This is a genomic window from Chthonomonas calidirosea T49 (genome assembly GCF_000427095.1).
GTDB lineage: Bacteria > Armatimonadota > Chthonomonadetes > Chthonomonadales > Chthonomonadaceae > Chthonomonas > Chthonomonas calidirosea.
In genome coordinates this window covers 2,592,984-2,650,654 of record NC_021487.1, presented here as the reverse complement: position 1 = coordinate 2,650,654, position 57,671 = coordinate 2,592,984, and the positions used below count along the sequence as shown (strand labels likewise).

46 protein-coding genes (2 of these 46 cut by a window edge) are annotated in these 57,671 nt (G+C 55.5%); 33 read left to right on the top strand and 13 right to left on the bottom strand.

Going from position 1 to position 57,671, the window contains the following annotated elements; genetic code table 11:
- The 5 genes from CCALI_RS11055 to guaB all read left to right on the top strand — a co-directional run.
- A protein-coding gene (locus CCALI_RS11055; protein WP_016483570.1) for a redox-sensing transcriptional repressor Rex crosses the window boundary here: on the top strand, positions 1-322 show its end. The gene continues 521 nt to the left of window position 1, outside the view; the window shows 322 of its 843 coding nt (coding positions 522-843); its start codon lies off the left edge, out of view; the stop codon is at positions 320-322.
- Positions 319-990, top strand: coding sequence for a precorrin-2 dehydrogenase/sirohydrochlorin ferrochelatase family protein (locus CCALI_RS11050; protein WP_016483569.1), 672 nt, complete (start codon positions 319-321; stop codon positions 988-990). The genes CCALI_RS11055 and CCALI_RS11050 overlap by 4 nt, the downstream gene beginning before the upstream one ends.
- Positions 990-2,366, top strand: a complete 1,377-nt coding sequence (gene hemA, locus CCALI_RS11045; protein WP_016483568.1) for a glutamyl-tRNA reductase — start codon at positions 990-992, stop codon at positions 2,364-2,366. The genes CCALI_RS11050 and hemA overlap by 1 nt, the downstream gene beginning before the upstream one ends.
- The gene (gene ccsA / locus CCALI_RS11040; protein WP_016483567.1) at positions 2,363-3,208 is read left to right on the top strand and encodes a cytochrome c biogenesis protein CcsA; all 846 of its coding nucleotides are present in this window, start codon (positions 2,363-2,365) and stop codon (positions 3,206-3,208) included. The genes hemA and ccsA overlap by 4 nt, the downstream gene beginning before the upstream one ends.
- A 272-nt stretch (positions 3,209-3,480) precedes the next feature.
- Positions 3,481-5,010 (top strand): IMP dehydrogenase, encoded by a 1,530-nt coding sequence (gene guaB, locus CCALI_RS11035; RefSeq protein ID WP_016483566.1) that lies wholly within the window; start codon positions 3,481-3,483, stop codon positions 5,008-5,010.
- A 15-nt stretch (positions 5,011-5,025) separates the two neighbouring features.
- Here the strand turns inward: guaB and CCALI_RS11030 are convergent, their stop codons facing one another.
- On the bottom strand, positions 5,026-5,667 hold the full coding sequence (locus CCALI_RS11030; protein ID WP_016483565.1) for an O-methyltransferase: 642 nt from the start codon (positions 5,665-5,667) through the stop codon (positions 5,026-5,028).
- A gap of 235 nt (positions 5,668-5,902) precedes the next feature.
- On the opposite strand from CCALI_RS11030, the gene CCALI_RS11025 reads away from it, so the two are divergent.
- The 13 genes from CCALI_RS11025 (at position 5,903) to CCALI_RS10965 (ending at position 27,093) form a co-directional block, all read left to right on the top strand.
- Positions 5,903-10,957: a translocation/assembly module TamB domain-containing protein gene (locus CCALI_RS11025; RefSeq protein WP_016483564.1), complete on the top strand. Its 5,055-nt coding sequence runs from the start codon at positions 5,903-5,905 to the stop codon at positions 10,955-10,957.
- Positions 10,958-11,383: 426 nt separating this feature from the next.
- Complete coding sequence (locus CCALI_RS11020; protein WP_016483563.1) at positions 11,384-12,013, top strand: RNA polymerase sigma factor; 630 nt, start codon at positions 11,384-11,386, stop codon at positions 12,011-12,013.
- Between the two features lie 100 nt (positions 12,014-12,113).
- Entirely contained in the window at positions 12,114-14,048 is a 1,935-nt protein-coding gene (locus CCALI_RS11015; RefSeq protein WP_016483562.1) for a BamA/OMP85 family outer membrane protein, read from the top strand.
- A gap of 203 nt (positions 14,049-14,251) precedes the next feature.
- Positions 14,252-14,923 (top strand): OmpH/Skp family outer membrane protein, encoded by a 672-nt coding sequence (locus tag CCALI_RS11010; RefSeq protein ID WP_016483561.1) that lies wholly within the window; start codon positions 14,252-14,254, stop codon positions 14,921-14,923.
- Between the two features lie 42 nt (positions 14,924-14,965).
- The gene (locus CCALI_RS11005; RefSeq protein ID WP_016483560.1) at positions 14,966-16,084 is read left to right on the top strand and encodes a hypothetical protein; all 1,119 of its coding nucleotides are present in this window, start codon (positions 14,966-14,968) and stop codon (positions 16,082-16,084) included.
- Complete coding sequence (lpxD, locus tag CCALI_RS11000) at positions 16,081-17,139, top strand: UDP-3-O-(3-hydroxymyristoyl)glucosamine N-acyltransferase (RefSeq protein ID WP_016483559.1); 1,059 nt, start codon at positions 16,081-16,083, stop codon at positions 17,137-17,139. The genes CCALI_RS11005 and lpxD overlap by 4 nt, the downstream gene beginning before the upstream one ends.
- Positions 17,129-17,995, top strand: a complete 867-nt coding sequence (gene lpxC / locus CCALI_RS10995; protein ID WP_016483558.1) for a UDP-3-O-acyl-N-acetylglucosamine deacetylase — start codon at positions 17,129-17,131, stop codon at positions 17,993-17,995. The genes lpxD and lpxC overlap by 11 nt, the downstream gene beginning before the upstream one ends.
- A 5-nt stretch (positions 17,996-18,000) precedes the next feature.
- Positions 18,001-18,474: a 3-hydroxyacyl-ACP dehydratase FabZ gene (gene fabZ, locus CCALI_RS10990; RefSeq protein ID WP_044950389.1), complete on the top strand. Its 474-nt coding sequence runs from the start codon at positions 18,001-18,003 to the stop codon at positions 18,472-18,474.
- Positions 18,467-19,267, top strand: a complete 801-nt coding sequence (gene lpxA, locus CCALI_RS10985; protein WP_016483556.1) for an acyl-ACP--UDP-N-acetylglucosamine O-acyltransferase — start codon at positions 18,467-18,469, stop codon at positions 19,265-19,267. Before fabZ ends, lpxA begins: the two co-directional genes overlap by 8 nt.
- A gap of 35 nt (positions 19,268-19,302) precedes the next feature.
- The gene (locus CCALI_RS10980) at positions 19,303-20,682 is read left to right on the top strand and encodes a lipid-A-disaccharide synthase (protein WP_016483555.1); all 1,380 of its coding nucleotides are present in this window, start codon (positions 19,303-19,305) and stop codon (positions 20,680-20,682) included.
- A complete protein-coding gene (locus CCALI_RS10975; protein ID WP_016483554.1) occupies positions 20,675-22,501 on the top strand; it encodes an ABC transporter ATP-binding protein in 1,827 nt (608 codons plus the stop codon). Before CCALI_RS10980 ends, CCALI_RS10975 begins: the two co-directional genes overlap by 8 nt.
- Before the next feature lie 20 nt (positions 22,502-22,521).
- On the top strand, positions 22,522-23,262 hold the full coding sequence (locus CCALI_RS10970) for a lysophospholipid acyltransferase family protein (protein WP_016483553.1): 741 nt from the start codon (positions 22,522-22,524) through the stop codon (positions 23,260-23,262).
- A 294-nt stretch (positions 23,263-23,556) separates the two neighbouring features.
- The gene (locus tag CCALI_RS10965) at positions 23,557-27,093 is read left to right on the top strand and encodes an alpha-amylase family protein (protein ID WP_016483552.1); all 3,537 of its coding nucleotides are present in this window, start codon (positions 23,557-23,559) and stop codon (positions 27,091-27,093) included.
- Positions 27,094-27,227: 134 nt separating this feature from the next.
- Here the strand turns inward: CCALI_RS10965 and CCALI_RS10960 are convergent, their stop codons facing one another.
- The gene (locus CCALI_RS10960; protein WP_156415937.1) at positions 27,228-28,556 is read right to left on the bottom strand and encodes a HEAT repeat domain-containing protein; all 1,329 of its coding nucleotides are present in this window, start codon (positions 28,554-28,556) and stop codon (positions 27,228-27,230) included.
- A 258-nt stretch (positions 28,557-28,814) separates the two neighbouring features.
- On the opposite strand from CCALI_RS10960, the gene CCALI_RS10955 reads away from it, so the two are divergent.
- The 4 genes from CCALI_RS10955 to hpnC all read left to right on the top strand — a co-directional run bounded on the left by CCALI_RS10955 (position 28,815) and on the right by hpnC (position 32,323).
- Positions 28,815-29,219 carry a hypothetical protein gene (locus CCALI_RS10955; RefSeq protein ID WP_016483550.1) on the top strand — a complete coding sequence of 135 codons (405 nt, stop codon included), beginning with the start codon at positions 28,815-28,817 and terminating at the stop codon, positions 29,217-29,219.
- 377 nt (positions 29,220-29,596) lie between these two features.
- Positions 29,597-30,541, top strand: a complete 945-nt coding sequence (locus CCALI_RS10950) for a heavy metal-binding domain-containing protein (RefSeq protein WP_016483549.1) — start codon at positions 29,597-29,599, stop codon at positions 30,539-30,541.
- A gap of 5 nt (positions 30,542-30,546) precedes the next feature.
- Complete coding sequence (locus CCALI_RS10945; protein ID WP_016483548.1) at positions 30,547-31,371, top strand: heavy metal-binding domain-containing protein; 825 nt, start codon at positions 30,547-30,549, stop codon at positions 31,369-31,371.
- A 43-nt stretch (positions 31,372-31,414) separates the two neighbouring features.
- Positions 31,415-32,323: a squalene synthase HpnC gene (hpnC, locus tag CCALI_RS10940; protein WP_016483547.1), complete on the top strand. Its 909-nt coding sequence runs from the start codon at positions 31,415-31,417 to the stop codon at positions 32,321-32,323.
- Between the two features lie 243 nt (positions 32,324-32,566).
- Here hpnC and phoU read toward each other — a convergent pair whose 3' ends face one another.
- The 9 genes from phoU to CCALI_RS10895 all read right to left on the bottom strand — a co-directional run bounded on the left by phoU (position 32,567) and on the right by CCALI_RS10895 (position 42,269).
- Positions 32,567-33,256 carry a phosphate signaling complex protein PhoU gene (gene phoU / locus CCALI_RS10935; RefSeq protein ID WP_016483546.1) on the bottom strand — a complete coding sequence of 230 codons (690 nt, stop codon included), beginning with the start codon at positions 33,254-33,256 and terminating at the stop codon, positions 32,567-32,569.
- Between the two features lie 123 nt (positions 33,257-33,379).
- Positions 33,380-34,852 (bottom strand): proteasome accessory factor PafA2 family protein, encoded by a 1,473-nt coding sequence (locus CCALI_RS10930; RefSeq protein WP_016483545.1) that lies wholly within the window; start codon positions 34,850-34,852, stop codon positions 33,380-33,382.
- A 1-nt stretch (position 34,853) separates the two neighbouring features.
- Positions 34,854-35,651 (bottom strand): Ntn hydrolase family protein, encoded by a 798-nt coding sequence (locus CCALI_RS15345; RefSeq protein WP_016483544.1) that lies wholly within the window; start codon positions 35,649-35,651, stop codon positions 34,854-34,856.
- A 25-nt stretch (positions 35,652-35,676) separates the two neighbouring features.
- Positions 35,677-36,480 (bottom strand): 20S proteasome, alpha and beta subunits, encoded by an 804-nt coding sequence (locus tag CCALI_RS10920; protein WP_016483543.1) that lies wholly within the window; start codon positions 36,478-36,480, stop codon positions 35,677-35,679.
- A gap of 2 nt (positions 36,481-36,482) precedes the next feature.
- The gene (locus tag CCALI_RS10915; RefSeq protein ID WP_016483542.1) at positions 36,483-36,677 is read right to left on the bottom strand and encodes a ubiquitin-like protein UBact; all 195 of its coding nucleotides are present in this window, start codon (positions 36,675-36,677) and stop codon (positions 36,483-36,485) included.
- Positions 36,678-36,731: 54 nt separating this feature from the next.
- Positions 36,732-38,255 (bottom strand): proteasome accessory factor PafA2 family protein, encoded by a 1,524-nt coding sequence (locus CCALI_RS10910; protein WP_016483541.1) that lies wholly within the window; start codon positions 38,253-38,255, stop codon positions 36,732-36,734.
- A gap of 27 nt (positions 38,256-38,282) precedes the next feature.
- The gene (locus CCALI_RS10905) at positions 38,283-40,088 is read right to left on the bottom strand and encodes an AAA family ATPase (protein WP_016483540.1); all 1,806 of its coding nucleotides are present in this window, start codon (positions 40,086-40,088) and stop codon (positions 38,283-38,285) included.
- A gap of 245 nt (positions 40,089-40,333) precedes the next feature.
- Positions 40,334-41,215: a deoxyribonuclease IV gene (locus CCALI_RS10900; protein WP_044950375.1), complete on the bottom strand. Its 882-nt coding sequence runs from the start codon at positions 41,213-41,215 to the stop codon at positions 40,334-40,336.
- Positions 41,216-41,366: 151 nt separating this feature from the next.
- Entirely contained in the window at positions 41,367-42,269 is a 903-nt protein-coding gene (locus CCALI_RS10895; RefSeq protein WP_044949158.1) for a type II secretion system protein, read from the bottom strand.
- A gap of 375 nt (positions 42,270-42,644) precedes the next feature.
- Here CCALI_RS10895 and thyX point away from each other — a divergent pair, with 375 nt between their 5' ends.
- Positions 42,645-43,562 (top strand): FAD-dependent thymidylate synthase, encoded by a 918-nt coding sequence (gene thyX, locus CCALI_RS10890; protein ID WP_016483537.1) that lies wholly within the window; start codon positions 42,645-42,647, stop codon positions 43,560-43,562.
- A gap of 8 nt (positions 43,563-43,570) precedes the next feature.
- Positions 43,571-44,713, top strand: coding sequence for a Gfo/Idh/MocA family protein (locus CCALI_RS10885; protein ID WP_016483536.1), 1,143 nt, complete (start codon positions 43,571-43,573; stop codon positions 44,711-44,713).
- On the opposite strand, the gene CCALI_RS10880 is transcribed toward CCALI_RS10885, so the two are convergent.
- Positions 44,697-45,611, bottom strand: a complete 915-nt coding sequence (locus CCALI_RS10880; RefSeq protein ID WP_016483535.1) for a LysR family transcriptional regulator — start codon at positions 45,609-45,611, stop codon at positions 44,697-44,699. The two genes, CCALI_RS10885 and CCALI_RS10880, sit on opposite strands and share 17 nt — an antisense overlap.
- 211 nt (positions 45,612-45,822) lie before the next feature.
- Between CCALI_RS10880 and CCALI_RS10875 the strand changes: the two genes are divergently transcribed.
- The 5 genes from CCALI_RS10875 to CCALI_RS10850 all read left to right on the top strand — a co-directional run bounded on the left by CCALI_RS10875 (position 45,823) and on the right by CCALI_RS10850 (position 53,428).
- On the top strand, positions 45,823-47,316 hold the full coding sequence (locus CCALI_RS10875) for a catalase (RefSeq protein ID WP_016483534.1): 1,494 nt from the start codon (positions 45,823-45,825) through the stop codon (positions 47,314-47,316).
- 288 nt (positions 47,317-47,604) lie between these two features.
- Positions 47,605-49,410 carry an L-fucose isomerase gene (locus CCALI_RS10865; RefSeq protein ID WP_016483533.1) on the top strand — a complete coding sequence of 602 codons (1,806 nt, stop codon included), beginning with the start codon at positions 47,605-47,607 and terminating at the stop codon, positions 49,408-49,410.
- Positions 49,411-49,515: 105 nt separating this feature from the next.
- Positions 49,516-50,373: a phytanoyl-CoA dioxygenase family protein gene (locus tag CCALI_RS10860; protein WP_016483532.1), complete on the top strand. Its 858-nt coding sequence runs from the start codon at positions 49,516-49,518 to the stop codon at positions 50,371-50,373.
- Between the two features lie 34 nt (positions 50,374-50,407).
- Positions 50,408-52,132 (top strand): glycosyl hydrolase, encoded by a 1,725-nt coding sequence (locus tag CCALI_RS10855; RefSeq protein ID WP_016483531.1) that lies wholly within the window; start codon positions 50,408-50,410, stop codon positions 52,130-52,132.
- A gap of 213 nt (positions 52,133-52,345) precedes the next feature.
- On the top strand, positions 52,346-53,428 hold the full coding sequence (locus CCALI_RS10850) for a Gfo/Idh/MocA family protein (protein WP_016483530.1): 1,083 nt from the start codon (positions 52,346-52,348) through the stop codon (positions 53,426-53,428).
- Here CCALI_RS10850 and CCALI_RS10845 read toward each other — a convergent pair.
- Entirely contained in the window at positions 53,414-54,121 is a 708-nt protein-coding gene (locus tag CCALI_RS10845) for a ComEA family DNA-binding protein (protein ID WP_016483529.1), read from the bottom strand. The two genes, CCALI_RS10850 and CCALI_RS10845, sit on opposite strands and share 15 nt — an antisense overlap.
- Positions 54,122-54,208: 87 nt before the next feature.
- Between CCALI_RS10845 and CCALI_RS10840 the strand changes: the two genes are divergently transcribed.
- The 4 genes from CCALI_RS10840 to CCALI_RS10825 form a co-directional block, all read left to right on the top strand.
- A complete protein-coding gene (locus CCALI_RS10840) occupies positions 54,209-55,816 on the top strand; it encodes a carboxyl transferase domain-containing protein (protein ID WP_016483528.1) in 1,608 nt (535 codons plus the stop codon).
- A 146-nt stretch (positions 55,817-55,962) separates the two neighbouring features.
- Positions 55,963-57,249, top strand: a complete 1,287-nt coding sequence (gene eno, locus CCALI_RS10835; RefSeq protein ID WP_016483527.1) for a phosphopyruvate hydratase — start codon at positions 55,963-55,965, stop codon at positions 57,247-57,249.
- Positions 57,250-57,304: 55 nt separating this feature from the next.
- Positions 57,305-57,604, top strand: coding sequence for a hypothetical protein (locus tag CCALI_RS10830; protein WP_016483526.1), 300 nt, complete (start codon positions 57,305-57,307; stop codon positions 57,602-57,604).
- 2 nt (positions 57,605-57,606) lie between these two features.
- Positions 57,607-57,671, top strand: the 5' portion of a protein-coding gene (locus CCALI_RS10825) for an FtsB family cell division protein (RefSeq protein ID WP_016483525.1). 283 nt of this gene lie beyond the right edge of the window; the window shows 65 of its 348 coding nt (coding positions 1-65); it begins with the start codon at positions 57,607-57,609; the stop codon falls past the right edge of the window.

Below are 57,671 nucleotides of genomic sequence, written 5' to 3'. Positions count from 1 at the left end.
CATTGCCATTCTAGCCGTTCCGGCCAGCGCCGCACAGGACGTTTGCGAACGCTTGGTAGACGCCGGCATCCGCGCCATTCTTAACTTCGCGCCCGTTCTGTTGCGTGTGCCTGACGGGGTCTACGTGCGCAATGTCTCCTTCATCCAAGAGCTCGCCGTGCTCTCCTACCATCTCTCCGAAGAAGAAGAGCGCGAAAGACAACAAAACGGCCATCACCAAGGAGCCCTAGCAGAACCCCATCCCACGGCTTTGACCACCTATGCCGCAGCAGCCGAAGAACCCGAAGTCCCTGACCCAACAGAGGCACCTATTGAAAATTGAGACCGTTCTATCCGATTTTGCTGGATATTAGCGACCAGCTGTGCGTTGTCATCGGCGGAGGGCCTGTAGCAGAACGCCGTGTAAGTGGGCTGCTCGATGCCCACGCGCGGGTGCGCGTGGTATGCCTTACGGCAACAGAACGACTTCAACAGTGGGCCGCTATGGGTTGCATTGAGTTGCGGATGGAACCCTTTCAACCTGCTCATCTGGACGATGCCATGTTGGTTTTTGCCGCTACAAACGAACGTGCCCTTAACGAGTGGGTGGCCAGAAGCGCCAAGGAGCGAAACCTTTTGGTGAACGTCGCAGACGCTCCGGAGCAAGGCCATTTTATCGTTCCCTCCGTGGTGCGTCGTGGCGACTTGTGCCTTTGCGTTGGCACAGGTGGCCAGCAGCCGAAACTGGCAGCACAAATTGCCGACGAGCTCGCCGAACGCTACGGCACCGAGTATGAAAAGCTTTTACAACTTCTTGGAAAACTGCGCAATGAGATTCTCTCCGCCACCCCTGCCAACTCACCGCTTCGCCAAGAGGCGCTAGAACGGCTCCATGCGCAAACCCCAAAGCTCCTAGCGATGATCCGGGCAGGGCTTGACCCAGAACAGGAGGCGCGTGCCGTTTTAAACTATCTTCTTCATCAGCCGTTACCAAAAGAGGGACAACAGTGATGCCCATCGTTCTCGTGGGTATGAATCATCAAAGCGCTCCTCTCGCTCTGCGAGAACGGCTAAGCTACCAAAAACATGCGCTTCCCGCTGCATTTAAAGCGCTCAGCACGGCCTCTTCGGTTCAAGAGTGTGTCATCCTTTCTACATGCAATCGCGTAGAGGTCTATGCGGTCGGATCGGTTTCTCCTGCCCAGCTTTGTGAAGAGCTCATCACCCATATCTCACGATTTCACAACGTGCCCGCCACAGAGTTCGCCTCGCTCCTCTACCGCAAAATGGAGGAGGAGGCTGTTCATCACCTCCTGCGCGTAGCCTGCAGCCTCGACTCGATGGTGATCGGCGAAGCGCAGATCTTAGGTCAAGTGCGAGAAGCGCTGCGCACCGCACAAAGCGTGGGTGCCGCTGGGCCGTTGCTTTCGCGGCTCTTTGAGCACGCCCTTACAGCAGGGAAACGCGTTCGTACAGAAACAGAGATCGGGCGCGGGGGCTTCTCCATCGGTCACGTCGCTGTAGAACTCGCAAGTCGGATCTTCGACGATTTCACCCACGCCCAGATTCTCATTCTTGGGGCCGGCAAAATGAGCGAACTGGCCGCTCGGCATCTCATTCAAAACGGCGTGCGGTTCGTGGTGGTGGCCAACCGCACCTACGAACGCGCCCGCGACATGGCGCATCGCCTCAGTGGGCAGGCCATTCACTTTGAAGAGGCCTTCGAAACTGGGCTTGTCCAAGCAGACATCGTTATCTCCTCTACGGCAGCCCCGCATCCTATTCTACGCAAAGATAATCTCTTGCCCATCATGAGGCGACGACGCGGAAAACCTCTCTTCCTTATAGATATCGCCCTCCCACGCGATGTCGCGGAGGACGTCAACGACCTAGAGAACGTGTTCGTCTATAATCTTGATGACCTTCAAGCCTATCTCAACGAACACATTCAAAACCGAGAAGCCGAGATCCACCGAGCCGAAGCCATTGTTGACGAAGAGCGAGTGCGTTTCCTTGCCTGGCGTAAGACGCGCGAAGTGACGCCGGCCATCGGCGCCCTACGCGCGCATCTCGAACAGATCAAGCAGGAGTATTGGCAGATCTTTGCTCCACGCCTCGCCCACCTGCCTGAAAAAGATCGTCAAACCATCCGCACCATGATGGATGCGATGATAGACAGAGTGGCCAAAGACCCCATACAACGCTTAAAAACGGCGGCGTTAGAGAACACAAGCGACTACGATCTACCCCGCGCGCTTTGTGAACTTTTCGGAATAACGGCGGCCGAGCCATCTCCGTCCCTCCCTGCCCACACAACCGCTCCTGATATAGACGCTGATCCCGACGTCACGACACTTTCTGCAGCCCCAACGGAACCAGAGAGATGATCGAACCTTCCATCCTTCTCAATGAGCTGGCACTTATTCTTTACGTCATTGCCGCCATCTGCTATGGGGCCTCCCTGGTCTTACTCGCTCCCAAAGCTCCATCCACCAACAACACGTCGCTACTGCTTTGGGCTCGCGTCGCTCTCGTTTCCGCCATACTGCTTCAGCTGGCGGCCACCGGTTCCTGGTGCGTCCTCACCCATCTATCACCCTTCGCCAGCAAGTACGGCACACTCGCCGTTATGGCATGGACTTTGGCGATTCTGCTGCTTTTCTTCGACCTGCGCCTACGCCTTCGCGCGCTCGGCGCAGCGGCATCGCCTATTGTTATCCTCTTTCTTGTTTTGGGGCTTCTCAATACAAACGGTCCCTTAGCCAAGAACAAGATGATCGAAACACAGGTCGTCAGCCTGCACGTCATGACCATCGTGGCAGGGATCGCATTGTTCGTGCTCGCTTTCGCTTGCGCATGCCTCTATCTCTTGCAAAACCGCCTGCTAAAGGCACGCCGTGTCGCCGGCCCCTTCCGTTTACTACCTCCGCTCGCCACCCTCGACCGGGCGGCCTATCTCTCAGTGGCCTACGGCTTGCCCCTCCTAACGCTGGGCCTAGCGCTAGGCGTGGCCTATATTTTCTATCTCCATACCTCGCCGTTGCTTTGGCTGGCAGACCCTCATAACCTCGCCGCCTTTCTTACCTGGTTTCTCTATGCCTTCTATCTACTAGCGCGTTTGGCGTTTGGCTGGCGCGGCATTCGCCTTCAATATGTACTAGTGGCTGGCCTGCCGTTCCTGCTGATTCTCTATCTTCTTCCCTCTCCAACCCATCACTTTCCTCAGTGAAATTTCACACAGCGAGCCATGAGGTTTCTGATAGTATCGGGAACCTCTTGCCCTCCCCAGTTAACATTCCCCCTCCACTTACCCCAAGACCGATGCCCCTTCCTACAAACAGCGCTAAATCTGCATATTCCCTAGTTACGGCAGATTTTGCTGAACGGGTAGAAACAGAACGCGGCTTCGCCGCGAAAGTCAGAGGTTCTCTTACTCTGTAAACCACATACAGCGAGGAAGAAGGTATAATTTCTACTAACTTTGCAGTGATCGAGGAGCCAATGGGAGTGGGGATCGGAGAGATGCAGGAGACGGATGTCAAAATACGCGAGGGGCTAAGCTTCGATGACGTTCTGTTGGTGCCAGGAGAAAGCGATGTGCGCCCCGCCGATGTGGATTTGAGAACGGAGATTGCACGCGGCATTTGGCTGAAAGCGCCCGTGTTGAGTTCGCCTATGGATCGCGTTACAGGCGCACGCATGGCCATCGCAATGGCCCGCGAGGGAGGGCTTGGCATTATTCACCGTAACATGAGCCCAACCGCACAGGCACAAGAAGTGGATAAGGTGAAGCGCTCCGAACATGGAATTATCGTAGACCCCATTAGCCTACCCCCAGATCGCACCATTCGAGACGCCCTGCAGATCATGGAGCGCTACCATATCTCCGGAGTGCCCATCACCGAGCCGGACACCGGCAAACTCGTTGGCATCCTTACCAACCGCGACATCCGCTTTGAAACCAACTACAACCGCCCCATCTATGAGGTGATGACCACCGACGCCTCACGACCCGGGGGGCTGATTACCGCCCCGCTCGGCACCACTTTAGAGCAGGCGCAACAGATACTGCAAGCGCACCGCATCGAGAAACTGCCTATCGTGGACGAAAACCGTAGACTTCTTGGGCTTATCACCATCAAAGATATCCAAAAGGTTCGTGAGTACCCCAACGCAACGAAGGATGCCCGTGGACGACTCCGATGTGGAGCGGCTGTAGGCCCTTTGCGCGATCCAGTGGGGCGAACGGCGGTTCTTGTAGAGGCTGGTGTAGATGTGATTGTTATTGATGCTGCCCATGGTCATTCGCTCGACGTTATCAACGCCGTGCGCGCCATCAAACAGAAGTTTCCGGATCTGCCGGTTATTGCCGGCAATGTCGCCACGCGCGAAGGCACCCGAGCCCTCATTGAGGCCGGCGCCGACGCTATACGGGTTGGGCTTGGGGCTGGCAGCATCTGCACTACCCGCATTGTCAGCGGCGTGGGAGTCCCTCAATTCACCGCAGTGATGGAGTGCGCTGAAGAGGCCGCTCGCTATGGCATCCCCGTCATTGCCGATGGCGGGATTCGGTGGAGCGGTGATGCCACCAAAGCCCTGGCGGCAGGGGCCGCAGCGGTTATGGTGGGCAATATGTTGGCCGGTACCGACGAAGCCCCAGGCGAGGTGATCCTTTACCAAGGACGCGCCTACAAAGAGTATCGCGGCATGGGTAGCGAAGGTGCCCTCCAAGAAGGCTCTAGCGACCGCTATGGCCTTGAGAACGCCTCCCGCTACGTTCCCGAAGGCGTCGAGGGAAGGGTTCCCTACAAAGGCGCAATGAACGACACCATCTATCAACTTCTCGGCGGCATTCGCTCTGGGCTTGGTTATGTGGGGGCACGAACCATTAAGGAACTTCACCAAAAAGCGCGATTCGTGCGCCAAACGTCTGCCTCACTGCGTGAAAGCCACGTACACGACGTTTGGATAACCAAAGAACCCCCCAACTACTCCAGCGAATACGCTTTTAATGAGGGCAGCCGCGATTAGACCAGGCGCTGAACCCTAGGGCACATAGTAGCTCAGCATAATGCCGTCCCGAATGGGAATGAGGCTGCTGATAAACTGTGGGTCCTGCGTGAGCAGCTTGGTCGTCGTGCGGATAGCCTGTACCGCCTCCGAAGTGTTCGCCGGATCGAAAATAGAGCCGTGAAGGAACATGTTATCCACTAACAAAACGCCACCAGGGCGTAATCTCTCTTTGATCACCGGTATCGAGGCCGGATAGCCCACCTTGTCAATGTCGTTAAAGATAAGATCAAAACGCTCTTCGGTTGCTTTCAACGTCTCCACCGCTTCCGCCACGTGAAACTGAACGATATCAGAATAGCCGAGGCGCCCTAAATAGTCCTTTGCCTGTGAGGACAGCTTCTCATCCCAAACCACGTGGTGCACCACTCCGCCGCCGTTTTCACGAACAGCACGCGCAAACCAAGCGGTTGAATAGCCGTACCCAGAGCCTAGCTCAAAAATGCGGGTCGCTTTCATCATACGCGCGATCTGGTAAAGAAACTGCCCTCCCGCAATGCCGATAATGGGAAAGCCAATCTCACGAGCGCGCGCCTCCATCTCCAGCATAACCTCATGGCGTTGGGGTACAAGGCTCTCAAGATAGCCCATCATCTGTGGGTGAAAAAGGTCAGGCATTCTATCCTCCGTCTAAGAAATTTCTGCAGAGCCTATTTCTCAAGTACAAACGTTTTTCCTGCCTATCTCACCCTCTACAAAAGGTTAGGTTTGTATGTATCTTTCACCATCTATAACAGATATATTTTGCTTTATAGATTTGTCAACAGCTTATATTCCGTAACCCACCCTCCTTCAAAACCGAGCGTTGAGTGGTAAACTCTTGCTAAGAAAGAAACGACGGACGAGCTTGACCATGCGGTATGTACGCCGCCTCTTGAATGGGCTGCTTCTTCTGTTGCCGGCCGGCCTCGTGCTTGTGGGGGGCATCTTCGGCGTGCGCCGCTGGACTGCCTTCCTCTTGTCTGACCAAAATCTGGCTCGTATCCTCTCAAACCAGGCCACCCAAGCCCTTGGGCGCCCCGTGCGCGTGGGGCGAGTTCATTTCCAATACAGCCCCTTCCGATTAACCGCAAATCGTGTTAGTCTCTATCAGGTTTTCGTGGCCGCAAGCCCCCACACGTCCTCTGTACCTCTGGCAACCGCGGCAAAGGTAAGCCTGTCCTACGATCTCGCAACTCTCCTCTTCTCTCACGATCTCCAAACGCCCTATGTCAGACAGATTCAACTTACCGATCCTTTCCTCTTCGTAGCTCGCAATCGCTCGGGCCTATGGAACTTTAGCCAACTTCTTAAGCCCAAAAAGAAGCCGGGGCGACCGCTCACCCGTCATATCTTCATCGCTAACGGCACCCTACGCTATAGCGATAGCGCTCTGCTATCGCCGCGCACGGCCGCTGTGCACGCCATCCTCACCCATATCAATGGCACTATTGCCCTACTGCCAAACGGCACTTTTGGGCTCGACCTCAGCGGTGTTGGCCGACAAGGCCTCCAGGGCACACTTCATTCTACTCTCCTTCTCCAACCGAACCAGGTTCTCACGCTTCAGATTGATGGAAAGGGTCTCCACCTGCCTGCGATCGCCCAACAGCTTCTACCTGGCCGAATCGGCCAGGTAATGGACGGTCAGGCCGATCTCCATGCCGATCTGCTGCTAGCGCCCCATCCTCTTATGGCAGCCTGGGTCATTGGGAAACATTGGATGCAGCTTGAAGGGCATCTACATCTCTACAACACGGCTTTCCAGCCTGCCCATCTCGGTGCTCCTATCACCGGTCTGCAGGCCGACCTCACGCTGCTTCCCACGCTCTGCCAAGGCACGGTCAAAGCCCGTTTTGCCGGAAGCCCGATCGCGATGTCTGGTAGCGTGGCCAACCTTACCCAACCCTTTCAGAACCTCGTAGCCGATGTAGAGGGCGACAGCCAGAATCTCCATTTTGCTCAGCTTTGGTCTCAACTGCGATACCTACCCTGGTTCCAAACCCTCTCGCCGCAAGTGCGGTCTCTTTTACCACGGCTCAATGCCACATCTCCTTCCCTCCATTTTGCCCTGGTAGGCCCTCTCAACCATCCTGTGGCACAGCTTCAAGGCTCTCTCAACGATCTGAACTACCGAAATATCACCGCCGGCCCGCTGCAGTTGAAAGCCTTCTATGCGGATAATCGGCTTACGACCGACCTGCATGGCGCGCTCGCGCACGGCCAAATCGCGCTCCGAGTGAACGCCATCACCTCACCGAAACTCGCGCTCGTCGGTCAAGCGCACGCACAAGACCTGCGACTGCAAACGCTTGGCAGTCTCCTTCACCAACCTATGGAGGGCACCGTCAAAGCCGATGTGGCGTTTCGAATACAGAACGGCCATGAACCTCAGTTTAACACCCAAGTAGAGCTCAACAACTTCCGCTCAAAAGGGCGCCGCATCGCCCTTGCCTACCTTCGGGCGCAGGGAACCCCTCAACAAGTTTTCGTCCGAAACCTGCGCCTAGAAGACGATATGGGCATCGCTTTGGCCCACGGCCTCGTGGATATCGCTCATCAAAAACTGAATCTCCGACTGGTCGCAGATGAGGTGGATATTGGTGGACTTTGGCGTGAACTCACCCAAGCAAAACCAACAAGAGCCCCCCTTTTCACCGAAGAGAGCAGTGGTTCCACCTCATCTTCCAGCGCCCTTTTCGACCTCGCACAGCTTAAGGGAGTTGGCTACCTGAGAGCACATATTGGAGGGTCTTTCCATCAACCGCAGGTAACCGGTGTGCTGAACGCCTTTTCCATTCAAGCGGGACGTTTGGGATTCGATAGAATCAGCGCAGGGTTCCAATTAACCCCAAATTCGCTCCAGATTGTAAGGGGGCTTGCAGAGCAGTACCCCGGCGAGCTTACCCTCCGTGGAACCGTCAGCGGCCTGCAAAGCCACGACCCAGGTATCGCCCTCGTCGCTGCGGTGCGTCATGTAGATGTGGCCGATCTTCTCGAACAGCTAGGGGCTTCGAACTCTCTGCAAAAGGCCTCCATTCGCCCCGACTCCATTGTCGGCAGCCTAGAAAGCTCCGAAATAGATGTGGGCGGCACACTTCACGATCTTCATCTCCTTCACCCCGTTACGTTTAGCGTACAACACGCCTCTCTTAACGGCGTCGCTATACCGAACGCGGAGGCCACTCTCTTCTATACATCTCATCAGGGCTTTCAGCTACAAAACGCACAAATCACCGCTGCAAACGGCCAGATCGTGGCGCATGGCACGCTGACGCCCGACCATCAAATGCACCTTGTTCTCATAGGAGATAGCCTAAGTATTCCCGATCTGGCGGCGATGCTAACCGGCAAACCCTATGCCGACCTTACCGGTTCCATCGGCTTCTTCAGCCAAATACAAGGGCCGCTCAATAACCTTGAAGCTACAGCCAACCTCAACGGAGCCAACTTAGCCTATCGTGGTGATCCCCTCGGCCAAATTACAAGCCAGTGGAACTATCAGAAAGATCGCATCCAAGTAAGCCAGCTTACCTTTCTTCCCACCGATTCGGCTACCTCCTCTACGCCAAACTCAGAATCTACCGAAGCGATCACCGTTCACAATGCTACCTATGATCTCAAATCACAACAGATTTCAGGCAGCGTCGAATGGAACCAGCTTCAGCTAGCTCGATTCCTCCGCCTGCTGGGAGCCTCTCCTCTGGCGCAAACGGCCTCTGGCCAGCGTGTTCTCACCTATCTTCGAAGCTTTAATCCGCCTCTTCAAGGCAGCTTCTCGGGCACAGCTCAACTAACCGGCACCGCCGATTCGCCCGTTGCCGATATCCGCTTCCGCTTGGCCCAAATCCAGCTCGGCAACAACATCATTCCTTCTGTTGAAGGCAGTGGGCGACTTACCAAAGAGGCACTTGTCATGCCACTGCCTCAAAGCACCGCCCCCGCTCTAACCCTTAACAGCCCAGAAGCTACCCTCTTTGCGCGACAGATCAACGTGGCATTCCACGGCCCCATTCAAGGCGATCTCAGCCTCTACAATTTCGACCTTGGCCGTCTCACTGGGTGGCTCCCTACGGAATACTCAAGCCAGGAGGCAACATCGAGCAGTGCACTGCTGCAGACGCTTTCACAGTTGAAGGGGAAAGCCGATCTCTTCGTTGTCGCCTCTGGGACCACGAAAGCGCCCATTCTTGACATCTCGGCCGATGCGAAGAATGTGCTCTTGCATACCTCTTTTCGTGATTTTCGTGTAGATAGTATTGATATAAGTCATCTTCGCATTGCCGAACCCCGTGCTGTCCTCGACCCCGTCACCGTATCCATCGCTGTAGCCGGGGCAGACAGCCAACCAGAACAGTTCGAAACGGAGTTTTCCGGCTCGGTTGACTTCTCGTGGAAACCTCCTTTTCTATCCAATACGGCAGCACTTGATTTTACAGCCCGTGTTCCCCAACAGAAAATCGCCCTCCTCCGTGTCTTTGCCCCTGGCCTTGCGCTCGACACGGATGGTGTCTTCTCTCTGTCGGCCCATATCACCAACACCGTTCAATCCCCCAACGTTAACGGTGCGCTCGATATTCAAGCCGATCGTCTTCGCATTGGCTATCTCGACCCAACTTCACAGAAACCTCATTATCTGCGTACCGGCCTCCGTAACCTCGCAGGCTCACTTCTTTTCAACGGAAGCCAAATTCAAGTTTCAAACGACTTTCGCGCGGAAACAGCCCTTTTCGACTCCAAAACCGGCGCGGTCCTGCCCAATACCGTTCACCCGGTGAATCTCTTTGGGGCGCTGCCTATCACGCAACAGAGCGCAACAGGCATTACGCTGCAAGCCGGAGACATTATCTTCGACGAATCGCCCATCCCCGGTTTTCGCAGTGGCACCGTGCGAGGAGAGGCCCGCGTTCTGCTCCAACTCGCAGGCTCGCTTACAAAGCCAGAACTTCAGGGCGATGTCTATCTTAGCAACGCGCTTGCCGTTCCTCCATCGGACGTGGGGGGTACTGGCACCGGAGGGTTCGTCATTCCAATCGTCCACCGTTTCCAGATAGCCCTCCATCTTGACCGTAACGTGCAGCTATCTGCTTCGGCGCTCAGCGCCCGTGTGAGCGGAACCATTCTGGTTTCTGGGGTGCCACAGCGTGCCGCCAACATCGCCCCCCTAGAAGAACCAAGCCTTACCGGTGCCTCCTCGAATCTCGCCGTTCAACTTAACGGAACCCTCGATATTCTGGAAGGGCGTCTCAACCTGCCCACAGCGCGCTTTACCATTTTGCCGCCCGGGCGCATCACACTGAGCTACCCCACCCAAGACCCAGAACAGCCAAACGTGCCCATTCTTGGCATTGATGTCAATCTGCGCGCCCAAACTAATATGACACTCGCTGCCCCCGGTACCTTTTCCGGAGAAAAACGCTATCGGGTTATCGTGAATGCCCAAGGCCCTATCACCGGCAACGTGTTCGACCCAGTGACCCAACGTTCGCGTTTGCGCCTTTCTTTCCAAACCGATCCGCCCGACTTCGTTGGCGATCAGCAGCTGCTTGAACAGCGATTTCTTGCCGCCCTCGGCGGCCCAGTGCTTTCTCAAAATACCTTTGGTCTAAACCCAACGCAACTCTTTACCCAGCAGCTTACCAGCCTTGTGGCTGGGGCCGTTTTGCCCACTATCTTCGAACAGCCTGCTCACGTTCTCGGATTTGAGGAGCTTGCCCTCAATTACGATCCCTTTCAACGGCTAAACCTTGTCATCAGCCGCCACCTTTTCGGTCCCATCTACTTCACCTATACCCGCACCCTTGTCAACGCCCACATTCAAGAGACGTTTCGAGCAAGCTTCCGCTTTAGCCGCCGCTTCCAACTGACCTTCCAACAAGATGAGCAGGGTATTAAGTCTTTGCTTCTAGAGGGAATAAGCCAGTTCTAAGGTTTTCCCTGCAAACTTTGTTCAACTTATTCTCCTTTTAAACGCTCCACTTTACTCAAAAAAGTTACGTTACGGTGCCTCGCATCGGCTTTTGCGCTCCTATTAAGGGTTAGGAAGCGCGTTGGCGGCGCCTCTCAGCCTAGATTGCGTACAGCGTCGTTGAAACGACTGAACCATATCGCAAAAAACAGCATGATGCCTTTTAGGTGAAAACCGGCTTGCCCTGCCCGTTGAAACTGTTTTATCTGTAACATTGCGCGTTTCTTTACGTCCTACATCAAAGAAAGCTCTAACGCGTCGGTCAAACGCAGACATCGAGCAGGTGTCCGTCGCTTCTGTCTACACCTTCATAAATAGGTTACCATGTTCTATCAGACCTGCCTAAGAGGTTCTTCTGCAACCAATGTCGAAAAGGGAGGGTGTACGTTGTCGCCCTCTGGGGCCGCTGCCGCAAGCGCATCGGCCGGAGACTATGTGGTCAGCATGAACGCCCATTCATCCGATGAGGCGGAACGACGCCTCGAATTTGATGAGCTTGTCGCTCAATATGAAAAGCGGATATTTAACGTTGTTTACCGCTTTCTGGGGGACTATGAAGAGGCTGCCGATGTCACACAAGAGACCTTCATTAGCGCCTATAAACACTATGCAAACTTCCGCGGCGACTCAAAGGTTTTCACTTGGCTCTATCAGATAGCGCGCAACCTCTGCATTAATCGCCTGCGTCGCCGTGAGCGCCAACGCCATATTCGAATCGAGTCGCTCGAACAGATGACCGACCCTGACGACGATTCCTTCACCACACGTGATATTGCGGATTGGACTCATTCCCCTCAGCAAGTGCTCGAACAAAAAGAGCTGCACCAGAAAATCCTTGCCGCCATCGATTCCTTACCTATTGAGTATCGCGAGGTCATTATTCTGCGCGAATTTCAACAACTCTCTTATAACGAAATCGTGGAGGCCACCGGCCTAAGCCTTGAAAACGTAAAAACCCGCCTCTCCCGAGCGCGTGCCATGCTGCGACGTAAGCTAGAGCCCTACTATCGGTCGTAATCTAATTTGAGGCCCAAAAAGGGTAAACTCTGTTGCGACTTACGAATTCTCTACTCGTACGCGCCTCCTGGCGCGTGACCAAAGGAGTGTTCCACAGCAAATGAGCCTTCGGCCCATTGGGAAACAATTTGCCTCACATGTATCGCTTCTTCTCAGCATCCTGCTGATAACGGTATCGCATCAGGCGAAAAGTGCTCTGCTTCCCCAAGCTCCCGATTCGTTAACGGCTTCGCCACAAACTGCCCAACAAGCCCCACGCATCGCTGATATCGAGGTGCGCGGAAACCATAACCTCAACAGCGTCTTCATCATTAGCGCTAGCGGAGCTAAAGTGGGCGACCTCTTTACCCCACAACTCCAGGCCCAGATGGAACAGAACCTGCTAGATACCGGCTACTTTGGTGTGCTCGACCCAGACCCGCGCAACGGCGTGAATGTCTACGCAGAAGAGCCGAACCCGCCTAACGGCACCTGCAAGGTGATTATTGCGGTAGACGAAAACCCGATGATCACCAATATTAGCATTACCGGAACAGGTCCTATAAAACCGGAAGTCGTAGAGGCTCAACTGCAGGGGCTGAAGCCGGGCAACGTGTTCAACAGCAAACAGTTCCTCACCGACGCCAACGCTATCATAGACCTCTATCAGAAGCAGCACTACATTGCCTCGTTTAGCCAGGACGTGCCGATTGATGCCGCGGGCGTGCTTCACATCAACATCATCGTTGCGAAAGTGGCTAGCCTCGATTTCGTTGGGTTGCATAAAACTCGTAAATCCTATATTATGCACGTTATCAAAACACGCGTAGGTGGCTACTTTAACACCGATACGTTGGCCCAAGACCGGGTGGCTCTCCTTAATACTGGGCTTTTCGACGATGTACGGCCCTCCGTAACAGTGGTAGGGACAGGGCAGATCGCCATCACCCTCAACTTTACAGAAAAGCGCACAGGCGAGATCCACGCGGGAGCAGGATATAGCGACACAGCACGCTTTATTGGGTTTGTTGAACTATCCGATAACAACTTTCGAGGGTTAGGCGAACGTGTTGCTTTGCGAGGGGAGCTAGGTGGCCTCGCGGATCGGAGTAGCGTTGAGCTTGACTTCGATGAACCTTACCTCGGCGGCCGCAACACCAACCTCGATGTGCAGCTTTACGACAAAACGGTCTATCGGTTTTCCAGCGCCCTGAGCGCTGCAAGCCCCATCGCACCCATTCCAGGCACAACGGCTTCTATTACCAATAACTACTATACCGAACAGCGCGCTGGTGGCATCGTCACCGCAACCCGCCCCTTCGGGCGCTTCTACAGCGCCTCCCTATCTCTTCGTGCCGAAAACGTAACTACCGACTTGCTGAACTTACCCCCCCAAGACCTCAGCATCATTCAAAACGGCCCCATCGTGTCCGTCACGGGCTTCATCAGCCACGACACACGCGACCTCTATCTCGATCCCTCAAAAGGCGGTGTGCAACAGATCGGCCTCGAGATCGGCCATGCCGACCTCAGCACGCCTCGCACTATCTTCGGCATTCCCGTTACCGGCACCATCACGGGCAGCACCAACTTCCTTCGCACGAGCCTCGAAGCACGCCAGTACTTCAGCCTCAGCGGCCAACGACCGCTCAACGACCCCACGAAACCCGAAACCGTGTTGGCTCTGCGCGCGCTCGTTGGGGCTTCTACCGGGACGCTACCCTTCTTCGAACAGTTCTTCATGGGCGGAGCCGACACCCTGCGCGGTTATCGTGACGACCGGTTTTGGGGCAAGTACGAGTTCCTTACCTCTATTGAATTGCGGCAACCTCTTGCGCCCAAGTTCACTGGCGTCCTTTTTATGGATATCGGTGATGCCTGGGGCGGGCCCTACAGCAACGTGAATATTAACGGATTTTCACAGCGAGGTTTTCACCCTTACATTGGGGTAGGGCCGGGCCTGCGCATTGTGACCCCCTTAGGGCTCATCCGCCTCGACTATGGCATCGGAAGTGAGGGAGGCCGCATTCACTTCAGCTTCGGCTCTACCTTTTAAATCTCATAGAGGAGCTTATCACTGGAGATTCCGTAATAGTAAATGATGCACCAAAAACCGGCGAGTACGAAAAACCTTCCGGTTCCAGCTATAATGATAAGATCTTCTTACTTGCTTGGAATTTGAAGCAAGAAACAACATCTGTTGCACGCAGGAAAGTGTTTAAACATAAAAATCCATACTTCCTAACGAGGAGAAGAACTATGCGTTCACACGATAACCGATCCATGCTGTACTGGATTGTACTAGCTGCGATTGTCTGGGGCATCGTGGCCTCCCTTTCCCACGCCCTCGCCGATGCCAAAAGTGCCCCTGGCGATATCCGATTCGCCTCCGTGGATATGAACCGCATCCAAACGGAGTATAAGTTGGTACAGCAGTATCGTGACCAGATGCAGGCGGAAACGAATCAGCAACAACAGCTGCTGCAGGTGATGACGGACAACCCCTTCCTCTCTGAACAAGACCAAAAAACGCTTGCCACGCTTCTGCAAAAAGCCAACACACCGGCCGGACTTACCCCAGCCGAAAAGCAGCAGGAACAACAGTTACTAGATCAGAGTAAAAAAGCCAATGACGACTATCAACGCCTATCCCAAGCTCAAAATCTAAGCCCCCAAGATAAACAGACTCTTGATAACTACCTTAACCTCGAAAAGGCGACCGAGGCGCGCATTAATCTGTTGAAACAGCAGTTCCAACAGGATATGCAGAATAAGCTCGATGCAGCCATGGCGCAGCTCACCAAGAACATTCGTGACGCCATCGCAACCGTTGCCAAGGATAAGGGCTATGCGCTTGTGCTCGACAACTCCGTGGCACCCTACGCACAGGCCGACTGCACCGACGATGTGCTAAAAATCCTGAATAAATAGCGCCTCTTTTCACAGATGGGCGACGTGGAGGTGTTGTGGTAGGTGGCCTTTACCGAAAAGCAGTGGGCTTTTGCTATCGCTTTGTTGCTTTCTTGCGCTTTGGGAGAGGGATGCGCCCCCAAATCCCCCTCTGCGAAACTCTGTTTCGTGAGGATGCAGGCCCTTCTCCCTTATAGCCCTCCGCTTTTTGCAACGGCATCATCCGCTTCTCCCCCCTCGGCTATTGCGGCGCCTGCTGCGACACCGGTGGCCTTCCCAACCCCCCCACCTCCATTCGTCTTCCCCCCTCCTATAGGTGCTACGCTAGCTGCAGCGCGACGACAGCAGCTTAGCGCCGATGCTGCACGTTACCTGCAGCGCTTCACCGAGTCGCTTCAAGATGCCGCCCAACTCGACTTCAATCGCTATAAAAAAGAGCAACAAACCGCAGCCCAACAGCAACTCCAACAGGCTGCCGATACCATTCGCGCCCAAAGCATGAGCGCACTGCAAAGCCAACTCGCCCAACTGAACCGACAGGAGATGTTGCTTCAATTTCGCGAAATAGCCGTGCAAACTCAGGTACGTGCTACCGCTGGCATCTTTGCAAACAGTCAGGCCCACCTCGATGCTCTCTCTCAGCAACGGCTTATTGCCCAACAGATCGCCCAAGTAGAGGCCGGTCGTAAACAGCTTGTTGAACAGGCCGATCAGCAGATCGCCCAAGCTATCTCCCAAACACGCCAACAGATCGAGGCCGATCTGCAAAACCACCTGCAGGCCTATCGTAAACAGCAAGCTGCGGAAATAGCACGTCGAGCCATGCAGGCGGCAGAAAACCAGCAAGCTCTCCTTCAAGAGGTCAACCTTGTGCTTCCTCCTATCCCATCAACGCCCCCACCTGGCGTCTCGCTACCGGTGACGCTGTCCCCCCCTTCTCGTGTAGCGCTCCCAACAGCACAACAAGCCGTCCAAAGGGCAACCCTCAACGCCTCCATACAGGCCGCTCAGATAGGGGCTGAGCTCGCTAAAATTCGTCTCCAAGCTCTCCGCCAGGAGGTGCTCGCCATTTTGCAACAGCAGGGCTGGCACCTTGTGCCACAAGGCACCCCCGGAGCTTTCGATGCTACCGACTTTGTAAAAACGCAACTCCAACAGGAAAGAGAGCGTAGCCTACCATGAGCTGTGTTTTGTCGCTTTCACTGCAACAAATTGCCAAGCTACTGAACGGCTCCCTGCAAAATGCCCCAGAGGATACTTTCATTACCGGCGTTGCCGATATTGAAGATGCCGAACCCGGAGACCTGGTTTTCGCCGAAAATGCCACCTTTCTTCGCAAGGCCCTTCGTTCTCCGGCCACAGCCGTTCTCACCACGCCCGCTTTAGCGGCGCAGATAGACGATACGAAACCCCTCATTCTAGTCGAAAACCCACGGCTTGGGTTCCTCAAAATTCTCGAGTCCTTTGCCACCCCCCCACCATTCGAAACCGGTATCCATCCCACCGCCATTCTAGGTGAAGAAGTGGTTCTCGGGAAAGAGGTCTCCATCGGCCCCTATACAACGATCGGGCCGCGAACCCGCATTGGCGAAAGAGTACGTATCGGGGCAGGAGTTCATATTGGGGCCGACTGCTTCGTCGGAGATGACTGTCTTATCTATCCCAATGTGGTGCTCTATCCCAACGTTAAAATAGGGCATCGCTGCATTCTGCATGCAGGTTGTGTTCTTGGCTCGGACGGCTTTGGTTATGTGCCCACACCAACAGGCCTCCGTAAGATGCCCCATCTCGGCATCGTGGAGATAGGCAACGACGTGGAGATCGGCGCGAACACCTGCATCGATCGAGCGCGAACAACGGCCACACGTGTTGGGGATGGCACAAAAATTGACAATCTTGTGCATATAGGGCATAATGTTCAGATAGGGCGTTCCTGCCTTATTGTGGCGCAAGTGGGCATTGCCGGTAGCGTGAAGATAGGCGATGGCGTTATTCTTGCAGGGCAAGCAGGTATTGCCGATCACCTTACCATCGGCTCTAAAGCGCGAGTGGGCGCACAGGCCGGTGTCATCGGAGATGTGGCTGAGGGAGAGACCGTGTCGGGCTACCCGGCGCGCTCTCACTGGACAAAGATGCGCGAGTACGCCGCCATCTCCGAACTGCCCAACACCCTAAAGCGCCTCCGCAGCCTAGAACAAAAGATCTCCGAGCTAGAAGCGAAACTGAATGACAGTTAATTCTCGCTCCCAACATACCTTAGCCAGCGCTATCTCTGTGCGTGGAACAGGCATCCACACCGGTGCCTCTGCCACCGTACATCTACGGCCGGCTCCTACAAACTTCGGCCGTATCTTTTGGATAAAGGGGCAGACCGTTCCCGCAACGGCTGAGTATGTAGTGGAGACCCAACGCTGTACCACGCTCGGCAACGCCCAAATTCGTATCAGCACCGTGGAGCATCTGCTCTCTGCCCTGTTTGCCTTAGAAGTGGACAACGTCCTCATTGAGGTGGAAGGCCCTGAGCTGCCCATCCTAGATGGTAGCGCATGGCCTTGGGTCGAGGCAATTATGGAGGCCGGAATTATCTCGCAAGAAGAGCCGGTACCGATCTTTTATCTCCAGGAGCCGTTGTCCGTGGCCATGGGGAAAAGCGTGGCAGAGTGCACTCCGGCCCCAGTTCTCCACCTATGCGTGAAGTTCGTTTCGGAGGATTGGCCGGAGGGTACAGCTAGCGCCGAGCTACAGTTGGGTTCACAGAGTATCGCGCTCTATAAAGATCGCATCGCCCCAGCTCGCACGTTTGCCCTTCGCAAAGAGGTCGAGGCGCTGTTGGCAGCAGGGCTTGCTCGTGGAGGGACCCTTGAAAACGCCCTTCTCATTGACCCACCCCATTGCTTCTCCTCCCCCTTGCGGGTAGAGTATGAGTGGGTCGCTCATAAACTGCTCGATCTTATTGGTGATCTCGCCCTGGTTGGCGCCTGCTTCAACGCGCATGTAGAGGTGTACCGTCCAGGGCATACCATCAACACAAAATTGGCGCAGGCGATCTATCGAACCATTCAAGCGCCTCACAAAGGAGATATAACTGCATGAATCATGTGCTGGACATAGAAGCGATACGTCAGTTGCTCCCGCACAGATACCCTATGCTTCTGGTGGACAAAATCATCGAGTGGCAACCCGGCGAACGGGTCGTGGGGTTAAAAAACGTCACGATCAACGAGTCCTTCTTTAACGGGCACTTCCCCGAAAAGGCGGTGATGCCTGGGGTTCTTATCCTCGAATCGATGGCGCAAGTGGCCTGTCTCATTATGCTGCTTGCTCCAGAACACCGTCATAAGTTGCCCTACCTTGGTGGTATAGACCGCTGCCGACTTCGGCGCCCCGTCGTTCCGGGTGATACGTTGATTATTGAAGCAACGTTATTAAGAGTACATGGGGATGCGGGCAAAGTGCAGATGATCGCTCGTGTGGACGGGCAGGAAGTGGCTAGCTGCGAAATGCTCTTTAAGCTCGTGGAAAACAGATCCACCCCGGTCACAGTGGAGGCAGGAGATAACAACAGTGTCTAAACGGTGGCATCCTACAGCCATCATTGACCCCCGGGCCGAAATAGAGCCCGATGTAGAGATCGGGCCTTACTGCATCATCGGTAAGAACTGCTTTATCGGTGCCGGGACGGTGCTGCATGGCCACGTGCAGATATTTGAAAACACACGCATCGGTCGAAACTGTCAGATCTATAGCGGTGCTATGTTGGGTGGTCCTCCACAAGACTACAAGTTTAAAGGGGAGGTAAGCTATCTCGAAATCGGCGACAACAACATCGTGCGAGAGTACGTCACCATCCACCGCGCCACCGGAGAAGGTGAGTACACTCGCATCGGCAATAACAACATGATCATGGCCTATGCTCACATAGGCCATAACTGTATCATTGGTAACCACGTTACTATCTCATCCTATGTGGGCATTAGCGGCCACGTCACCGTGGAGGACTACGCCAACTTCGGTGGCATCTGCGGCGTCCATCAAAACTGTACCATTGGAACCCTGGTGATGATCGGCGGCATGTCAGGCGTTACCCAAGATATCCCCCCCTACATGCTGGCCACAGGGCGGCCGGCGCGCGTCTACGACATCAACATTCGCGGACTACGACGCGCCAACGTGCCCGCAAAGATTCGTAGTGACCTGCGGCAGGCCTATAAACTGCTGTATCGCTCTAACCTCAACGTCTCCCAAGCGCTGGAAGCGATCGAAGAGGAGATTGACCCCAGCCCCGAACTCAATCACCTTATCGCTTTCATCCAAAGAACACGCGAAGGGTTTAACGGACGGGCCAATAACCCTCCTCCGCTTTAACCTAAGTGGCTTTGATCTAGCAGGAACTGCACTCTATGGAGATCGCCATCTTAACCGGAGAGCCATCCGGTGATTTGGCCGGCGCAAGTCTGGCACGGGCTCTTCGAGAGCTAGACCCTGAAGTAAAACTTTGGGGGCTTGGCTCTCGCACCATGGCCGAGGCTGGCGTAGAGCTTTTGGCCGATAGCGCCTCGTGGAGCGCTATTGGTATAGTGGCTTCACTGCCCAAAATTCCCCTGCTAGCGCTTAAGATCGCGCCCAAGCTTCGCAAAACGCTTGCCCATCGCCGCCCCGAAATCGTCGTCTTCATTGACTTCGGCGCCTTCAATGTTCGCATGGCGCGTTACTGTCAGCAGATCGGCCTTAAAACCCTCTACTATATCCCTCCCGGATGCTGGCGACGCGCCACAGCCCTACGCGAAGACATAGCCCATCTTGTACACGGCATCGCCCTGCCCTTTCCCTGGGGGCAAGAACGCTATCGCCAGGGAAAAGCCCGCGTCTTCTATGTAGGCCATCCCCTGCTCGACCGCGTGTCCCCCAGTACGACACGTGACGCATTCGCCAAATCCCTCGGTCTCGACCCTCACGCCCCCCTTATCGGTCTACTACCAGGTAGCCGTCTGCATGAGGTGAATAACCTTTTGCCAACCCTTCTCGAAGCAATCCCTCTTATCGCTCGAGAGGTGCCAAAAGCGCAATTCGCCGTGGCCGTAGCTCCCACTCTCTCATTGGAGTATGTCCAAAACCTTATCCGAAAGCACCCTATAGCCCATCATTACACTGCAGAACGAAGACCCGATAACGTTCAAGAACGGGCCCATCGCTCGAAAAGTTTGCCAAACGCGCTGCCCCAACCGGCACTCGCAACTCAGGGCGGGGCTCTGATCGGCTCACCGAAACTCTCCCAAAAAGAGTGGCGCCCCCAAGTGGCCATGCCCGCCTCCCCTCCTCTCGTACTAACCCAAGGGTCTACCTATGACCTCATGGCGCACGCCGATCTGCTGCTGGTCTGCTCTGGTACGGCCACCCTAGAGGCCGCCGTTCTGCAAACACCTATGATAGTGCTCTACAGGGTTTCGAAGTGGATGGAGCTAGAGTACCGCTTGCGACGTATGGATAAAAAGGTGCAGGAAATAAAATACATTGCCCTGCCGAATATTCTGGCCGATCGTTCCATCGTGCCCGAGCTGATACAGCAACAGGCAACGCCTCAAACGATTGCGGAGCGAGCTGTGAACCTACTTACCGATCTTTGTGCACGAAAGCAGATGCGACAAGCCCTTTTGGATGTACGAAATCTTTTAGGTGAACCTGGAGCGAGCGCCAGAACGGCGCGCATTGCCCTAGCTCTCGCTTGCAACATAAACGACGCTCTCCCAAGTGAGGATACGGAGATAGGCTTCCATGCGTAAAGAAGATACACAACGTCGTCTTCTTGCCTATCTAAAGCCTCATCGCTGGGTTTTGGCCGTCGGCCTCTTTTGCGCTGCCCTTACCTCCGCTATTGATGCAAGCCTGGCTAAGTTCATCAAAAGCGTGGTCGACTCGATGCTCGATGGACGTGTAGGGCACCTCAATTTCATGTGCGCTGCCGTCGTCGTGGTTTTCATTATCAAGGGCATTTTCTCTTTTGGACAAAACTACTTTCTCTCGCTTACGGCCAATAGCGTGGTCTCTCGCTTAAGAGAGGAGATATTTGCCCATCTCCATACCCTATCCCTTTCGTTTTTCAATCGTCGCCGCACCGGAGCTATTATGTCGGTGCTCACCAACGATGTGCAGGCCATCCAGAACGCGGCCATGAGCTTGCGTCAAATGATCTCCGATCCACTCACCATTCTGGTGAGCCTGGCGCTTCTCTTCTATATGAACTGGCGGCTTAGCCTCATCGCCATCTTTTTTCTCCCCTTTATGGCCCTCACCATCTCACGCATCGGCAAACGCATCCGTAAAATCTCGCATACCGTGCAGAGCATGTTGGCCGAAGTCACCAACATCATTGAGGAGACGGTCGCCGGAGTAAGAGTGGTCAAAACCTTTGCAGCCGAGCATCATGAAATTTCGCGATTCCGCACCGAGAACCAGCAGACGCTCAAGGCGGTTATGCGCGGGGTGCGCCGCAGCGCTCAACTACGCCCCCTCATCGAGTTCATCGGAGCCTTCGGCATCGCCCTTGTGATGTATGTGGGCGGAAATATGGTGGCCCATACGGTGCATACACAGCATCTCATGGTGGAACAGTTTAACCGACTCCATCCGGGGATGCCGGTGCCGGATGCCGTGCGCAACTATGTCGAGCCAGGGGGACTTACGGCCGGAGCCTTGATCGCTTTTCTGTTCCTGTTGGACAATGTGGCTCGCGCGGTGGGCAGTCTCGGTAGCTTCGTCTCCATGCGCTCACAGGCGCTCGCTGCTGCCTCTCGTATCTTCGAGGAAGTGCTTGATGTTGAGCCGGAAGTGAAGGAACTGCCCAACGCCGTTGAACTGCCCTCTATTGAAGGCCACATTCGGTTTGAAAACGTCTCCTTCCGCTATAGCCCCGACTCGCCGCTGGTGCTGCGCAATATTGACTTCGAGGTGCGCCCCGGCGAAGTGGTCGCCATTGTAGGACGGAGCGGTGCAGGTAAATCCACTCTTGTAGACCTCATTCCCCGCTTCTACGATCCCACGGCAGGCCGCGTGCTGATTGATGGCATTGATGTGCGCACCGTTAAGCTTCAGTCGTTGCGCCGACAGATCGGGGTGGTTCCTCAGGAGACATGGCTGTTTGCAGGAACCCTGCGCGACAATATCGCCTACGGACGCCGCGATGCCACGGATGAGGAGATTATGGAGGCAGCCCGTGCTGCCAATGCCTCCTTCATTGAAGGCATGGAACATGGCCTCGATACGATTGTGGGTGACCGCGGGATTCGCCTCTCAGGCGGCGAAAAGCAGCGGATCGCCATTGCACGTGCCATTCTTATGAATCCACGCATTCTTATTCTCGATGAGGCCACTTCATCGCTCGATGCCTCCTCCGAAGCCCTCGTTCAAGAGGCCCTCGAACATCTTATGCGGGGCCGTACAACCCTCGTCATCGCCCATCGCCTCTCGACCATCATTAATGCCGACCGCATTCTCGCTATGCAAGACGGCTGTATCGTGGAGATGGGATCGCACCAAGAGCTTATGGACGCTGGCGGCTATTATGCGCGCCTCTACGAAACCCAACTGAAAGGCTTTGAATAGCCATATTGTAAGCGGCTCTTATGGACACCCTTACGCAACCAAGCCCAGAAACCTCCACGAATCGCTCGTCCCGGTATCAGCAGGTGAGGGAACTTAAGTACCGCGTTCTATCATGGCTGATATGGTTGCTCGCCCGCGCCATCTACAAAACCCTGCGAGTGCAAACGGAGAATATGCAGAGCCTTGTTCCCTCGCCAAATAAAGGGGCTATTTTGGTGACCTGGCACGGTCGTACCTTTATCGCAGCCAATATTCTCCGCAACCGCGGCTATTGGGCGCTTATCTCCCTATCTCGCGATGGTGAATTGCAAAACCGAATATTTCGCAGATTCGGCTTCCAAACCGTGCGTGGCTCTACCGGACGTGGCGGCGTGCGCGGTGCCCTCGAAATGGCACGTAAAGTGCAAAAAGGCGAGGTGCTCGCCTTTACGCCCGACGGGCCTCGCGGCCCCACCCATAAGGTGCAGCCTGGCGTTATTCTCATGGCGGAGAAATCCGGCGCGCCTATCGTGCCGGTAGGTATCTCTGCCTCACGACGTATTCTCATCCGTAGCTGGGACTCCTATCTAATTCCCCTCCCGTTTGCTCGCGCCTTTTTCCTTGTGGGCGACCCGATCTATGTCCCACCCAACCTTGATGAAAACGGCCGTCTCGCTTATGCCGCCCAGTTGGAACGTGCCCTTAATCGTATGGAGCGTGAAGCCGAACGCCGCGCTGGATATCCTAATTACCCATCGGAGTGGGCAACCGACGAGAGCTAAGCCACCTTACACGACAGGCCACCGCTATCAACCCATTGCCGCTGCAGCCTAACTGTAGCTAGAAACTGTAAGGCTATTTATACTAATACAAGTTAGTTGCTGTAGAGCCTTCCCATCTCTTCTCGCGAAACAGCTCTTTTGCCGAAAGACAACCACCATCTGTTGTCAGGCTAGTGGTCTGCTTTCCATAAAGGACAATCACTTCCGGTAAAATTGCATATTGACATCGGGGAACAACTTTGATACAATAGAATCGGAGTTGTGAATACGAATTCTCACCTGGGAGATGCAACGATGCCTAGATCTCAACAACCTAAAGCGCGAGGCCTGCTCGTTCTTAGTACAACACTGGCACTCCTGCTCTTCGCCCTCTCCATCACCAATGCTGCCATCGTGCAGTGGGTCGGCAACACTGCACTTTTTCTCACCGGCGTTCCAGGCGGTCTTCCTACACAGGGTGCCTTTGTAGAGCCCACACAAACCGTTACCGTCGTTACCCAAACCTATCCCATCGCTTTTGGTCAAAGCGTCTATGCGGAGGTTACAACCGACAACTTCGCTCATGTTACAGCCTACCCGTTCTCCTTCGACTACAACGACAGCAGTAATACCCACTGGTTCCTTGTGCTGCCTCAATTCCCACCTAACACCAATGTGCAATTCTATATTAAGGCCGTTGGCACCGACGGCTCCGTGGCCTACGACAACAACAACTTCCAAAACTTCGGCTTCTACGTGCGCCACATGCCGCCCCCGCTGTCCTCACCTATCCTGGAGTGGTTCGATACGCCCTATAACATCATTTTGCAACGCCTACCCGAGGTCGTTAACGCAGGCTATGGCGCCCTGTGGCTGCCGCCCGGTGAAAAAGCTGGTGGAGGTGGACTTTCGGTTGGCTATAACCCCTTCGACCGTTTCGACTTCGGCGATCGGTTTCAGTCCGGCTCGCTCGATACGAACTATGGAACCGCACAAGACCTCTTTCAACTCATCCAGCTAGCCCATCGCCTTGGCCTCAGCGTCTATGAAGACACCGTGCTCAACCATAACGATAATCGCGCCTCCACCCCCATTAACCAGTACCCCGATATGATCCCAGAGGACTTCCATATCTTCTCCTCCTCAAATACCAACAACAACGGGGTTGATTTCAACAATACGCCGCCGTTCGCCCATCAAACCCTCGATTTCGACCTTCTCGGCATGGCCGATATCGCGCAAGAGGATGGCAACGACGCGGAAACCGGCCCCTTTAATCTGCCCTCCTATGCCACCTTCAACGCCTATGGTAAACCGACCTTCGTTCGGCAACCTCTCGACCCCTTCCTCTACCCTAACAGGCAGCCGGTGGCGGAAGATGTGCGACAGTACCTCAAGCGATGGGGGTGGTGGCTCACAACCTTCTTCGGTTTCGACGGCTTCCGCCTCGATGCTGTTCGCTACATTCCACCCGCCTTCTTCCAACCCATCTCTAACTACCAGCCCGGCCCCATCGTCTCCGGTCAGGGCTGGCTCTCCTATCTGTATGGGCTTAACCCCAATCTCTACGTTTTTGGCGAGGACTTCCCAAATGTCAACCCCAACTACGAGCTACGAGAGTATGGCAAGGTTGGAATGAACCTGTTGGACTTCCCGCTTAAAGACAATCTCGATAGTGTGTTTAACTCCAGTGGTTTAGGGAACATAGGTGCCACTCTTGGCAACACACTTGGCACCGATAGCGCTACCGGCCTCGCTTTCTCTTTCGGAGGACTAGAGCCAAGCCTTGGTGTCAGCTTCGTGCAAAGCGCCGATCAAGGCCCTCCAGCTGCCAGTAATCAGGCCTATACCTTCACGCTCACCGGGCCAGAACGACCCGTTGTCTATTACGACGGCAATAACCAAAAGCCTAACGACTATACCGACTTCCCGCGCGCCGGCCGATTCGACGCTGTAGGCACAGGCGACAACCTTCTTCTAACCCTCCTCGATGCGCATGACCGTTATGCGCGGGGTAATATGGTGATCCGCTATAGCAGCTCTAACCTTCTTATCTATGAGCGTCAGGTCAATGGACAGTCGCTGCTGCTTGCCGGCATTAACATCCGCGATGATGGGGTTGCGCTTACCCAAACGGTGCAGACCGCCTTTCCTGCCGGGGCTATCCTCACCGATCTCACCGGCCAAGAGCCTCCGGTAACCGTTCAGTCCAACGGCAGCGTCACCATCACCATCCCTGCCAACGGCACTACAGGTTACGCTAATGGCACCGGCTATGTTCTCTACGTTCAACAAGCCCCACAACCATTGCCAAACACACCCCCCATTCAACTGTTGGACGCCGAAACCTCGCCTGAACAGACCATCGGCTTTCAGACCCATCTTGACCCCACCGGGCAGTATGCTCAAGGACAGAATCTCACCTACTCCTTTGCCACGGTCAGCACCGACCTCATGGATGTGAAGGTTACCACCGATGCCATGGGCAACTCTGCCGTGCTCCAGCTCGACAACGGCCTACCGGTGGCGGGACAGAAGCCGCTTTCCAACACGCCGGAGGGATTGGCGGATGGCTATGTGCCCATGACAAAACTGCAGAACGGACAGTTTGTGTTGCGTGGGATCGATCTCACCCTCCTGTCCAACGGTCTGCATGTGATCCGAGTTCGGGTTTTTGCCAATACAGGCAATCGGCCTGGCGTCTTCAACCAGTTTACGGCCTTTTTCGTGCTCAACAGGCCTATCTTTGGCCCTCCTCCCACCGGAAACCTCTCGAACTATCCGCCGGCGCTGGTCTATCAAACCCAAACACCCACCTCGAACTCCAACCGACTTGATGGTCTTTTTGTTAAGAACGACGATCACAATCTCTATATTGGCTTGGCAGGTAGCGTAGATCCATCAGAGAACTTCACCAACGGTGTGGCGCTCTACCTTGATACCCACACAGGGCTAGGCGTCAACAACCTTGCTACACTTCATGACGATACAGGCCCCGCTGGTCGCCTGCTCTCCAACGCCCCTATCACGCTGCCTCCTGGCTTCAAAGCGAATTTTGGCGTGGGGGTGTTACGTCTCAACAATCTCTTCTCTTCCCCAGAGGCGCCTTTTGCCAGTCAGCCTACACGCCCAACACCGGTAGGCGCTGCAGCAGGCCTCTACTACATTGACGTGTTCCATGCGAATCAGCTCGTTCCTATGCCTTCCGAGATCGCTTGGCAGCCGCGCCCCGGCCCCTTCTCCAATCCTGTAACAGGCCTCGAGGTGGCCATTCCGCTTACCGTGCTCTTTCCAAAAGGAATGACCACTACCACCACTATCGGCATGGTCGCGTGCCTGCGAACGACGGGGGAATCGGGCACCATCTTCTTGTCTACCGATGCCCGTCGAGGCACTCTAGGCAGTCGGCCTACGCCGGTTCCCTACTTAACCAATCAGTTCCTTCCACCGCTGCCGGGCAACAACGTGCCCGACCCAGGCACGTCAAGCGTTACCCTCCAAAACGCGGTTACCTATACCTTCCAGTTTGCTCAAACGGTGGCCTCTTCCAGTTACACCCTTGCCCTCTCAGCGCCGACCTTCGATTCAAACCGCAAACTCTATATTCAAAATGGAACGCTTACGGCGCTAACCAACCTCAACGGACCAGTCCATCTCCTGGTTAAGCTGCCTCAGGGGGTCTCCCTTCAGAATGCGACGGGCTATAGCATGCTCCAATTCGGCACGCCCACCTTGCTGATATCCGAAAACGATGTTCCGCAAGGAACAAAACTTTCGTTCGTGTTGCGTTACCGTGCCTCGCAACCCGTCACCCCACAGATCACCGTAAAAAGCGGGCAAGGCGCTCTTTAAGTTCTCTTCCATCCCAGCGCAAACCTTAACGCTTTAAGGAGGCATCTATTTGATGCCTCCTTTTTCCTTCATGAAGTTCAAGAGAAACTCTGCGAAGCCGGTTCTATCTTCCAAAAGTCTAGCAAGCCCCCACTTCAAAAACGAACTGGGCTAAGTGGCAAAGGTGTATCAAACGGAAAAACCAACAGGGCGCTCACCATAGAGCGATTGATGCCCCCAAAATCGTGGGTTACATCTCGGGTGCGGCGCCGTGCTTCCACAAGCGCCCTTCCTGAATAGGTACCATCTCCCGGATCGAAGGTCACCCCCCAGCGCTTTAGGGCTAACGCCACGGCCTCTCGCACGGGAAACCGCAGCTGCTCTAGCCCTCGCACACCCGTGGGAATGACGTAGCAAGCAGGGTCGCGCTCCAACTTTACTATGGACGCACGGTTCTCTTCCCCACCAATTAACCCCAGTGCCAGGACGCCAGCAGCGCGCAGACGGTAGTTTCCATCATGGATAGCCCGCAAAGCCATATCCTCAATCTGCGCGCGTTGATCGGCCGATAAACCGGTTACCGTAGGTGTAAAGGGTAGAGCCTCTCCAAAGGGGTTCTCTTGCATGTTGGAGTTCGGTTGGTAGGCGAGCGCCGCTAAGCCGATAAGCGCCCGCGCCCGTAAGTAGACATCCCCGCTCTGTGACATCGCCATAAACACTGGCAGTAACTCTGGACGCGGACGCATCGCTAACAGATCGGCCGCCACGTAGCTGTAGGCCGGTAAGCCGGTTAGCCGTGCCGGTGCTTGTAAGATCCCCAACGCTACGCGCTCGATACTGACACCCTGCTGCTCTAAGTAGGTCAATACCTCATGGTCTACCTGTGAGTTTTCGGCAGAGGGTTGAAACAGCAGAGAAAGTCCAAAAACAACAGCCTCCTTCGTCAAATGGGCTGCACGTGCGGCCTCGAAGGCGCCGCGACGTATTTTCCAGTCAGTCTCCTCTAGGATCGCGTCGCCTCCACGCCCCATTCGTTCCGCCTGATAGGCCGATGCCAACACCGGAAAAGCCCGCTCCGGACGATCTAGCTGCAAAAAGCTCTCGCCCACGGCAAGCTTCAGATCGGGATTGCAGGTGATAGCGCGAAAGGAGAAATCTCTTGTCGCTAGATCGACCACGTGTCCCCAATCCTGGGAGGCGTAACTGGCCTCTATCTCCGCGAACCGCTGGCCCACCTGCTTGTTCTTCTTGTCGAGCAGATCCTTTCTATCGCAGCGAGCCCACCCCATCCAAAAGAGGTGCGCACGGCCCCAAAATGGCTCCCAAGAAATCCCCGTTGCGGCAAGCGCATAAAGGGTATCACGAGATAAGGGCTCTCCATGCCACTCCATCGCCTCTGCCGCATGCGCTATCTCCTCATGGAAAAGCGACTCAACAATATCCTTCGCCCACCCACAACGCGAAGCCCCCAAAAATAAACCCATCAAACCAAACAACCAATAAACTGTGCAAATTGAAAGTTTTCTCCGTGGCTTCCACCGCATAGAATTTTCCTTTTTTCTTCTGAAACCGCGCTTGACTTTGAGTGGTGAATGCATTCTACCCCATAGCGCTTTCCCTTTTCTGAAACGTCCCCTTCTTGCGGCTGTGACCCCTCGAACGCTCCAATTCAGAAACGTTGCAGGAGTTTCTAACGTCTATGCAGAAAGAGACATTAAAATGAGAGGGAGGAGAAACCTAAGTTGAGCGACCAACTAGATGATGAGCCAGAATGGTTGAAATTTGGGGTTGCTGCCTCTCTATCTCAACAGTACGCCCGTGACCAGCGTGCCTTTCTAGACCTGCTCGCCTCCATGCTCACCCAGGTGCTGCCGCAAGAGACAGAGGTGAAATACAAGGGAGGACTGTTTAGCGCGCGCAAAAGCGTTCACCAAATTCGTGTTCAGCTCGGCGAGTGGAGCTATACCCTAGAAGACCCTGGTCGGGGAAATCTCCGCGCCACACGGACTCGTATTGTAAGAGGCATCGCTTTAAAAACCGAGGAGATACCGGTGGAAGAGTGGGTAACGGCGCTTGATCAAGAGATCGGTGAACGCGTCCGTAAGAGCGCGGCAGCGCGCAACGCCCTTGCCAAATTTATAGGATAAAAAGCAAGAAAACCTCCTCGTTAAGAGTTTCAGCGGGCAAGCGGTAAAGGTGAACCGATTCTACCCGCTCATTAAAACCTACCATAACTGCGGGAATGTTGAGGATTCGGAACTTTCTGACAGGGGAGGGGCAGGGCGTCGGCCTTGGAGTGGGTGTGTAGAGGTTGTGGTGGGGTATACGACCACGATACGAACGCTGCCAAAAACATTCTGTCGGAAGGGTTACGCCTTTTGAATGTCGGAGACGCTAAAGGCGGAAGGAGGGAACGTCAGGTTTGGTAGGGCAAGCGGTTCTCAATGAAGAATGAAGTCAGAAGCCACGGGGCTTGTCCTCGTAGAGGTTCACTGGCCTATCCTAACCCCTAGGAACCAAAACAATGCGTTTTTTTAACCTTGGACAACCTGGACAACCAGACGATCCGAACGCAGCCCAGCGCAAGCAAGAGAGCCTCAGAAGCCTGGCCGGTGGTGGACTGCCGCTTAACGCTGTGGAACGATTGCGCGAACAGGCCACGACTATCGCAAATGCCCATAGAGGTTTCTCCTCTACGCTCTCCATTAACGAGCAGCTTCTGTTGCGTGGTATCGGCGTGGAGGTTCTCGGGCAGGTGATGGGTAGCTCCATCTACCAGATCGGGTTTCAGTATCTTCCCTCTTGGTCGGGCAACTCCATGGAGCTTACCGCCCTTAGCGAGGCCTACTATGCAGCTCGCCATCTCGCCCTTAACCGTATGCAGCAGGAGGCCGCTCTACTAGGTGCCCATGGCGTTGTAGGAATGCAGATCGTCCGTCGTGCCCTTGAAAACTCCGTGCTTGAATTCCTCGCCTTCGGCACGGCCATCAAGGAGCCTATCCGCACCTACCATCAGCCTGGCAACCTGCCCTTTGTAAGCGATCTCTCCGGTCACGACTACTACACCCTGCACCAAGCGGGGTTCCGACCAGTTGGTTTCGCCTTTGGCTGCTGTGTGTTTTGCCAAGTGGCCACCTGGCGCACCCAAATGGCCAGCAGCCCTTTTGGTACCGGCTGGATGAACCAAGAGCTCACCGACTTTACCCAATCTCTCTACCAAGCGCGAGAGCGCGCCATGGAGCGCATGGTACACGAAGCTCTTGCCGTACAGGCTACCGGCGTTATAGGAAGCGATATCGAGGTGCATCACGATTTTATTGCAGGAGATCAGTATCGGAACCCTGCGGTTATCCACTACTTTACCGCTCTCGGCACCGCCATCGCGCCTTACCCAGCTCCCGATATAACGCCACAAATTGATCTGCAACTTATGATGACCGATACAGCCCAACAACTCCGTGGAGGTTAACACAGATGAGCGACTATACCCCCGGCTCTCAAGCCGGACTTCCTGAGGCCGCCCGGCAGCGTCTCTTGGAAATGCGCGGTACCGCAGAAAAACGCGCCTTTTTTACCAGTGACCTCTCCGTTAATGAGTTTCTTCTTGTCCGTGAGGCCGGCTTCGACCCCGTTGGCTTTGTCATGGGCAGCTCCATCTACCACATCGGCTTTCAGTTTGCTCGTGTCTTCCAAAATCAGGAGATGACCGTGCTAACACAGGCCATGTATCAGGCACGCGAGCTGGCCATGACGCGTATGGAAGAAGAGGCCGACCTGCTAGGCGCCGATGGCATTGTGGGCGTACGCCTTGAGGCAAGCCAATCTGCTTGGGGCGAGGGCATCGCCGAATTCATCGCCATCGGCACCGCCATTCGTCATCGTACCGGAGAGCACTATCGCACGCACCGTAATCGGCCGTTTACCTCCGACCTCAGCGGCCAAGAGTTTTGGACGCTGCTGAAAGCCGGCTATCGTCCTATCTCGCTGGTAATGGGCGTCTGCGTCTATCATGTGGCCTATCGCGGCTTTCTGCAAGCCCTTAATCAGATGGGGCGCAACGTGGAGCTGCAAAACTACACACAGGCGCTCTACGACGCTCGTGAGCTGGCTCTATCGCGGATGCAAGCCGAAGCGGAGGCAGAGCAGGCAGAAGGCATCGTCGGCACCCGAGTCACTGAAAGCAACTATAGTTGGGGCAGCCATACCATCGAGTTTTTTGCCGTCGGCACCGCCGTTACCTCTATTTCCAAAGAGCACACCATCCAGAGCCCTCAACTGGTGTTGCCGCTAAATGGCTAACAACCTCATGGTCACACGATGCGACTGAGGTATTATTCTGTATATGAACACAAGTACCAGCGATTCGCTCTCTCTTAGCCATCCTTATCGTTATGAGGGCCAACCAACTTTGGAGGAGGCGCGGCGATACTGCGCTCGCCTCGCCAAATCGCACTACGAAAACTTTCTGGTGGCCACTCTCTTTTGTCCCCGCGCGTTACGCCAACATTTCTATAATATCTATGCCTACTGTCGTATTAGCGATGACCTTGGTGATGAGATCGGCGATCCCCAACAATCGCTCGCCCTGCTGGATTGGTGGGAAACGGAACTCGATGCCATGTACGATGGAAAGCCGCGCCATCCCGTCTTCGTCGCGCTGGAAGAGACCGTCAAGCGATTCCAAATTCCGTCCGAGCCGTTCCGCCATCTGTTACAGGCCTTTCGCCAAGACCAAATCTGCACACGCTACGCTACCTACGACGACCTGCTGGGCTACTGCCGCTACTCGGCCAATCCGGTAGGTCACCTGGTGCTCTATCTGGCTGGCTATCGGGATGCAGAGCGGTTCGCTTTGGCCGATAAAACCTGCACAGCCCTTCAACTCGCCAATTTCTGGCAGGATGTGGCACGCGATCTCGACAAAGGGCGGATCTACATCCCTCTAGAGGATATGGCTCGTTTTGGTTACTCGGAAACGGAACTTCAAGCGCGCAAGTTCACCCCTGCATTTGCCGAGTTAATGCGCTTTGAGGTCGAACGTACACGCGCGCTGTTTTTAGAAGGACAAGCGCTCTGCAACATGGTAGACAAACGGCTTCGGTTGGATATCGCCATGTTCACGCAAGGCGGTTTGGAGGTCTTACGCCGTATCGAATCGCAGGGTTATGACGTGCTGTCGCGACGCCCGGCCATTCCTAAAAGCCGACAACTCGCTCTTCTCTTCAAACGCCTTTTTCGTCCCCTCTCCTAAGCTCTCCCCAATTTGGAAGAGAAAAACCCCTGTAGGAGCAACCTAGCAGGTCGGCTCCTACGGGGGTTTTTGGGTCAGCGATCGCTTTGCTACTCCTAGCAAACTCCAAGTTGTACGAATTGCGATAGTCTGCTGCCGGTTTGTCAGGAGAAGGTGGAACTCGGATACACCGAACGGATCGCCCTCTAGGAGGAACGCATCGTTCAAATGCAAGAGGCTATTGCTGACGTGGTCGGCAGCTGCTTAAGGTGAATCTTCTTCGTTGAGAAACTCACGCGCCGGCTTGAGTTCGCCGGTCTCCACAAACCATACGCGCTCGGCGATGTTCACCACATGATCGCTCACCCGTTCGAGATATTTGGCCGCGAACATAATATTTAGCGCCAAAAGAGCACAAGAGGGGTGCTCTACGATCTCTTGGGTGAGGCGCTCTCGCATGGCATGGTAGAGGCGATCGACTTCGTCGTCATCGCGAATAACTTTCTCAACGAGGTTGAGATCGTGATGAATAAAAGCCTGGAGCGCATCCTGTAACATCACGCGGCTAAGATGGGCCAAGCGCGGAATGTCCACAAGGGGCCGATAAATCTGCTGAGCACGCGCCAGCCTTCGCCCGATCTTTGCGATATCCACCGCATAGTCTCCAATACGCTCCACATCGGTAATGGCCTTCAAAGCTGTTCCAATGGTGCGCAGATCGCGAGCCACAGGCTGTTGCGTGGCAATGAGGCGTAAACATTTGTTCTCGATCTCAATGTCGTAGCGGTCTACCGTATCGTCTTGAGCTATTACCTTTTGCACGAGCTCTAGGTTGCCGCTCATCAGTGCCTCTACCGCCTGCGCCAACATATTGTCGGCGCAGGTGGCCATCTCCAGCATCGTTTCACGCAGGCTATTCAGCTCGGCCTCAAAATGAGCACGCATTGGAATCATAACGCCGTTCCTCTTTTCCTTTTTACTTTCGTACGACTCGATGGCTTCTCCTAAGTTCCCCCATGATGATAGGGCGGGTTTTAGGCCCGCCCTAAATGTAGAGAGTGTAGGCGCACCAAAACCTTACACGCCGCGTAAGAAGCGCATAGCCTCTTTCTCGTAGGTGTGGAACGGATTTTTCAGGTCAAGCTGCCGATTGCGCTCGATATAGATCGCATCCCAATCGATCACGTAACGCAGCCCCGGATGTGCCAATAGTTGCGCCACAATAAGCCCGCGTCCATAGGCGCGCGTGTTTTCGGGCGGATTGGTCAACGCCTCCTCCACCTGTTCGTCAGTAACAAGGCGCCGCATCAGGCCGGCCTGCTCCAAACCATAGAACAGCCCCTCTTCCGGTGTCGCATTATGATACTCCAAGTCGAGGCTCTGCATCACGTCGTCTTGCCAGCTTGCCCCGGTCTCTTCCATGTACTGACGATAGAGCACAAACTTCGCAGCCCAGTCGAGGCGGTCGGCCGTCGAAAGTGGGTCTCGCTCGAGATCGTCCAAAATAGTCTCCCACTCCCTAAGCACCAGATCGGTTTGTGGGTCGCGACGATAAAGGTAGCGTTTCGCCGCATCAAGATAACGACGTTGCAGGTCAATGGCCGAAATGGTGCGTCCGTTGCGTAAACGCACTATCCATTTCATCGTGGGATCGCGCGAGACCGAGCGCAAAGTCTCTAACGGATCGGCCACCTCCACATCCGGCGGAGCGATCCCGTCCTCGATGAGGTCAAGCACCAAACAGGTTGTGCCCACTTTTAACATCAGGGCATATTCGCTCATGTTGCTTTCGCCGAAGAGCACATGCAGCCGATGCAGGTTGGAGTAGGAGTAGTAGCTATCCCATTTGGGATTGATGATCGCTCTGTTAAAGCGGACGCGCGAGCTGATGGTTTTCACGATGTGATCGGCACGCTGCGAAAGCTGAAAATTGACCGTGGGGTCTATCTCGACCCCATAGAAGTTGGAGACCCAAACGTAGTCTACCTCATGCTCGCTGAGAGTCATGATGTTGTTTTTGCTAGAGGGGCGAGTTAGCCGGTGTCCGCCCACACGCCCAACACCAGCAAAAATTTGGCGCGTTACCAGAAACGGCAACAGGCTCGATAGAGCATCGGTAAAGAAGCGATCTTCGAGCTGCACCAGGTAGTTTTCGTGGCAACCGAAGGTATGCCCACCGAAGTGGTCTATGCTGTTGTTATGAAAGCTAACCACTGGGCTCAGCTGCAGGTCTTTCAATAAGCGCGACAGCAGAATACGCCCAGCCCTATCGTAGCGCACGAGGTCTAGCAGATCACAGCATTCAGGGGTGGCATACTCTTCATGACTACCGACGGCATCTATGTAAAGGCGACCTCCGTTGCGCAGAAAACCTCCGGCGCGGGCCGGTTCAAAGGCATAGTCACGTGCGTGAAGGTCAATAAGCCCATAGCGCCTGTCGTAGAAGGCATAGTCTTTCACCTGCTCAACGATCTCTTCAGGTGTGCCAACTGAAGGATCTCGCACCATGCAACCAAACTCGGTTTCGATGCCAAAAATTCGTTTTTCCATTTTAGCGATACTCGCGCAGTAGAGGCTCGAACTCCTTTTCCGTAAGCAAACGAAAACGGCTTTCTCGACGCACGTCGCGTTCTAGCACGGCCGCCTCAATCGTACCGGTTTTGAGCTCATCCCGCAGAAAAGCTCTCTCCGAGTCGGCCTCTTCGATAAGACGAAACCGCTCGGATTCCTCCTCTTCTTCACGGGTTTTAATGCCGCGTCCGCCTCGCAAGGCTTCGCGCATCCCTGCCGCCCAGGCGAGCAAAGCCCTCTCTAAGGCCTCATGCAGGCTCTGGTCCGGATCGGTTCCCTCCAGGCGTTCCAGCATGCGGTCTTCAGCGATCTGGGTGCCCGCGATGACGGCGACGTCCTGTGTTTGACGATACTCCCCATCGTAGTTTAGTGTTACAAACACATCGTTTTTGGCCGATTTGCCAAGTTCGGCAAAGAGAGCTCGAATCACGATGGGGATATACATGGGGTCACCAAAGGCGCGTTTTAGGGTAGGGCTGAGCGCAAAGCCCACGAGGCGGTGCAAGGAGACATCGTCTGGGCTACGCTCAAAACCCTCTTGATGGGCGGTTTGAATAGCGGCTAGACGCACATTTTCGATGTCGGACTGGCGGCCTATGGCCGAGAACATCTGTCGGTCGTATATCTCATAGATCTTACGCTGGGCTCTACGCACAGTGAAAAGCAAGAGTCCGCCTTTATAGCGAAGCCCCACCACTGGGCTTCCCGTGCGCAGCCCCTCCTCTACAAATTCACGACGTTGAGCGACGGCCTCGTTAATGTCGAAAGGTGTGTACATAAAAACCTCGAAATTTCGAATCTTATCATGGAGTGTGCGCGCTGGTGGTTGTCTCGATGCTCTCTACCAAGGCACGCAGCTCCTCCTCGGGCACATCCTCTATGCCTTCGGCGGTGATCGTTTTGGCCAGCGGAAGCACTTTAGACCAACCCCCTGTAGCCGTGTCGAGATCGGCGGCGATGTCGAGCAGCAGCAGGGCCTCCCTGAGCGCCTCTTCTCGTGTCATCAGATGAAAGGGTTTTTTGGTTTTAACGATATAGTCAAAAACTCCTCGAATCTGCAGCGAACCGCTGCCAGCTGCACCGAACTCGGCGCTCTCGAACCGGGCGCCCATGCCGTCGTAAAAGAAGATGCGCCCCTCCTCCAACTCACGGTCGTAGATACTTAGCAGGGGCAGGAATCCACCGATACCTTGCAAAGCCTCCGGCAGGCCTGCCCGCACTACCTTGGCCAGTTCAGCCAGTTTGCCCTCTAGGCTCATCGGTTGGAGATAGGTACGCTCGTAGAGCTTAAAGGCCGTTCTCAGATAGCGTACCACCTCCATTGCACGTGCATAAGAGCCGGATATGGCAAGCAGAGTATAGTCATCAACGGCCAACACCTTTTCGGCGCGATCGTACATTACGGCAAAGTTGGCGGTAGCGCGGCGGTCTCCCACGTTGATCACGCCACGATCGAACTTTACCGCGATCACCGTCGTGCCGTGTACCTCCGTAAGCGCCTGTGTGTCCCGCGAATCCCCTTTGAAAGACGGAGCGGTCAGCGGGCGCGTTAGAGGATGACCGCTCCGCTCCAAGAGGGTCCAAAGATCTGCTGCCGGTTCAAACAACGTTACTCTCCGCTTCGTTGTCGGTAGCGACGGGCCGCATCGGGATCTACACGCTTCATACGGCGCAGCAGATCGCTGGTATCCGGCCGTTTCACATCCGGCTTCTGAGGGCCGCCCCCATCCCCCTCTTTACGGGCGGGCTCTGTAGGCAGTATAGGCATCTGCCGTCGCTCTTCCATACGAAATAGATCGCTCATGGTTCTTGCTCCTTCGTTGCTTGGCGCTTTCTCTTCGGTATCGTTCTACATGTTTTATACGGTCTCCTCCGCACCGGGTTGGCTTTGAAGGAGAGCGATGACATCCTCTAAGGTGCGTGCCGTGGCAAACTCCTCGTTGAGGAGCCGCACGTTCTCCTCAACCAATGGGTTCATATCGAAAAGATAGTCCTCGTCGTTATACCGAAACAGCACCCCATTCCACCCAATGCTTCGCACGGCTGAGGCGAAGCGCTGTACAAACAGCCCACGTAGGGCGGCTCGTGTATCTATGGGGGGACACGACATGGCCGCCTGAATACGCGTCTCCGTTACCAGGGTGCACATCTGCCCGGCCTGTTCAAGACCATAGTAAAGCCCCTCCTCCGGGTCTATGTTGTGATAGGCAAGATCAAGGCTTTGCATGTGCGGATCGTTCCATTTCAGCCCCTCTGCCTGGCGAAACGGTTCCAGAAGCTGATACTTCGCGACCCAATCCAACCGGTCGGCGGCCATAAGGGGGTCTTTTTCCAGATCGTCGAGAATCTGCTGCCATTCGGTGAGCACCCAGTCGGTCTCTTCATCGCTGTTTTGCAGGTATTTTTGCGCTTCGGCGAGGTAGAGCCGCTGAATCTCCAACGCCGTAATTGGCGGCTTTCCATCGGCCCTTTCTACGGTGCGTTTCAGAGTGATATCACGCGAGATGGCCTTAGCGGCCTGTACTGGGTTTGCCAAACGCAAGGGGGGTTGCCTTCCCTGCTCCAACAACGACAAAACTAAGCAGGTAGTGCCCACCTTTAATGCCGTGGCATACTCGCTCATGTTGGCATCCCCACAGATCACATGGAGACGCCGATAGGTTCGCGGGGTTGCGTGCGGCTCGTCGCGCGTGTTGACCAAAGGGCGATTATGCAGGGTATCTACGCTCGCCTCCACGGAGAAGAAATCGGCACGCTGGGAAAGCTGGAAGAGATCGGAGCGCCCTAAACCGTTGTTTTCTACCCCCGCTTTGCCGGCTCCGGCGTAGATGCAGCGTGAGGCGAAGAAGGGCAGAAGCATGAGAATAAGGGTCTCGGTGGGCACATCGCGCCGCATAAGATAGCACTCATGGGTGCCATAGCTGGCTCCATGGAAATCGGTGTTGTTTTTGTAGATCGTAACCGCTCGGCCGGTCTCCGCAGCGCGGCGACGGGCTGCAGCCAACACAATGCGCTCTCCGGCACGATCGTGCGCCACGAGGTCCCAAAGGGAGCGGCACTCCGGTGTGGAGTATTCTGGGTGGCCATGATCGTTATAGAGCCGCGCCCCATTGGGCAACACCCTATCGCTGCGCTCCTCCTCGCGGCTCATTGTGGGACCACCGGGAGGGTCAAATTGGGCATCGTCAGGGTTTGTGGAGAGGTTTTGCACCGTAAAACCGCGCATATCACGCCGAGGGTCCTCTCCCCGGTAGTTCCAACCGCTCACCCACGGCCCTTCACAGCTGCGGACCACGGCCATACTTTCGGTAAGCCAATCGCCCGTGTTTAGCCCCTCCACCACAATGCCGTATTCCGTCTCGATGCCGAACAGTCGGTTCATGACTAACTTCCTAAGTTGTTACATCCCTTAGATGATGTTGTGCTGAGAGTGCGGCGTGCCTTTCCTGGCACGGATGGGGCGAATGGTCGCCACGTTCTCTGGCTCGTAGTCGAGCAGCTTCAACCAATCTTCTAACGAATCGCCCTTCGGGAAAATTTCGTTCTCGCGGAACTCGATGCGTAGAGCCTTCTGAATGTCGTCAATTCCAATGCCCTCATCTGAGGTGTTGTTGACGATGCATCGCCGTATGGCAAAGTCCTTTGCGCGCTCCACCACCGATTTGATCAGCGCGCCACTTAGAAGGTCTTTCCAATAGAGAGTCTCCGTACCGCCGTTGCGCAGATAGACCTCCAAAAACTCCATCTCCGGATCCGTTCGGAAGGTGTAATCGGTGGCGAGGTCGAGCAGCTCATCCAGAGCCGCCTCTACGTCCCCTTTATGCTCTCGTATGAGGGCCGGATCCAAGGGCACGTCGCTTAAATAGATTCGATAGATGTCGCGTGCAGCCCGCCGATCCGGTCGGGCCACCTTAACCTTACGGTCAATGCGTTCGGGGCGTAGCACAGCGGGGTCTATGTAGTCGGGTCGGTTGGAGGTAAGCATCACCACCACGTTTTGCAGGCTTACCAGACCGTCCATCTCCGCACAGAACTGAGGGACGAGGGTGTTAGAGATGTTGAGGTAGCGGCCACTGCTTCGCGTTCGTAATAGCGATTCGGCCTCATCAATAAAGATAAACACAAGGCGTCCCTCTTTGGCCTTCTCTCGCGCCTGCGCGAAAATCTCTCGCACCTGTCGTTCCGACTCACCGAGCCACATGTTGAGGATTTTGGGGCCGTTGATGTACATAAAGTACTCTTTAACCTCTTTGCCCTGGCGCTTGCTGTACTCCTTTGTGAGGTTATAGGCCGTTGCTTTCCCTATAAGGGTTTTACCGCAGCCCGGTGGACCGTAGAGCAGAATACCTTTGGGCGGCCGCTTGCCAAAACGTGTGAACAGTTCCGGGTAGAGAAGCGGCATCTCAATGGCGTCTTTGATAACCCCTATAGCCTCTTCCTGGCCCCCGATCTTGCTCCAAGGTAGCTCAGGTACCTCCTCAAGGTAGTAGTCCGTTGTTTCGCGAGCGGGGAAGTGCTCCAACGCGACTTTGAAGTTAGGCTCCATGCGCACCTCTGATCCGGGCTTCAACGGCTCGTGCAACAGATCGTCGCTGCGATAGACCACACGCGATTGCAACCCCTGAGCATCCATAGAGACACGCAAACGCCCATCTTCAAGCACCTCGCTGACCTTTACAATGGGGCCACCTTTGGCATATCCCAGGTCTCCAATAACGGCGAAGGCCTCGTTCACTTTCACCTGGGTGCCCACCTTAAAGTCGGTCTTTTCCAGTTTGGGGTCTACGTTGGCAATGTATTCTTGATCTCCAATCGCGATACGCACCACCAAATCCGTCTTTTCTTCTTGGCCGCTCTTTCCTGCCTCCATTGCGTCCTGGCGGCGGCGCGCTTTAGGCCTCGGTTCCTCCGGATCCACTTTCCCCAAAAACACAGCGATGCGGTTTGCGGGCGAAGTGAGCTTGTTGTAGGCCTCCTCGAATTCGGCGATCACCTTCTTGGCCTGCTCCATCGCCTCCTCATCGGAGACCAACTGCTCGCGTAACGCCAAAAGATAGCCCATTCGCGCATCGTTGCGCGGCGTCATGCGGATGATCTCGTCGAGTAACCAGAGCGCCCGAATCTGCAGCTCGCCAGAGCCTTCGTTCTCATTGAGGTCGTTTTCTGCGTAGTCGTCGTTGTCGGAAAAGCTACGTTGGTCGCGATCTTTTCGCATGGGTGTTCCACTCTCCTCGATCCCACAGGGTTATCGCTGCTTTCGCCGCTTACAAAACGGGTGGGCTCTCTGTATAACTCTAATCTACGGATAGCGATAGAGGTAAGTTTCTCCAAGATGGATACAAAATTCTACCCATTGTCCCCTTCTTAAGTACGGGTTTTCCTATCTCAACCTTCACTACGTAATCGGTAGACAACTTATCACCCGCTTCGACAAGGATATGCCGTAACTTTTACGACGCCTTAGGAGGACTCCCCTGCTTCCGCAGAACAGCCGCTGATAAGCCGACGGAGATGGCTTAGATTCACCGCGTGCATGGTCTCGGCCTCCGGTGTCTCTATTAAAGCGGGCACGTTGAGAAGGCGTGGGTCGGTGAGCAGACGTCGAAACGCGGCATCGCCTATCTCGCCCTTCCCAATGTGTTCGTGCCTGTCCACTCGGCTTCCAAGTCCCTTCTTGGCATCGTTAATGTGTAATACCTTCAGCCGATGCAGCCCAACAAGTCGATCGAACTCGACGATGGTGGCCTCATAGGTCTCCGGTGTGCGAATGTCGTAACCCGCCACAAAGATATGACAGGTATCCATGCAAACCCCCAGCCTAGGGTGGGGCCCAATCTTTTCGAGAATGGCGCCGAGCTGTTCGAAACGCCACCCCAAACCGGTGCCCTGTCCGGCAGTGGTCTCTAGCGCGATGCCTACCCGATAGTTCGCCGTGTCGGTCGCCTCCAAAATCATGATCAGGCTTTCCACCAAACGTTGCATGGCGGGCTCTTCGCCTTGCCCTAGGTGGGCTCCCATATGGGTAACCACCCAAAGTAAACCGAGCTGTTCCGCACGATCTAGCTCATGCCGAAAGGCGCTTCGCGAGCGCTCCAACACATCCGCAGCCGGCGCTGCAAGGTTGATAAGATAAGAATCATGGGCGATGATAAAGGAGATTTGGGTCTGCTCTTTGGCGGCCTCAAAGGCCTCGATCTCTTCAGGGGTAAGAGGAGGATGTGACCATTGGCGTGGACTGCTCGTAAAAAGCTGTACGGCTGTACATCCGATGGCCTTTCCGTTAATAAGGCTATTGGCCAACCCGCCGGAAGTGGGCATATGGGCGCCAAGGAGCCGTGGCAGCGGCTGCGTTTCCAACTCATTACAGAGGCCTATGGGCAGGCTCTCAGAGGCGCTATCGCTCATCGCTATCCTTTAGCATCGGAAAGCAACCCTTTCAATGCACGATTTGCTTATTTTAACACCTTCTAAGGGAGCTGTCAAGGTCGAAGGACTAGGGACGAAACCAAGGGCGCTCGCCATCTCCGGGAGGCATGCCAAAGTTCCGAGGGCAGCAGAACACCGGGCAAAGCGCCGCCCCTGAGATTGCGGCCATACGAGCCCCGTTGGTAACGAACGGATCGGTTCGATCGTCCACAATACGCCCACCGGAGGCGTAAAGAGCTGCCACACGAAAGTCGTCAGGGAAGAACCAGTGTGCGTGACCGTCACTAAACACATAGTTCCCACCCCCATTATGGCGTCTATCCGGAGGGCGCACGCCGAAATAGAGCGGACGATAGGGGCAGTGAGCGGCAAAGGGGTCATTGGGCAGGGTGTTTAGGCTATCGCCGTAGGCATCGTGGATGTAGGCATCTCTCACGGAAGGGTCGGTGAGGGGAGTGGCATCGGCAACCCATCCTGGGTTGGCATAGCCCTCACCCCATATGGGCAGTGTGCCGGGCGTTGGCACGGCGGCAGAGGAGATGGCACGACGCCAATCCGAAGGGTCGCCACGGAAAACATAGGCGTTCCAAATGTAGCTGGTGCGACGTAGGAAAGAGGGGCTGTTCACCGAACCGTCCCAAACGCGTGCTAGACTATCGGAGGGGCAAACCCAAACGCGCCACCCTGCGGAGAGATAGGGCTGATGTAAATCCATTGGCCATGTGCCCGGCAGGTAGCCGGGGCTGGCATACATGGCGTCGTAGTCTTCGGCATAGAGCATAACCCCCATTCCCAGTTGGCGCAAATTAGAGAGGCAGAGGGTGCTACGCACCTGTTCCCGCACCTGAACGAGCGCAGGCGCCAGAAGCGACGCTAATATGGCTATAATGGATACAATAACCAAAAGCTCTACAAGGCTAAATGCCACCGGAAGGCGCTGGCGTTGGAAACTAGAAACCTGTTTTTTCATCGTTGCCATCTTGTGTGCATCGGCAAGGATCTTGTCGAACCAGATAGATTATCTGTTGCTTCAGCGCTCTCCTGTAGCACCTAGATGGCAGGCCGTTTAGCCTCAAAGAGTCAGCTAAGAGAATGTACTCATATCCCTAGCGCCAGTTTTTGAGGTAGCTCGGACAACAGGCTGAGCTTGAAGGAAAAGCGAACCTCCCTTTCTCTTAAAGCGGTAGCGAAAGAGGGCTTAACCCCTCCTCCAAACGACATTTCGCCCTCCATCTGGTTCGATGCCCCACAAAATTGGGGTACAACAATGAGCATACAGCACACTGTGGTATTCTACATTGCCGACCAGCATCAGAGCAGCTGAGCGTCGGCTTGAGGAGCATCTATGTCGGCCGAATGGCACACGGATTGGCGCGAAATCAAGATAACGGGCACCGAAAAGGGATTTCCGGCCATTCACTCACCGGTTTGTCATACCGCAAAAGGAACACCCTACCTGTGTCATCCTGGGGTTGTGCTCATTGGGCGCACGACAACCGATATTCAGGGCATCGAGCCTTTCCTGCAGGGCTTTGACCCCGATTTGGGCTTTGCCACCTATCTGCAAGACCCCGTGCGTCTCGATCCGGGAACCCAGCTTTGCAAAACGGCCGGGCAGCTTTGCTATGCCTCCTTTGGCCCAAAGCGCACCTGGAATCGAGACGCCAAACGCTACTTCGACAATATTAAAGAATCGGGACATGGTAGCGTGCTCGAACACGCCAACTTTAGCCTGCTCTGCTACGGCGTTAGCCGCTCGGTTACCCACGAACTCGTGCGTCATCGCCACTTCTCCTATTCTCAGATATCGCAGCGCTACGTATCGGGGCGAGTTCTGCGCTTTGTAGAACGGCCTGAGTATCAGCAAAATCCTACGCTCCACGCCGAATTTCTGGAGCGCATAGACCGAGCGGCAGCCGACTACGAGCGCACGGTAGAGCGGCTTCTGGAAGCACAGCAGGCAGGCCAGCCGCTGCTCTCGGCCGACATGCGCACCGATCTCCGCAAAAAGGTACAGCAAGCAGCGCGTTCGTTGCTGCCTAATGAAGCCGAAGCGCCCCTGGTGGTAACCGGCAATGCACGGGCGTGGCGCCACTTTTTGGAGATGCGGGCTAACGTTCATGCCGAAATTGAGATAAGGGCGCTGGCGTTTCTTGTCTACCGTTGTTTAGTTGCCATTGAGCCGATCCTGTTCGAGGATTATCAAGTTGTGACCTTTCCGGACGGCACTTTTGGGCTAGATACCGCTTTTCGGAAAGTATGAGAGCTGCAATGGAGCCACTACGCATAGGAGTGATCGGCTGCGAGATCGCAAGGATGCGTTATCATACGGCCCTGGTGGCAACGCCCCAACTTCGCGTGACGGCCGTAACCGATCCCGATCCGCGATTAGCCCGCATATGGGCACGACAAATCGGGGGACGCCCCACCGTTTGTGCGGATACTCTGGACCTACTTGATCAGCCGCTCGACGCCGTGCTGGTAACCACGCCTCTGGCTTTACGCGCACAGGCCATCGCAGATGCCCTCCGAGCCGATCTTCCGGTTCTTGCGGAAGTGCCTTTTGCCCTGCACCTCGCCGATATGGATGACCTCCTTGTGTTGGCCTCTCGCAGCGACCGACTGCTTATGCCGGCCCTCCCTCGTCGCTTCGACCCCTCCTTCAGGAAACTACACCAGATCGTCCAGGAAAATGCACTGGGCACCCCAGAGCAGCTACGTTGTACATGGGGCTTGCCGCAGGAGACCGACCTTCCATCGGGTGACGGCGTCAGTGGGGGGTGGAACGCGCATTGGCAGTATCTGGCATGCCAAAGCCTCGACCTCTGTTTCTGGTGGCAGGGGGAAGGGTTCGCCGTAAGCGCCGATATGGAGATGGCGCAACTGATGGGAGCGCCGTGTCCGAAAGGTAAAAAAGCACAGGCCGACGCCTTAGCCATTCTTCTCGTGACGCACCCGCACGGCCGCTCCATTCATCAGTTTATGCGCACGCTCTCCGTGCGCCCTGAGGAGCGCTATTTTCTCACTGGAAGCCACGGCAACGCCGAGCTTATTGCGGGCGTGGGCGCCTCTACCGCAACGAACCTGCCGCTGCCCTACCTTACACTTCAACGTGTCGGCGAACATGCATCTAGGGTCAATGTAGACTTAGCCCCCGAAGAGCAAGCGCTTTCTCCCTCCGCCGTACGCATCCGACGTCTCCTGCAGCATTTTGCGGCCTGTGTGCGCCAACAAGAAGAACCTGAGATCGGGCCGCATACGGCAAGGGTCGTCTTGGATGCCGTTCATGCTGCCTATGTATCGGCTTGCGAGCAGAACAAGGTAAGCCTGCCCCTACGCCGTTTCCCCGACATCGCCGCGCTGCTGCACCGTTTCCATGGCGTCCGCAGGGCCTTGCCTAAAGGGCTGGGGTAGGCTCGTAGCGCAAAGCTCCTGACTGCAGCACGTCTCGTACCTGCTCTACGAAATGATGGGCAAGATGTCCACGAGAACGATCACGTCGCCAGGCCACGGCAATCGCACGTTGAATCCCCTCCTCGGTCAGCAGCAGATACCGACAGCCTTCTACCGGAGCACGGCTCGCGCACATCTCTGGCACTAGAGACACCCCTAACCCCATCGCTACAAGAGTCTGCAGAGTGCTCAGCTCTGTGCTTCGGCACACAATACGGCGCTGGAGGGCCTGTTGAGCACAAAAGCCATCAATCTGTTGCCCCAAACAGTGCATCTCATGCAGGGTGATAACAGGAAAATCCTGTATCGCCTTTAGCGCACAGCTTTCCTGAGGCCAGCTTGGGCTATCTGGCACTATGAGCAAGAGCCGCTCATGAGCTAGTATCTCGATCTCGACAAGCTCATGTTCCGCCGGTAGGCTCACAAGGGCACAATCTATTTCGTTATTCACCAACGCCTCCAAAAGTCGTTCCGTCAGGTCTTCACGGATCTGAAGCTGACATTGTGGATGGCTCGTCAGCATCCTCCTCACCACAAGAGGCAGCAGATAGGGCGCGATGGTCGGTAAAACGCCCACTGCCAGCGGCACGTCCTCTATCGACTGCTGGCGCTTTAACTGCTCCTCAACCTCGCGCGCCTGCTGCAAAATCTGCTTAGCTCGCGGCAGCAAAAGCTTCCCAGCATCTGTCAAGGCCACCCCACGACGGAGCCTATCGAAAAGTGTCTGGCCTAACTCCTCCTCAAGCTTTTTGATCTGCAGACTGAGAGAAGGCTGGCTTACATAGCATCGCTCCGCAGCCCGACTAAAGCTCCCCGTCTCGGCTACGGCTACAAAGTAACGTAGTTGGTGCATTTCCATAGGTTTTTCCTATCGTTTCTATAGAAAAAAAGTCTTTGACAATAATACCTCCTTCGTCTTATACTGACAATGAGCGGCGAGAGCGGAAAAAGAGCGCTTCTCCTTTTTAGGGTATTCCGCTTTCCGCCTTCGCTCGAAAAAGCTCTTAGGCGACCACGATGTCGCCTAAAGAGCTTTGTCTCTAAATTTACTGAGGAGGTCAAAACACAACATGCCTGAAGACAAAGAACACCCCATTCTTACCACCGCCGACGGCGCCCCTATCGCCGACAACCAAAATGCCCTCACCGCCGGGCCGCGTGGCCCCCTGCTGATGCAAGACATCCAGCTGCTCGAACAGATGCAGCACTTCAATCGAGAGCGCATCCCTGAGCGGGTCGTTCACGCAAAAGGCTCCGGCGCCTACGGCACCTTTACCGTTACCAACGACATTACTCGCTACTCTAAAGCCAAGCTCTTCTCTGAGGTCGGCAAGCAGACACCCATCTTTATTCGTTTCTCCACGGTAGCCGGTGAGCGCGGTGCAGCCGATGCGGAGCGCGACGTTCGAGGCTTTGCCATTAAATTCTACACGGAGGAAGGCAACTGGGACCTCGTGGGCAACAACACTCCCGTCTTCTTCGTGCGCGACCCCTACAAGTTTCAAATGTTTATCCACACGCAAAAGCGCGATCCGCGTACCAACCTCCGCGATATGGATATGCAGTGGGACTTCTGGTCGCTCTGCCCCGAATCGCTGCACCAGGTTACCATCCTCTTCTCCGACCGTGGGATTCCACGCAGCTATCGCCACATGAACGGATATGGCAGCCACACCTATAGCCTCATCAATGAGAAAGGCGAGCGGGTATGGTGCAAGTTCCACATAAAAACGATGCAGGGCATTCAATGCCTCACCGACGAGGAGGCCGAGCGAATCATCGGCAAGGATCGTGAGAGCCACCAACGCGATCTTTTTGAGACCATCGAACGCGGCGAGTTTCCGCGCTGGAAGATGTATATCCAGGTCATGACAGACGAACAAGCGAAGAACTTCCGCTGGAACCCCTTCGACCTCACCAAAGTCTGGCCGCATGCCGAGTACCCGCTCATTGAGGTCGGCATTCTCGAACTGAACCGCAACCCAGAAAACTACTTTGCGGAGGTAGAACAGGCCGCCTTTAGTCCTAGCGCCATCGTGCCAGGCATCAGTTGGAGCCCGGACAAAATGCTGCAGGCCCGCCTCATGAGCTATGCGGATGCGCATCGCTATCGCGTCGGCAACAACTACCATCAACTGCCGGTCAACCGTCCGCGCTGCCCGGTAAAAAACTACCAGCGTGACGGATTTATGACGCACGGAGAGTACGGTGCTGCGCCAAACTACTTCCCCAATTCACGCGAGGGCACACCGCAACCCGCGCCCGAGTATAAGGAACCAGCCTGGTACCTTGGTGACGTGACGGTAGATCGGTACGACTCCACTAAAGACCACGACGACTACACACAGCCCGGCAACCTCTACCGCCTTTTCGACGAGGGACAACGTGAGCGACTTACTACGGCCATTGCCAAAGCGCTGGGCCAAGCCCGCAAAGAGGTGCAGCTGCGCCAGCTCGCTCACTTCTTCCGCGCGGATGAAGATTATGGACGCCGGGTAGCCCAAAAGCTAGGCATTGATCCTTCCGAAATCCCTGGCCTTGTAAGCGCCACTACCGCTCGCTAACAGAGACCTGATCCTACCCTGCCATTCCCTCAGCCCCCTTCGGGGTTGAGGGCTTTTTGATGATGGGCTCCTTCCTTGCTTCAAATCGCAGGTATATGGAGTACGCCTGCCTGCTTACAAACCCTACCCCCTCCCTCATTTTGCAGAAGAGGAGAGGCCAGTAATTTAACCAGCTGTTTCCTCGTCCACTCTCCATCTCCTGCGATAGGCTTAAGCAGGCAGGAATCTGGCCAGGCCGGAGGAAATTTTATGTTGTGTTAAATTACCCCAGGAGGAGAACAGAACGCTGTGGCCGCATTTCATAAGCATCCACCCACACACCGTCTACGATCGGCCCCACCCAAAATTGGCATACGCCCTACCATTGATGGGCGCTACGGCGGGGTGCGCGAGTCGCTTGAGGAACAGGTGATGGCCCTGGCACGCAGCACCGCCCAATTTCTTCAAGAGAACCTTCGTCACCCCAGCGGCTTGCCTGTGGAGTGCATCATTGCAGATACCTGCATCGGCGGCGTCTCCGAGGCCGCCAAGTGCGCCGAAAAGTTCGCACGCGAAGGCGTAGGGGTCTCGCTTACCGTGACCCCTTGCTGGTGCTACGGTGCGGAAACCATGGACATGGACCCTCTCATTCCCAAAGCGATTTGGGGGTTCAACGGAACCGAGCGACCAGGTGCTGTCTACCTCGCCGCCACTTTGGCCGGACATAACCAAAAGGGGATTCCTGCCTTCGGTATCTACGGACAGGATGTGCAGGATGCCGGAGATACCACTATACCACCCGATGTGCAGCAGAAAATGCTTTGCTTCGCCCGTGCCGGTCTGGCGGTGGCCACCATGCGCGGTGCCTCCTATCTCGCCATGGGCGGCGTCTCGATGGGTATCGCCGGCTCGATCGTAGATCATGACTTTTTTCAGCGCTACTTGGGCATGCGCACCGAAACGGTGGATATGACCGAGTTTGTGCGGCGTATGGAGGAGGGCATCTACGATGAACAGGAGTACCAGCAGGCCCTTCAATGGGTAAAAGAGCACTGCCACGAGGGCACCGACTATAACCCACCAGAAAAACGTCGTAGCCGGCAGCAGCTTGATCGTGACTGGGAAACCTGTGTAAAAATGGCGCTCATTGCTCGCGATCTTATGAATGGAAACCCACGTCTCGCCGAACGCGGCTTCCCCGAAGAGGCCGAAGGCCACAACGCCTTGGTGGGCGGTTTTCAGGGTCAACGCCAATGGACAGACCATTTTCCCAACGGCGACTTCCTTGAGGCCATTCTTAACACTAGCTTCGATTGGAGCGGTATTCGCCAACCCTACATCATTGCTACTGAAAACGATGCCCTTAATGGGGTCTCCATGCTGTTCGGGCACCTCCTTACCGGCACCGCACAGCTTTTTGCGGATGTACGCACCTACTGGAGCCCTGATGCGGTGAAACGCGTAACCGGCTACACCTTACAGGGGCGTGCGGAGAACGGCATTATCCATCTCATTAACTCTGGTCCTGCAGCACTCGACTGGACTGGCGAACAGACCGTTGATGGCAAACCCGCTATAAAGCCCTGGTGGGAGGTCACTGAGGAAGAGGCAAAACGATGTTTGGAAGCAACCCGTTGGTGTCCCGCCGTTTTGGAGTATTTCCGCGGTGGCGGGTTCTCCACCGATTTTCTCACGCGCGGAGAGATGCCGGTGACCATGTGTCGGCTTAACCTTGTGCAGGGATTGGGGCCGGTGCTGCAGATCGCCGAGGGCTACACCGTAGACCTGCCCTCACAGGTGCACGACATTTTGGACAAGCGCACCAACCCCTCCTGGCCTACTACTTGGTTCGTACCCAACTTAACCGGCGATGGGGCTTTCCGTAGCGTTTACGACGTGATGAACCATTGGGGTGCCAACCACGGAGCTATCTGCTATGGGCATATTGGAGGCGATCTTCTCGCGCTCGCAGCCCTCTTGCGCATTCCGGTAGACATGCACAATGTGCCGGTTGAGCGCGTCTTTCGCCCTACCTACTGGGCGCGCCACGGCGGATTTGCATCTACCGATGCCGATTTTCGTGCCTGCAGCCACCTCGGCCCTCTCTACGCCTAAACGAAACAGCAGAGAGGCTGAAATAACTCTACATAGAACGGTATAATATTAATGTAAGCTGTGCTCTTTAATAACCGAGAGCCGGTTGTCGGAGGATAACTCACTATGACCGTATCAGTGCGACCGCAGGATATAGAAGAGGCTAAGGCGTTTTACGCTGCCAATGGCTACGTTATCGCGCGAGGGCTGTTCTCCCAGGAGGAAGTAGCACGCTATCGCGAACACTTTATGCGTCTGAGAGAGGAGGGGGCGAAACCAGGAGACTTTTCCGGCATAGATCTCAACAGCCCTGACCCTTTGAAACGTTATCCCCGCATGATTCATATGCATCGCTGGGACAAATTGAGCCTTGAATGGCTGCTTGATCCGCGTCTTAATCTCTGGCTAACCGCCCTTATGGGCAAAGAGCCTTATGCGGTGCAAACCATGCTCTACTTCAAGCCCGCCGGAGCGCGCGGCCAAGCGCTCCATCAGGATCAGTTCTACCTAAGGGTGCAACCCGGCACCTGCATGGCCGCATGGCTCGCTCTCGATCCCTGCGATGAAGAAAACGGATGCATGCAAGTGGTCCCCGGCAGTCATCTTTGGCCTATCCTCTGCCCCATTAAGGCCGATACGACGGTAAGCTTCACCGATGTCACCGTGCCTTTGCCGGAAGGCTGCGAGATACGCCCCATGATCATGGATGCTGGCGATGTGCTCTTCTTCAACGGCTCTGTAGTGCACGGTAGCTTCCCCAACACCTCGAAAGATCGTTTCCGCCGCGCCCTTATTGGCCACTATATTGTGGGCGATGCCCAAAAGGTGGCGCAATACTATCATCCTGTGCTGCGCATGGACGGCACAGAGGTTCCTTTGGGCGTGAGCGAAGGCGGCGGCCCCTGCGGCATTTGGCGTGAACAAGAGGGCAAACCGACTATCGCTATGGAAGGACGTCTTGAAAACGGGTTCTTGCACGAGTAGACTTTCCTTCTCCCTTCTTAGTAGGGGGGCAGCGTTGCTTGTTGCCCTCCTCTGCTTTTGTTTTAGCCCTCTTTCCGCTTGTGCCGACACCTCTTATTCGCTTTTTGGCCTTAATGGCATAGGCTATTTTCACTATCTTAATGCCCCTAACGCCCACCAAACCGCACAGCAAAAGATGCAGTGGTTGGAACGGGCCGGCGCTAAATGGGATCGTTTTGACTTCTGGTGGGGCACCATTGAGCCGCAACCCGGTGTTTGGAAATGGGACCAAGCCGATTGGCTTGTCTCTTTCTACACTCGTCATCACATCCGTATGCTGCCTATCCTCTGCTATCAGGCCGCCTGGATGCATCAATCGCCCCATACCCCCGAAGATTTCGCACAGTTTGCCGATTTTGTCGCGCATGTTGTATCCCGCTATCATAAACAGATCCACTGCTGGGAAATTTGGAACGAACCGAATATCCCCGCCTTTTGGAAACCGCACCCCGACGCGGCCGCCTACACGGAGCTGTTGAAAGCCGCCTATCTCGCCGCCCATCGGGCCGACCCCCATTGTGTGATCGTGGGTGCCGCTGCAAACGAAACCGATATCAACTGGCTCGAAGCCATTGCCGACCATGGAGGACTTTCCTACATGGATGCTGTGAGCATCCATCCCTACTCCATGTCCGACGGTCCCGAACAGATGTATCTTGCCCAACAGTTAGAGAACGTGCGTCGGTTTCTATCTGCGCACGGCCGTCCCAACCTGCCGATCTGGATCACCGAGATGGGCTGGACGTCCTCCATCGAAAACCTACAAAGCATGCAGCGTGCCGCTATCTACTTAGTTCAATCTTACACCATTGCCGCGGCAGAGGGCGTTCAACACCTCTTTTGGTTTAACGAGCAAGACTGGACAGAAGGCGGAAAGCTGCAGGGCTGGGGGCTGCTCTCTCCGGACATGCATCCAAAACTTACCTTCGATGCCTATCGCCAGATCGCCGCGTTTCTGGATGGTTGTCATTTTGTGGGCTATGTGCCTCTGGATAACGGGATCGGCTATCTTTTTCGCAAAGGACGTGTGGAGCGACTGATCGCATGGGCTTATCGAGGACAGACAGCCACGCTGCCCCCGCTACGCCCCAACGCAAAGCTCATCCCCCTCTTCTACACAAGCCCCGACCAGCCAACGGAGAGCAGCCTCAAGGCCGATACGGCGCAGGGCGCTCTTACCCTTAGTGAAACACCTCTCTTTATCACCGATGTTGCCCGCGCCTTTCTCAAGCCGTTGACTATCACGCACACCCTCCCTGCTCCATCCCAGTGGGTTGTCAACGGTGACCTACAGCAGATAGATGCCAAGGGCGCCTACGGTTGGCACAAAGGGGTTTTCTATGGCGGAGCCGACAGAGGCACTTTTGCTACGTTCCCCGAAGAGCACGCCTTAGCGCTTACGAACACCACCGATGCGCTCTGGCAGTCGTGGTCGGTGCCCGTGATGCCAGGAGAACGTTACCGACTTACCGTGGAGATCCTTACAAAAGAGGCCACAGGTGAAAACGATGCGCAGATACTCTTTCTTGGAGGGCCGGGCTGGAGCTGGCTCGGTGGGCCTACCACAGAAAGCGTTACCGGTAGCACCAATGGCTGGCGCACCTTCACCGTTGAAGGCAGCGTGCCTAAAGACGCCGATTTCTTAAGGGTGAACCTGATTAGCAAAAGAAATACGGGTCTGGTGCTCTTTCGTAACATCCGTTTGCAGCGCGTGCCCTGAATTTTTCGATTCTGCTAAAAGTATGGGTTTTTTCATGAGAAGCAGGAATCCCGTCGAAAGCTATCGAAGAGATGATGTAAACTTTAACTGCAATGCTTATTTCCTTCTCAGTGAATACGTATTATTAAGTAAGCTATCGAGAGGAGCGGGCGCCACATGCGTCTCACGCTTCTCTCTTTCTATCGTCTTTAGGATGTTAGGAAGGAATCAAACATGCGATTGATACAAGCCGGAGTGGGCGGCTTCGGTAGTTCATGGATATATACCGCGCGAGAGTGCGAGGGCTTCGAGCATGTGGCCCTTGTAGATACCAATTTGGGCGCCCTGCGCGCCGCCGGTGAGATCGCCGGCGTGCCACCAGAACGGCAGTTCACAACAGTGGAGGAAGCTCTGTCAAAGGTAGAGGCCGACGGCTTTATTGACTGCACCCCGGCTCCGTGCCACCACGCCACAACCACAACAGCCCTTCGAGCTGGGCTGCATGTGCTGTGCGAAAAGCCTCTGGCCGATTCGATGGCCGCTGCACAGGATATGGTTCGAGTGGCAGACGAGTGCCATCGTGTGCTGATGGTGACCCAGCAGTACCGCTACTACGATCAGCCGCGTTGCATCCGCAACCTTCTTGTAGAGGGGCATATCGGACAACTTGACCATCTTGTGGTGGAGTTCCAGATTCAGGGACTGCTTTTCGGTTGGCGCCAAACCATGCGCCATCCCTTCCTGCTCGACATGGCCATTCACCATTTCGACCTCATGCGCTACTTCCTGGGCTGTAACGCTGTGCGCGTGCAGGCCATGACCTGGAACCCGCCCGTGAGCAATACCCGAGGAGATATGTGCGCTTTTGTGTGGATCGAGTTCGAGAACGGTGTCCGCGTGAACTATTCCGGCTCCTTTGCCTCTCCGGGATGTGATACGGGTTGGAATGGCCGCTGGACTTTCACCGGTTCGCGCGGCTCCATCGTTTGGAACCCAAGAGACGACTGGGGCCCGATTCGGCTCTTCCGCCAAAATGCCGACCTATCTCAATACACCGAACAGCACTTCTTTACTCCCTTGCCGGAGCTTTGGGGAGAGCCCATTTGGGCGCCGCCGATCGGGGCTGCCGGACACCATTATGACCTCTACCATTGGCGCGCCTGCATTGAGGCGGGGGTGGAACCGGAGACGAGCGGCCGCGATAACCTGAACACCCTTGCCCTCACCTTCGCCGCCATGCAGGCTGCCGACACAGGGAGCGTTGTGGAGGTGCGTTCTATCTATCAAGCCGAGACGACGCCCTCAATGCAGACGTAGAAAAGGGCGCATTTTGGCGAACTTTTTGGGGCCAATGCCCGAAACCTGCATGAGATCTTCCAGTCGTTGAAAGGGGCCGTTTTGCTGCCGAAAAGCGAGGATGCGGGCCGCGAGCGACGGACCAATGCCCGGCACGCGCTCTAGCTCCTCCGCATCGGCCGTATTAAGGCCCACCTGTCCCTCTGAAGGCGACCTTAGCTTATTTGCCCTACCACCGCGATGGCCATGAGAATGGCCTCCAGTCTCATTCGAGACCGTTTCACTGGCCCCTTGCGCGTTTGCATCGAAAGACGTGCCGGTGCCGAGCGCGGCCTTCGTGGGAATATAGAGCTGAGAGGCATCCTGAGCGTAGGCCGCCAGGTTTACAGCATCCGTGTTCGCTTGCGCCGTCGGCCCTCCGGCGGCCTTAAGTGCATCTAGGTTGCGGGCGCCTATCGGCAGATAGTAGACTCCAGGATGCTTCACCGCTCCGGCCACATGGACCGCAATGCGGCCGGGAGAGGCCGTTGGCGCTCCTAAAGGGTTTTCGGTGGACGGTGTGGGCGAAGAGCCGACCCGGCTCGGCATGCCTTGTATCGATAAGCGATTGGCTTCCGGGTGCAGCTCGCGCACCGAAAACCACGCTACGCCAAAAGCCAGCATGGCCAATAACAGCCCGATCCCTATCCATTGCCGTCGCGTTATCGTTTCCACCGTCCTTCTCCTCAGTCATCATTATAGCAAAAGAGCAGGAGAGAGCGTTGTTCACGGCGAAATGAGGGAGGCGAGGAGGGACAATTGGTGCAACGGTTATCAACACAGGTTCAGGCACAAAGCGCGGAATTTCAGGAGAATCGAGCCCACAACCTGGCCCTTGTGGCTCAACTGAGGGAGGCGTTGGAGCGAGTAAAACAGGGTGGTGGACCGGAGGCGGTGGCCAAGCATCGCGCACGAGGCAAAATGACGGCTCGCGAGCGCATTGAAGCGCTACTCGACCCAAACACACCCTTTCTCGAGCTCAGCCCGTTGGCCGCTTGGGAGATGTACGACGGAGAGGCACCCTCCGCAGGGATCGTAACCGGAATCGGTCTGGTAAGTGGGCGCGAGTGCGTGATAGTGGCCAACGATGCCACCGTGAAAGGAGGCACCTACTTCCCTATTACGGTAAAGAAGCACCTTCGCGCCCAAGAGATCGCGCGCGAAAACCACCTGCCGTGCATCTACCTCGTCGATTCTGGTGGGGCCTTCCTTCCGCTTCAGGCCGAGGTGTTTCCCGACCGCAACCATTTTGGACGTATCTTCTACAATCAGGCGCAGATGTCGGCGATGGGCATTCCCCAGATCGCCGCCGTTATGGGCAGTTGCACGGCGGGCGGGGCTTATGTGCCCGCAATGGCCGACCAGGCGGTCATCGTACGAGGCACCGGAACCATCTTTCTGGGCGGCCCCCCTTTGGTACGTGCAGCTACTGGCGAGGTGGTAGATGCCGAGGAGCTTGGCGGTGCCGATGTGCACACGCGCTTAAGCGGTGTGGCCGACTACCTCGCCGAAAACGACGCCGATGCCCTTCGCATCGTAAGGGAGATTGTGGAGGGACTGCCGGCTCCGCAAACCCCTGTGCTAGACTACACATCCCCTGAAGAGCCTTATTACGACCCGCAGGAGCTTTACGGCATCGTGCCCAGAGACATTCGCCAGCCCTTCGAGATTCGGGAAGTCATCGCCCGAATTGTAGATGGAAGCCGCTTTCACGAGTTCAAGCCGCGTTTTGGCCCGACCATCGTCTGCGGCTTCGCCCGTTGGATGGGGTTTTTAGTGGGGATCATCGCCAATAACGGCGTGCTCTTTTCCGAAAGCGCTCAGAAGGCCACGCACTTCATCGAACTCTGCTGCCAACGGCGCATTCCCCTGGTCTTTCTTCAAAATATAACGGGGTTCATGGTGGGAAAACGTTATGAGCAGGAGGGCATTGCCCGCCATGGCGCGAAGATGGTGATGGCGGTGGCCTGTGCACAGGTGCCCATGTTCACCGTGATCATCGGTGGCTCGTTTGGAGCTGGCAACTACGGCATGTGCGGACGCGCCTACAGCCCTCGCCTGCTATGGATGTGGCCAAACGCCCGCATCTCGGTGATGGGCGGCCAACAGGCGGCCGACGTGCTGCTTCAGATCAAAAAAGACCAACTTGCCGCACGCGGGCAGACGATGCCGGAAGAGGAGGCTGAGGCCTTCAAACGCCCCATTCTCGAATCCTACGAGCGCGAGGGAAACCCCTACTATAGCACGGCTCGCCTCTGGGACGATGGCATTCTTGACCCAATACACACCCGGGTCGCTGTAGGATTGGGGCTAGCTGCAGCGCGTTACGCCCCCATTCCACCCACTCGCTTTGGTGTTTTTAGAATGTAGGCAAATGCCAGCACAGCGATAAAACGCGTAAGAACACAAAAAACTTAAGTCCCTACAAGTGAATGTGATATAATGCAAATACAGGTCGTCACTTCGACAACAGAGAAGGCGTTTTTGCTTTAGCACAAGAAGGAGTTTACAGACGAATGGGCTTGATCATTGACGACATCATCGCTCGCGAGATCCTCGATTCCCGTGGCAACCCCACCGTTGAAGTGGATGTCTATCTGGAAGACGGCTCGATGGGCCGAGCTGCTGTGCCCTCCGGTGCCTCCACAGGAACGTATGAGGCCGTAGAGCTTCGTGATGGAGACAAAACGCGCTACGGCGGCAAAGGGGTGCTTACTGCCGTAGAGAACGTAAACGAGCGGATTTGCCCCGAACTGGTAGATATGGACGCGACGAATCAGCGCGCCATAGACATGCGCCTTATCGAGTTAGACGGCAGCCCCAATAAGGCCAATTTGGGCGCCAACGCTATTCTCGGTGTCTCTTTAGCGGTGGCCAAAGCGGTGGCCAATAGCCTTGACATCCCGCTCTACCAGTACATTGGTGGGGTGGGCGCTTGCACGCTTCCCGTCCCTATGATGAACATTTTGAACGGTGGCAAGCACGCTGATAGCAACGTGGACCTCCAAGAGTTCATGGTAATGCCTGTAGGTGCCGAGACCTTTTCCGAGGCCTTGCGCATGGGGAGTGAGGTGTTTCATGCGTTGCGCGACGTGCTGAAGAAAGAAGGCATCTCCGCCGGCTATGGCGATGAGGGAGGTTTTGCTCCTAACCTCAAGAGCAACGAGCAAGCCATCGAGATCATCGTGCAGGCCATCACGAAAGCTGGGTATGAACCTGGAGGCGACTTTTACATCGCTCTAGACCCCGCCTCCTCTGAGTTCTATCACGATGGAAAATATGTGCTTAAAGGAGAAGGGAAAACGCTTACGAGTGCCGAAATGGTGGAGTACTACGCGCGTCTGGTAGACCGTTACCCGATTATTTCCATCGAGGACGGCCTAGCGGAGGACGACTGGGAGGGATGGAAACTCCTTACAGAGCGATTAGGTGGCCACGTTCAGCTCGTTGGCGATGACCTTTTTGTTACCAACACGGCGCGACTGCGCCGCGGTATTGGAGAGGGATGTGCCAACTCCATTCTGATCAAGCTGAACCAGATCGGCACCCTCACCGAAACCCTCGAAGCCATCGAGGTTGCCAAGCGAGCCGGCTATACGGCCATCATCTCGCACCGATCTGGGGAAACAGAGGATGCTACCATCGCCGATGTGGCCGTGGCCGCTAACACGGGTCAGATCAAAACCGGTGCCCCCAACCGCACCGACCGCGTGGCAAAGTATAACCAACTGCTTCGTATCGAAAGTATGCTTGAAGATGCGGCCATCTATCCGGGTCGCAGCGCCTTCTATAACCTGAAATAATCTCGATAAGACGGAAGGGGAGGGCGATATCTCCTTCTCCTTCCAAGAGCAAGAAATGTTAGATCAAGAGTATCGCTGGTACTGCATTGGCTGTGAACGGCTTGGGCGTGAACCGATGCCCTTTGAGCTGTTTGAGGCATACTGGCACGAGATGCAACAACACGCTCTTAGGCTGCAGGAGGCCGAGGCAAACAATGCGCTTGAAACTCTAGATCCGAACCTACGTGCGCAGATGCAGCAACGTGTCCGATCCGATCCGATGATTCGTGCCCTCCTGATCGGCATGGCAGAGGAATCGGGAAGCCTTGAAGGCTTCCCGCCTCTATTAGAAAACGGCGATGGAGAGCGCTCCTAAGAGTGCCAACGAGAGAGTGTGTATCGTCAAATCTGGTTCAAAAGAATGCCTCCCCGCAGGTAAAAGC

Excerpts from the sequence above, each read along its gene's own strand:
- hemA (WP_016483568.1), top strand. The coding sequence starts at position 990 with ATGCCCATCGTTCTCGTGGGTATGAATCATCAAAGCGCTCCTCTCGCT.
- ccsA (WP_016483567.1), top strand. The coding sequence starts at position 2,363 with ATGATCGAACCTTCCATCCTTCTCAATGAGCTGGCACTTATTCTTTAC.
- guaB (WP_016483566.1), top strand. The coding sequence starts at position 3,481 with ATGGGAGTGGGGATCGGAGAGATGCAGGAGACGGATGTCAAAATACGC.
- CCALI_RS11030 (WP_016483565.1), bottom strand. The coding sequence starts at position 5,667 with ATGCCTGACCTTTTTCACCCACAGATGATGGGCTATCTTGAGAGCCTT.
- CCALI_RS11025 (WP_016483564.1), top strand. The coding sequence starts at position 5,903 with ATGCGGTATGTACGCCGCCTCTTGAATGGGCTGCTTCTTCTGTTGCCG.
- CCALI_RS11015 (WP_016483562.1), top strand. The coding sequence starts at position 12,114 with ATGAGCCTTCGGCCCATTGGGAAACAATTTGCCTCACATGTATCGCTT.
- CCALI_RS11010 (WP_016483561.1), top strand. The coding sequence starts at position 14,252 with ATGCGTTCACACGATAACCGATCCATGCTGTACTGGATTGTACTAGCT.
- lpxD (WP_016483559.1), top strand. The coding sequence starts at position 16,081 with ATGAGCTGTGTTTTGTCGCTTTCACTGCAACAAATTGCCAAGCTACTG.
- lpxC (WP_016483558.1), top strand. The coding sequence starts at position 17,129 with ATGACAGTTAATTCTCGCTCCCAACATACCTTAGCCAGCGCTATCTCT.
- CCALI_RS10980 (WP_016483555.1), top strand. The coding sequence starts at position 19,303 with ATGGAGATCGCCATCTTAACCGGAGAGCCATCCGGTGATTTGGCCGGC.
- CCALI_RS10975 (WP_016483554.1), top strand. The coding sequence starts at position 20,675 with ATGCGTAAAGAAGATACACAACGTCGTCTTCTTGCCTATCTAAAGCCT.
- CCALI_RS10970 (WP_016483553.1), top strand. The coding sequence starts at position 22,522 with ATGGACACCCTTACGCAACCAAGCCCAGAAACCTCCACGAATCGCTCG.
- CCALI_RS10965 (WP_016483552.1), top strand. The coding sequence starts at position 23,557 with ATGCCTAGATCTCAACAACCTAAAGCGCGAGGCCTGCTCGTTCTTAGT.
- CCALI_RS10960 (WP_156415937.1), bottom strand. The coding sequence starts at position 28,556 with ATGGGTTTATTTTTGGGGGCTTCGCGTTGTGGGTGGGCGAAGGATATT.
- CCALI_RS10950 (WP_016483549.1), top strand. The coding sequence starts at position 29,597 with ATGCGTTTTTTTAACCTTGGACAACCTGGACAACCAGACGATCCGAAC.
- CCALI_RS10945 (WP_016483548.1), top strand. The coding sequence starts at position 30,547 with ATGAGCGACTATACCCCCGGCTCTCAAGCCGGACTTCCTGAGGCCGCC.
- hpnC (WP_016483547.1), top strand. The coding sequence starts at position 31,415 with ATGAACACAAGTACCAGCGATTCGCTCTCTCTTAGCCATCCTTATCGT.
- phoU (WP_016483546.1), bottom strand. The coding sequence starts at position 33,256 with ATGATTCCAATGCGTGCTCATTTTGAGGCCGAGCTGAATAGCCTGCGT.
- CCALI_RS10930 (WP_016483545.1), bottom strand. The coding sequence starts at position 34,852 with ATGGAAAAACGAATTTTTGGCATCGAAACCGAGTTTGGTTGCATGGTG.
- CCALI_RS15345 (WP_016483544.1), bottom strand. The coding sequence starts at position 35,651 with ATGTACACACCTTTCGACATTAACGAGGCCGTCGCTCAACGTCGTGAA.
- CCALI_RS10915 (WP_016483542.1), bottom strand. The coding sequence starts at position 36,677 with ATGAGCGATCTATTTCGTATGGAAGAGCGACGGCAGATGCCTATACTG.
- CCALI_RS10910 (WP_016483541.1), bottom strand. The coding sequence starts at position 38,255 with ATGAACCGACTGTTCGGCATCGAGACGGAATACGGCATTGTGGTGGAG.
- CCALI_RS10905 (WP_016483540.1), bottom strand. The coding sequence starts at position 40,088 with ATGCGAAAAGATCGCGACCAACGTAGCTTTTCCGACAACGACGACTAC.
- CCALI_RS10895 (WP_044949158.1), bottom strand. The coding sequence starts at position 42,269 with ATGAAAAAACAGGTTTCTAGTTTCCAACGCCAGCGCCTTCCGGTGGCA.
- thyX (WP_016483537.1), top strand. The coding sequence starts at position 42,645 with ATGTCGGCCGAATGGCACACGGATTGGCGCGAAATCAAGATAACGGGC.
- CCALI_RS10885 (WP_016483536.1), top strand. The coding sequence starts at position 43,571 with ATGGAGCCACTACGCATAGGAGTGATCGGCTGCGAGATCGCAAGGATG.
- CCALI_RS10880 (WP_016483535.1), bottom strand. The coding sequence starts at position 45,611 with ATGGAAATGCACCAACTACGTTACTTTGTAGCCGTAGCCGAGACGGGG.
- CCALI_RS10875 (WP_016483534.1), top strand. The coding sequence starts at position 45,823 with ATGCCTGAAGACAAAGAACACCCCATTCTTACCACCGCCGACGGCGCC.
- CCALI_RS10860 (WP_016483532.1), top strand. The coding sequence starts at position 49,516 with ATGACCGTATCAGTGCGACCGCAGGATATAGAAGAGGCTAAGGCGTTT.
- CCALI_RS10850 (WP_016483530.1), top strand. The coding sequence starts at position 52,346 with ATGCGATTGATACAAGCCGGAGTGGGCGGCTTCGGTAGTTCATGGATA.
- eno (WP_016483527.1), top strand. The coding sequence starts at position 55,963 with ATGGGCTTGATCATTGACGACATCATCGCTCGCGAGATCCTCGATTCC.
- CCALI_RS10830 (WP_016483526.1), top strand. The coding sequence starts at position 57,305 with ATGTTAGATCAAGAGTATCGCTGGTACTGCATTGGCTGTGAACGGCTT.